Here is a 56,242-nt window from a genome sequence, read left to right as displayed (position 1 = left end):
CAAAAGGGTGGCGATGCCCTGCAGGCGCTGGCACCCCGGCTGGCGCAAGTGGACGGAGTAGAACCGGCCGATGTGACGGCGGCGCTGCAGGCACTGGCGGATGCAGCCACTGCCAGCTGATACAGCCGCGCCCCTTCAATCCCTGTAGCGCACGCGCGCCCACAGGGTCGGCCGGGTGTCGCCATTGAGCGGTGCCTGCGCCGTGGCGATAAAGGACCAGCGCCGGTCCGCCGAATCCATGGAGTGCACCAGCACCAGATCCCAGCCCGGCCTGCGGGCAATGCCATTGGCTTCGTCCGCAAAACGCGAGCCCCTGTAGACCAGCGAGCCGGCCGACAGGTCGCGCCCGCCATGCTTCCATACGCTGGCCAACGCCAGTGTATGCCGTGAAAATCCCGGCAGCGCATTGCCCCCGAACTGGTTGCCCAGGTTGCGCGACTGCGCCCAGCCGTAGCTGCCCAGCACACTCCAGCGCGGCGCCAGCACCCGGTTGAGCGCCACGCCCGCCTGGTGCAACCGGCCCTGGCTGAACACCGGGTTCTCGTTGTACGGGTCCACCACGGTCTGCCCGGTCTGGATCTGCGCGCCCAGGCTGCCCACGCGGTCCAGGTTCACCAGGCCCCGGGGCGGCAGTACCAGGCTGCCGTTGGCAAAGGTGGGGTTCACGATGTCCTGGCTGGACAGCATGGCGAAGCCGAAGGTGCGTTCATCGAACTCCCAATCCAGTTGCGCCGCGCGCTTGCGCCCGAAGCTGCCGGGCAACTGGTAATGGTGGTCGATGGCGATGGCCCCCAGCGCGACAGGCGAGAGCGTGTGCGCGCTCGGCGAACGCACGTTTTCGACGTAGGCCAGGTGCAGCGCCCGGCCCGGCCCCATGCTGTAGGACATGCCCAGCCGGGGCAAGGGGTGGCGCGCGTGGCCGCCGCGCTCGGCAGTGGGGTCCGCCAGGTCCTCGTCGGTCAGCGAATCGAAGAAGCGCTCGCCGTAGCGCACGGCCAGGCGCGGCCAGTAGGCTTCGGCATGCCAGGTCCAGGGGCCATCGCGCCATTCGCCCGCCAGCCAGGGCATCTGAAAGCGCGCCTGCGTGCGCTGGGTAGAGGTGACCACCGGGTCGGACAGGCCCGAGTCGGATGCTCCGCGGGCACCCTCCCAGCCCAGGCTCAGGCGACGGGGGCCCCACTGCACCGTGTGGCGCAGCAGCACGCCATCGTCCGAATCGGTGATGCGTGAATCCTGCGGGCCGTAGGTGGCATCGTCGAGCACCAGGCCCTGGCCAAAGCGTGCGCGGTGCAGCTTGAGCCAGGTCTGCGCATCGGGTGACCAGCGCCAGGAGCCACCCAGGTCCGTGCGCTCAGAGCGCTGGCGTGCCAGGCCATTGAAGGTGATGCCGTTGCCGAAATCACGCCCTTGCGGAAAGCTGTAGCGCAGCCGGTCCTCGGTGTGCAGCAGGAACAGGCCCAGGCTTTCGGTGGGGCGCATGCCCAGCGCCAGATCGAAGCCCGGCGACGACAGGCGGTAGCTGGGCGCGCCGCCGTTGTTCGGCCACATCTGCACGCCGTTGGTACGCACCTGCCAGGCCAGGGGCACCGGCGCGGCGGCAAAGCCGTGGTGGCCGACATCGGCGGCCAGTTTGTCCTGCACCGAACCGCGCTCGGCACTGGCGATCCAGAGCCACTCGCCCCCCTGCGTGAGCATCAGCGGCGCCTGCTTCTCGCTGGCGCCGAAGGCCGTAGGGTCGCTCAGGTAGCCCTGGTAGCGCTCGGAATTGCGGCTGAAATCGCTCTCATAGCGGTTGGCCAGAAAGAAGTGGCTTCCCGCCCACAGCGGGTAGTACGAGGCGCTGGCATAGGCCCGCGCCCAGTGCTCCATGCCGAAGTCACCGAGCGCCTTGCCCAGGTTGGCCGAGCCCTGGCTGTCACTGGTGAGCGGGTCGAGCGACTTGAGGTAGGGCAGGCGCATGAGCGCCTCGCGCGCGGCGGCAATGGCCTGCACCGGCTCACCCTGGTCATTGCGCAGCACCGACTCGATCTGCCAGGGCAGCGGGTCGTTCGGGTCGGCCACGCGGGCGCGCGCCAGCGAGTCGAGCGCAGCCGCGCGCTCGCCCAGTTGGTACTCGGCCACGGCCAGCCACACCTGGGCGCGGGCGTAGCGCGGCTCGATCACCAGGGCCTTGAGCAACTGGGTGCGGGCGGCGGCGGGGTCGCCCTGCTGCAGTGCCAGCAGGCCCGCGCCTGCCAGGCTCACATAGTCGTCACCCGCCTGGGCCAGGGCGGCCGCGAAACCGCTTTGGGCATCGAGCAACCTCAAGGCCTCGGCCGCCAGCGTGGCCTGCTCGCCCTGGTAGGCCGGGTGCTCTGGCGCCAGCGCTACCGCGCTTGCCAGGGCCTGGCGCGCACCACGCAGGTCGCCGCGCTCACGCAGGGCGCGCCCCAGGCCCCACTGGGCAGCGGCCTGGTCGGTAGTGGGCTCCTGGCGTGCCTCGGCACCGGCCACGGCACGCCGGTACAGGGCGATGGCCTCCTCGCCACGCCCTTCCAGGCGGTGCCAATCGGCATCGGCCAGTAACAGCGCCGTGGCCTCGGGTGCCCGGGCGCGCGCGGCATCGAGCCAGGCGCGTGCCTGTGCGCCCTGGTCCAGCGCCATCAGCAGCTCGGCCCGGCGCGCTGCCGTGCGCGGGTCCTGCGTGCGCTGCCAGGCGTTGGCCAGGCGCTGCTGGGCCGTGTCCATGCGGTCGTCGAAAACCTCCAGGTCGGCCAGCAGCAGCTCGGCCACAGCGCCGCCCTGCCCGCTGGCAGACAACGCCAGTAGCCGCTCCCGCGCGCGCGGCCACTGGCCCGTGCGCAGGTCGTCGCGGATGGAGGACAACGGGGGCGCCACATCGGGGCCCTGCAGCTCGGCCCAGCGCGCGGCATCCACCGGGTTGGCCATGACCCACTGCACCCGGTCACGCGGGCGCACCAGCACGCGCTTGACCGGTGCCTTGCCAGGCTCCGCAGTGCCCTGTTCCGACGGGCCCAGCTCCACCCGGCCGAAATCGTTGGACAGGTCGACCTGGCCCGAGAGCACGGTGAGCGTCGTGCGGCCCGCCGCATCCACCTCCACATCCCAGTCGGTGCCGCGCACCACGGCCAGGGCTGCAGGAGTCTGCAGTTGCAGCGAGGCCGGGGCTTTCTTGGTGCGCGCCCACAGCCGGCCGGCGGCCAGCTCCAGCAGGGTGCGCTCGGGCTGCGATTCGCACAGGCGCAGCTGCGCGTTGGCCGACATGCGGATCTGCGTGCGGTCGGCCAGCAGCAGCGCGGCCGACGACAACTCCAGCGTGCGCACGCCCGCACCCGCGCCCAGTTGCTGGGCCAGCGCGGCAGGCGACCAGGGGCCCTGGCCTGCCGGCCGAGTCTGGCCTTGCCCGGCCAGGGCTACGACCTGCGCAGCCACAGCGTCGGGGGCGACGGACACCCCCGCACACTGGGCCCAGGCACCGGGAAGGCACAAGGCGCACGCTCCCAGGGCAACCGGGGTCGTGATCCACAAGCGTGTCGACGGCATAGCGGGCCTTTCAGGGTTATTTTTCCAGCGCGTGCGCAAATGCGTCAGCACCGGCCGCAGCAGGTCCCTGGGCATCGGCCAGACCCTGCACGTGCGTCTTCAGCCGGTCGGCCTGGGCGGCCCACAGCGGCGCCAGGTGCACGGCCCGTGCCCGCCACTCGTCGCAGCACGCCAGGGCCTCGCCCCAGCGGCCCGCACGCACATGGGTCTGCAAAGCCAGGCTGGTGGCCACCAGCGGCGCATCCTCGCACGGGGTGTAGACATCGATGCCGCTGCTGCGGCCGGCCAGCACCACGGCGTCGAGCCAGAGCAAGGGCAGTGGTTGGTCCCCCTCCTGCGGCAGCGCGCTGCGCGTGGCTTCGGACAGCAGGATGCCGGTGCCGAAAGCCTTGTTGGCGCCTTCCAGCCGGGCCGCGGTGTTCACCGCGTCGCCCACGGCGGTGTAGGTGAAGCGGCCTTCGGAGCCCAGGTGCCCCACGGCCGCCTCGCCCGTGTGCAGGCCGATGCGCAGCTGCAGCCCGGCAAAGGGGGTTCCCGCCCACTGGCTGCGCAAGGCGTTCATTTCCACCTGCATCTCCTGCGCGCAGGCCAGCGCGCGTGCCGCGTGCTGCGGCTCGGCCACGGGGGCGTTCCAAAAGGCCATCACGGCATCGCCGATGAACTTGTCGAGCGTGCCGCCATGGCGGTGCACGGCATAGGTCATGCGCGTGAAGTAGGCGTTGAGCGCACGCGCCACCGCCTCGGGTGGCAGGTGCTCGCTGGCCGAGGTGAAGCCCGCCAGGTCCGAGAACAGCAGCGTGAGCACGCGCCGCTCACCGCTGATGGCCGGTGCCGCCCCACTGGCGATCAGCGCGCTGACCACGGCCGGCGGCACGTAGCGCCCGAAGTCCAGCCGCAGGCGCTCGCGCTGGCGCCGCTCACGCCAGTAGCTGTCAGTCGCGCCCACATTGAAGTGCAGCGCCAGCGCCACCAGCGTGGGCAGCGTGGGCCACCAGACACCCTGCAGGTAGGCCCACAGCCCGCCGATCAATGCCAGCAGCGCCAGCGCCACGCTCAGCCACACGGCCAGCCAGCCACGCCAGCGCCGCGTGAGCGCCGCCACCAGGGCAATGGCCGCTGCCGCCTGCAGCAGCGGGAGCGCCGGGTGCGCAGGCACGATCCAGTCGCCGGTCAGGCCGTTGATGAGGGCCGTGGCATGCAGCATCACGCCCGACTGCGTACCTTGCCCCAATGTGCGCAGCGGCGTGGTGAACTGGTCCACCCCGCCCACCGGTGTGTTCTGGCCGAGCAGCAGCAGGCGCCCCTGCAGCGCACCGGGCGCCAGCAGCCGCGCCGGGTCCAGCGCCTGGGTGTAGTGCACATAAGGCAGCGCCACCTCGGGGGCGTAGTAGCGCAGCAGTGCGCCGGGTGGCGGTGGCACGATGGTGCGACCCGCAGCCTGTGCGAGCACACGCCACATGGCATCGCTGTGCCCGGGTGCGCTGCGCTGCACGCCGTCGTCGTCGGGGTGCATGCCCACGTCGCCGTGGCGCGCCTGGTCGAAGACGGACATCACCCTCTGCTGGTACTGCGCCACCTGCCCGCTCTGCACGGTTACCTGGGCGCTGGCCAGCACCACCGGCATGCGCCCGTGCAGGGCTCGGCCCAGGGCTGCGTCGTCTTCGGGTGTCTGGGCGGTGGACAACAGCAGGTCGATGCCGAGCCCCGCCGCGCCGGACGCAGAAAGCGCGTCGACCAATCGCGCATGCAGCCGCCGGGGCAGCGGAGTCGCGGCCTGCAGGGCCGCGAGGCTGGGCTCGTCGATGCCGATGACCACTACGCCGGCATCGGGCCGCACGGGCGCCGTCAGGCTGCTGAAGAGATCGTATTCCAGGCGCTGCAGCGGCTGCCAGACCGGCAGCAGGTGCAGCACGGCCAAAAGTCCCAGCGGCACGAGCAGGCGCAGCGCCCACTGGCGCCCCGCATCCCCTGACACCGCCGACCGGATCCAGGCCATACAACTCCCATCATATGTAACGTACTGTATCCCAGGGCGCGGCTGCAGCAAAGCATGCTGTCTATCCGCCCACACTGGCTTAGACTGGCCCGACGCCTACCGGAGACTTCCATGAAGACCTTGATTGCATGCGCTGCCCTGCTGGCTCTGCTTGCGGGCTGCGAATCGGCCACCACCCGCCCGCCCTCGGGGCCCATGGCATCGGGCCGGGACCGCACCTTCAGCGTGCCGGTGTATGGCACCGATGCCTCGCCGGCCTACAACGCAGCCACCCGCGAATGCCAGAAGCTGGCCCTGTTCCCCAAGCTGCTGCGCAACGAGGGCTCGCGCCTTGTCTTCGAGTGCGTGAGCGAAAACCCCAATCGCTGAGCCCGATGGCCAGGCGCCAAACTGCTGCCGTCACCGCCGTGCTCGCGCTTGCCACGGGTCTGCCCGCGCTGGCCCAGGTACGCCATGACCGGCAACACCCCGTGTGGACCAACAGCCTGGGCATGCCATTCGTGAAGTTGCCCGCGGGCAGCTTCGTGATGGGCGGTGTCGAGGCCCCCGATGTGCTGGCACAGGCCTACCCGCAGCTGGAGCCCAAGCGTTTTGCCGAGCTGACCGATGAAGGCCCGGCCCACCGGGTGGTCATCAGCACAGCCTTCTACCTGGGGCAGCACGAAGTCACGGTAGGCCAGTTCCGGCGCTTCCTCGCAGCGTCGGGCTACCAGCCCGAATCGGAGGCCGACGGCACCGGCGGCTATGGCTACAACGCTCTGTACGACCCGGCCACCACGCGGCGCGGCGATGCCTTCGAAGGGCGCGACCCGCGCTACTCGTGGCACAACCCGGGTTTCCCGCAGGGTGACGACCACCCCGTGGTCAACGTCACCTGGAACGACGCCCAGGCCCTGGCCCAGTGGCTCAGCCGCACCGAAGGCCACCGCTACCGCCTGCCGACCGAGGCCGAGTGGGAATACGCCTGCCGCGCCGGCACGCGCACCCGCTACCCGCATGGCGACGACCCGGAGGGGCTGCTGAAGAACGCCAACACCTTCGACCAGGACGCAGCCCCCTACTGGCTGCGCTGGCAGCAGCATGCGCTGCGCGGCAGCGACGGCCACGCCTTCACCGCCCCCGTAGGCAGCTACGCGCCCAATGCCTTCGGCCTGCAGGACATGCTGGGCAATGCCTGGGAGTGGGTGGCCGACTGGCATGGCGACACCTACTACGCCGAATCACCGGTCGTGGACCCCGGGGGCCCGGCCGAGGGCAGCGTGCGCGTGCGCCGCGGGGGCTCCTGGCACACCTGGTCTTTCTACGCACGCTGTGGCTACCGCAACTGGAACAGCCCGCAGACCCGCTACACCCTGGTGGGCATGCGGCTGCTGCGCGAAATCGCGCCCTCCGCAGCCGCCCGGCCCGGCCCGAGCCCGGCAGCCAAGCGCCGCCTGTCATCGCCCGTGGCACGGTGAACAACTGTCAAACCTGGCGATCCCCAAGATGGGGCATGGAATGGGCCGCCGCACATCGCGAATAATGCACAGTTAATCTTGAATGGAACGACCATGCGCATAGCGGCGTTAGACGACGATGCGCTTCAGCTGGATCTGATCAAACAGGCCACCGAAGCGATGGGCCATGTGTGCCATACCCACCTGACCGGTGCCGCGCTGATGCGCGAGATGCGCCGCGAAACCTTCGACCTGCTGATCGTGGACTGGCACCTGCCCGACACCACCGGCCCCGAGGTGGTGCGCTGGGTGCGCGAGAACGTGGGCAAGCAGTTGCCCATCCTGTTCGTGACCAACCGGCAGGAAGAGCGCGACATCGTCGAAGGCCTGGGCAGCGGGGCGGACGACTTCATGGTCAAGCCCGTGCGCATTGGCGAGCTCAATGCGCGCGTGGCCGCGCTGTTGCGCCGAGCCTACCCGCAGAGCACCGGTGGCGCGCTCGATTTCGGGCGTTACAGGTTCTTTCCCGAATCGCGCTCGCTGGAGATCAACGGCACGCCTGCCGAACTCAAGAACCGCGAATACGACCTGGCCCTGTTCCTGTTCCAGAACATGGGGCGCCTGCTCTCGCGCGACCACCTCAAGGAGGTGATCTGGGGGCAGGGTTCGGACGTGCTGTCGCGCTCGCTCGACACCCATGTCTCGCGCCTTCGCACCCAGCTGGACCTGCGCCCCGTCAACGGCTACTTCATCACCGCCGTGTATGGTGTGGGCTACCGGTTCGAAGCGGTCGAGCCTGGCCGCTAGTGTCCCATTGCGCAATGGATACAACGGTTCTGACTGAAGCTTTGCCGCCCCCTGCGGCACCTAGGAGAGTTGACGTGGCTACCCACCGCCTTGCATTGCCCCTGTCGGCCGTTGCCCTGCTCACGGCGGGACTCGGTTGCGCGCATGCGCAAAACGCCCCCGAGGCGCAGACGGACGAAATCCCGCACACCGTGCGGGCCGGCGACACGCTCGAAGGCCTTGCCAACGCCTACCTGGACAATCCACGCCAGTGGCTGCTGTTGCAGCAGCGCAACAAGGTGGCCAACCCAAGGCACCTGCAGCCGGGCTCCACCGTGTGGATCCCTGTGCGCCTGCAGCCCAAGGCCTCGGCCCAGGTGGAATTCGTGCACGGCAGCGCCACGGCGCAGCCCGGCGCCCAGGCCGCAACGCAGCCTGTGGCGCAAGGTGCCCGCCTGGACGAAGGCACCCGCCTGCAGGTGGGGCCGGACAGCTATATCGCCGTGCGCCTGGCCGACGGCACGCTGGTGCGCGTGCAGGCCCAGTCCGACCTGCAATTGCGCCAGCTGCGCCGCCGTGGGCGCACAGGCAGCGTGCAATCGGTGCTGGAGATGCGCGCCGGCAGCGTGGAGTCGAGCGTGACGCCCAGCGCCGATGCACTGCGCCGTTTCGAGATCCGCACGCCGCGCGCCGTGACCAGCGTGCGCGGCACCGAGTTCGGTGTGGCGCTGGCGGCCTCGGGCCAGGCCACGGCCTCGGTGCTGGAAGGCTCGGTGGCCGTGCAGTCGCGTGCCGAGAATGCCGCGCAACCGGCCCCCGACACCACCTTGCTGGCCCGTGGCCAGGGTTTGTCCGTCGCGCCCGATGGGACGCTGGGTGCACCACGCAACCTGCTGGCGCCGCCCGATCTGTCCACCGTACCCGCCCAGCTGCACGACCTGGGCCTGCTGGCCATCAATGTCCCTGCGACCCCTGGCGCCACGGCCTTCACCGCCCAGGTGGCGCGCGATGCGGCCATGACGCAGGTGCTGCGCAGCGGCCGCTTTGCCGATGGCCAGTTGCGCTGGGCGGCACTCGACGATGGCAGCTACCACCTGGCCGTGCGCGCCGTTGACGAGGCCGGCATTGCCGGCCTGCCGGCCACGCGCCCCATCACCATCAAGACCCGGCCGGTGCCGCCGCTGTACCAGCAGCCGGCCCCCGGCGCCGTGCTGCCGCGCGTGACCGGCGCGCTGCGCTGCACCGAGGTCCCGGGTGCCCGCTGGTACCGCATCCAGGTGGCGGCCAGCGCCGACTTCGCCACGCCGTTGCTGGACGAGGGCCGCCTCGGCACCTGCCAGCTGACGCTGGCCACACTGCCCCTGGGCAACTACTTCTGGCGCGCGGCCACCATCGCAGAGCCCGCCGGTGGCGCACTGGACCAGGGGCCGTTCGCACCCGCGCAGCCCTTCGCCGTGGCCCAGCAGCCCGCTGCGCTGGACCTGTCGGCCATGCAGGCGACGGATGGCGACACCATCGTGCGCCTGCACTGGCCCGCCCAGGCCGGCCAGCGCTTTCGCGTGCAGCTGGCACCAGACCTGGAGTTCAAGACCATCATCCAGGACATCCAGCTCGACGAGCCCCGCTGGACCTCTGCGGATGGCTTGGCTGCAGGCACCTACTTCGTGCGCATCCAGGTGCTGGACCCCTCGGGCCTGCAAAGCGAGTTCTCACCGCCGCGCAGCATCCGCGTGGGCACGGGGCTGAATACCAGCTCCGGGCTGCCCCTGTCCACCATGGGCGGTGAGCCCGTGCGCCGCCCCTGAGCCCTTGCGGTCGATGCCCACGCCGCATTCCCGCACGCGAAACCAGCAGCGGCGGGTCGAATGGGCCGCCATCGCGCTGACGCTGCTGGCCCTGGTCGCCTGGCTGAGCACGCCCAGCATGCTGCCGCGCACCAACCACCTGGTGCAGGACACCGGGCTGCGCCTGGTGTCGCGCCCGGCGCAAGCCGATATCGCCGTGATCGCGGTGGACGACCGCAGCATCGGCGTGATCGGCCGCTGGCCCTGGCGGCGCGCACTGCACGCACAGCTGATCCAGAACGTGTCGCGCCAGGCACCGCGGGTGATCGGCATGGACGTGCTGTTCAACGAGGAAGACCTCGACTACCCCGAGGACGACCTGCTGCTGGCCGATGCCGTGGCCCGAAGCGGCCGGGTGGTACTGCCGGTGATGCAGCGCCAGGGCCCGTCCGAGCCGGGCGACGGGGCGGACCGCCCCATTCCTGCACTGGAGCAGGCCGCCGCCCGGCTGGGGCATGTGCACGTGGCCTCGGACGAGGATGGCGTGGTGCGCAGCCTGTACGCGCGCGAAGGGCCGGCCAGTGCACCCTGGCAGCACTTCAGCATCGCCATGCGCTGCGTGGCCACGCCGTCGCTTGGTGGCTGCCCGCCAGCGCGCTGGAGCGATCCGCCTGCGGATGGCGCCCGCTGGGAGCGTGCAGGCCGTCGCCTCATCCCCTATGCGGGCGGGCCGGGGCATTTCACCACCTACTCCTACATCGACGTGCTGCGCGGCGAAGTGCCAGCCGATGCCTTTCGCGGCAAATACGTGCTCGTGGGCTCGATTGCCGCCGGGCTGGGCGACATGTTCGCCACCCCGGTAGGCCAGGAATCGCGCCTGATGCCGGGTGTGGAAGTGATCGCCCAGGTGCTCGACGCCGACCTGGCGGGGGTGCAGATCCACAGCGCGCCGGCCGCGCTGAACATGGCTTTCAACCTGCTGCCGGTGGTGCTGGCGCTGGTGGCGCTGCTGCTGCTCGGGCCCTTCGCGGCCCTGCTCACCAGCATTGCCTTGGGCGCGCTGACCCTGGCCATGGCCGTGGTGCTGCCGGTGTGGAGCGGCCTGCAGTTCGCGCCCGCCGCCGCCCTCATCGGGCTGGTGCTGGCCTATCCGCTGTGGAGCTGGCGGCGCCTGAGTGCAGCCGCCCAGTTCCTCAGGCTGCAGATGGAGACCCTGCAGCGCCAGGGCCTGGTGATTCCGCTGCGTGGCCCGGCGGCCAGCAGCGGCGACTTCCTGGAGCGGCGCATCAACGCGGTGGAATACGCCTCGCGCCAGCTGCGCGACATGCACCATTTCGTGAGCGAGAGCCTGCAACAGCTGCCGTCGCCGACCATGGTCTGCGACACCGAAGGCCGTATCCTGCTGGCCAACACGGCTGCGCGGCGCCATGTGCTGGGCATGGCCGAGGTCGAGGGCGACCCCATGGTCTGGCCCCTGCAGGGCCGCCAGATCACTGACGTGCTGGGCGACTTGATCGACATCGCCACCGAACAGCCACTGGTGACGCAGGAGCGGCTGGCCAACGGCAACCTCCCGGCCCGCCGGGAGGGGCGCGATGCCAAGGGCCGCAGCGTGCTGGTGCAAAGCCGCCAGTTCACCGACCTGGCGCAATCGGGCTGGCTCGTGACCCTGGTGGACCTGACCGAGATACGCAGCGCACTGCAGCAGCGCGACGAGGCCATGCACTTCATCTCGCACGACATCCGCGCGCCCAATGCGTCCATCCTCACCCTGCTCGAAATGCACCAGGCCTACCCGGGCCGCATGTCGGACGCGGAACTCATGCAGCTCATCGCGCGCTACGCGAAGAGCTCGCTGGGCATGGCCGAGAATTTCATTCAGTTGGCCAGCGCCGAGTCACAGGCGATGCGGCGGGAACCCCTGGACTTGGCCGACGTGCTGCACCAGACCGTGGACGAGGCCTGGGTGCTGGCGCGCGATGCCGACGTGCAGGTGCTGGTGGCCGATGCGCCGGAAACCGCCCCGTGCATGGGCGACCGCTCGCTGCTGTGCCGGGCGCTGGCCAATGTGGTCAACAACGCCATCAAGTACAGCCCACGCGGCAGCACCGTGCGCTGCGCCCTGGTGGCTCGACCGGGTCAATGGGCCATTGCCGTGCGCGACGAAGGCCCGGGCATTGCGCCGGCTCTGCAGGACAAGCTGTTCGCCCCGTTCCAGCGGCTGCATGACCGCAGCCACCCCGGCATTGCCGGCGTGGGCCTCGGGCTGGCCCTGGTGCGCACCGTGGTGCAGCGCCATGGCGGCAGCATCGAGGTCGAGAGCGACGAAGGAAAGGGCGCGGAGTTCAGGCTGGTGCTGCCGCAGGGCGAGGCACCGCCCGATTGAATCGCAGCGAGGCCGATCAGGCCGTGGCTTCGGCTTCCAGGTGCACCTGGTCGGCCAGGGCATCGCCTTCACCGGCCAGCAGACCGATGCAATCGAGGGCCGTGGGCGGATCGCAAGGCTCAGCGTACACGCGCAAGGCAATGTCCTGCGCGGCGGGCGAGAAGAGCAGCCACAGCTTGTCGGCCTGCTTGTCGTAGCACGAGAACAGCGCCCGCCTGGAGCCTGCCGGCGAAATCAGGAACTGCGACATGAACATCTGCTGGATGCGCTGGGTGGGCTCGAAGGCCTGGGCATCGTTGCCCAGCGACAATTTGTACCAACTTTTCATAAGAACCTTTCGACCACAAGGTCTGTGTGTGCTGGCTCCATCGTATTTTCGACTGCGGGTTTTCCCACCTCTTCGAAGGCGCATAGGCCTGTAGGACTGCGACCACCGGGCGCGAAGGAGCGCGATCAGTGCTTGCCCAGATAGGCCTCGCGCACGGCAGGATCCGCCAGCAAGGCCTGCGCCGGTCCCGAAGACGCGATCTCCCCGGTCTTGAGCACGTAGGCGCGGTCCGCCACCTTGAGCGCCTGGTTGGCCATCTGCTCCACCAGCAGGATGGTCATGCCGCGCTGCTTGAGCGCGCGGATCACACCGAAGATCTCCTTGACGATCAGCGGCGCCAGGCCCAGCGAGGGCTCGTCGAGCAGCAGCAGGCGCGGGCGCGCCATCAGCGCGCGGCTGATGGCCAGCATCTGCTGCTCGCCGCCGCTCAGGGTGCCGGCCATCTGGTGCTGGCGCTCGCGCAGACGCGGGAAGGTGGTGAACTGCTCCTCGATGTCCGATGCGATCGCGGGATCGGATGCGGGCCGCAGGTAGGCGCCCAGCAGCAGGTTGTCGCGCACGCTCTGGTCTGGGAACACTTGGCGCCCCTCGGGCGACTGGGCAATGCCCAGGGCCACGCGCCGGTGGGCCGGTGTGCGCGCGAGGTCCTGGCCCTCGAACACGATGCGGCCCCCAGCACAGGGCTCCAGGCCCGAGATGGCCTTCATCAGCGTGCTCTTGCCCGCACCGTTGCCGCCGATGAGGGTGACCACCTCCCCGGCGGCCACCTCCAGGCTCACGCCCTTCAAGGCATGGATGGCGCCGTAGTTCACTGCGAGTTGTTCGATTTGGAGCATGGTCGCCTCAGGCAAGGGCATGGGCTGGTGTGGCGGGGTTCTCGTCCTCGTCATCCACACCCAGGTAGGCGGCAATCACGCGAGGGTCGACCTGCATGGCGGCGGGCGCGCCTTCGGCGATCTTGGCGCCGTAGTCGAGCACCACCACATGGTCGGACACGGCCATCACCAGGTCCATGTGGTGCTCGATCAGCAGCACGGTGATGCCCTTGGCGCCAATGCGCCGGATCAGCTCCGTCAGCTCCTGCGTTTCCTGCGGGTTCAGGCCTGCGGCCGGCTCGTCGAGCAGCAGCAGGCGCGGCTGCGTGGCCAGCGCGCGGGCCAGCTCCAGGCGCCGCTGCAGGCCATAGGGCAGGCTGCCGGCCTCGTCGTGGGCACGGTCCAGCATGCCCACGAACTGCAAGAGGCGCACGGCCTCCTCGCGTGCCTGGCGCTCCTCGCGCCGCGCCGAGGGCAGGCCGAACAGGCTGGCCCCGAACCCCACGCGCAGGTGCGGGTGCAGGCCAACGAGCACGTTGTCGAGCACGCTCATGTGCGTGAACAGCTTGAGGTTCTGGAAGGTGCGCCCTATGCCCAGCCGGCAGATCTGGCTGGCGCGCACGCGGGCGATGCTCTGCCCGGCGAATTCGATGCCCCCCTTGTCTGGCACCACGATGCCCGACAGGATGTTGAGCAGCGTGGTCTTGCCCGCGCCGTTGGGGCCGATCAACGCATGCACATGCCCCGAGCGCAGCGACAGGCTGACGTCGTTGGTCGGCACCACGCCGCCATAGGCCTTGTAGAGTCCACTGGCCCTCAGCACCACGCCATCGGCATGGGCGACCTGCGCCTGGCGCGGCAACCACTCGCCCTGACCCATTGGCAATGGCGGCGCCTGGTGCAGCCGCGGCCACAGTCGCCGCCCCAGCCGCTGCAGCGCACCGGCCAGGCCCTGCGGCATGGCGTACAGCGCGAACAGCAGCAGCGCCCCGTAGGTGAAGTGCTGCAGCCCCGGCCAGCGCGCCAGGAAGGCGTCGAGCAGCGTGAGCGCCACGGCGCCCACCGCCGGCCCCATGATGGATGGGCCGCCGAACAGCACGATCAGCAGCAAAAAGATCGACAGATTGAAGCTGATGAAATCGGAGTTGATGTATTGGTTCTGCTGCGCCACCAGCGCCCCGGCCACACCGCAGGTGACTGCGCTGATGACGAAGGCCAGCACCTTCATGCGGTAGACGTGGATGCCCACGCTCTCGGCCGCCACCTCTGCGGCCTGCACGGCCTGGAAGGCCCGGCCGTACTTGCCCCCGAGCAGGGTGCGCAGCATGAGGTGGGTGGCCAGCGCAAAGGCCAGCACCAGCCAGGCCCAGCCGCGCATGTCCAGCATGCGCCCGCCGAGGGACGGCGGCACGATGCCGTAGATGCCCTGCTGGCCGCCGAAGGGCACCTGCCACTCGGTCACGATCTTCTCGACCACGATGCCGAAACCGATGGTCACCATGGCCAGCGACGGCCCCTTGACGCGCAGCGAGGGCAGCGCGATCAGCACACCGAAGAGCCCCGCCACCACGGCCGCGGCCACCAGCGCCAGCCAGGGGTTCCAGCCCGCCTGCGTCGTGAGCAAGGCGGCGGTGTAGGCCCCGGCAGCGAACAGGCCGGCGTGGCCCAGCGACTTCTGCCCGCTCCAGCCGACCAGCACATTCAGGCCGGCAGCGGCCAGGTAGTACATGCCGGCCGTGAAGATGATCTTGAGATAGAAGTCGTTGCTGATCGCCAGCGGCGCCAGCACGGCAACGGCGGCGACCGCAATGAACGCCATGGTATGTGTAGAGATGCGCATGGTGGCGTCACACCTTCTCGAACGGCTTCTGGCCGAACAGCCCTTCGGGCTTGACCACCAGCACCAGGATGATGAGCGCAAAGACCGTGATCTCGCGCATCTCCGCGCGCCACAGGCCCACCAGCGCCTCGACGCAGCCGAGCATGAAGCCCCCGGCAATGCAGCCGCGCGGGTTGGTCAGCCCACCCACGATGGCCGACGAGAAGGCCTTGAGCGCGATCGCCAGGCCCATGAAGACCGAGGCCGTGGTGATGGGCGCGATCAGCAGGCCGGCCAGCCCCGCCAGGCTCGACGAGATCACGAAGGCCAGCACCACGATGGCGCCCACGTTGATGCCCATGAGGGCCGCGGCCTGCTTGTTCACCGCCACTGCGCGCACGGCCTTGCCGACCTTGGTGCGCCGCAGCACGTAGTCCAGCACCAGCATGACCACTGCCGTGACGCCCAGCACCAGGATCTCCTGCGCGCGGATGCCGGCCCCGGCGATGCGGATGACTTCGTCGCCCAGCGGCGAGGGCATGGCCATGGAGCCCGGCCCCCAGATGGCCAGCGCCGTGTTCTGCACGATGATGCCGAAGCCGATGGTGCTCATGACCCAGGCCATGCCGGTGACGCCCACGAAGGGCCGCACCGCCGCGAAGTACAGCACCACGCCGAGCAGGCCCAGCACCACGAGCGAGACCAGCAGCGCCAGTCCGTAGCGGGCGAAGGTCACGTCCGCTGCAGCCAGCACCCCGGTGTGCCCCTTGCCCGAGAGCAGCAGCAAGGTGGCCACCGCGATGAAGGAGCCCGCGACCAGGAACTCGCCCTGGCCGAAGTTGAGCGTCTTGGTCGTCGTGTGGGTGATGCTGAAACCCAGGGCGACGAGCGCATAGATTCCGCCGAGGGCCAGGCCGCTCAGCAAGGCTTGCAGTACGTTGGTCATGGTGATGGTGCTGTCTCCGGGCTCGCGGTGCTGGGGCAGATTTACTTCTTGTAGTCTGCCGGCGTCAGCGCCTTGGTGATGGCGTCTTCATAGGCCGACACCTTGCCATCGCGCCACCGGGCCAGGTGGAAGTCGGCCACCGAGAGCGCCTCGTGGTCGCCCTTGGCAAAGGGCTTCTGGTAGAGCTTCACGACGCCCTGGGTGTCGGGCACGCCGTTCTCCAGCGTGGCGGCAAGCTTCTCGCCATCGGTGCTGCCGGCCTTCTTCACGGCGGCAGCCAGCAGCATCACCGAATCGTAGGACTGCGCGGCCGCCACGAAGGTGGGCAGTTGCGGATAGCGCTCGCGCACGCGCGCGGCCAGCGCCACGGAGCGCGGGTTGCTGTCTTCGGCCGTGGAGGTGGCGAAGATGATGTGCTCGGCCAGCTTCTTGCCGGCCGTGTTGAGCAGCGGCGTGCTCATGTTGCCCCAGGTGCCGAGCGTGGTGGGCATGTAGTTGATCTTCTCCATGCTGCGCAGCAGTTGGGCATTGGCATCGGCCAGGCCGTAGACGATGAGCGTGTCGGCCCCGGCGTCTCGGATCTTGGCCAGCTGCGAGGTCATGTCCGTGTCCTTGGGGCCGAACTTCTCCACCGCCACGGCCTTGTTGCCGTGCAGTGCCAGCACCTCGGTCAGGTCCTTCACGCCCTGCTGGCCAAAGCCCGTGGAATCGGCGATGAAGGCGATCTTCTGGTTCTTTGTGGCCTTGACGGCGTAGGCGATCAGGAGCGCGACCTGCTCGCGGTCCACCATGGAGACGCGGTAGATGTAGTTCTGCGCTTCATTGGCGTAGCGCCGGGTGATGTCGGTGGCCGTGGCGACGGGCACGATCACGGGCACCTTCTTCTGCTGCGGTATGTGCAGCCAGGCCAGCGCATTGCCCGAGTTGGTGGGCCCGACCACGGCGGCCACCTTCTCGCTGTCGATCAGCTCGGTCATGTTCTGGATGGACTTGGGCGGCTGGCCGGTATCGTCGCGCACGATGCCCACGACCTTGCGGCCCAACAGGCCGCCAGCCTTGTTGATGTCCTCGATGGCCAGATCGAACCCGTGGCGCGCGGCCACGCCCAGCTCGGCCGCGCCGGTGCCCGACTGGTCGGCATTGAAGCCGAAGCGGATGTCCTGCGCCTGGGCCGCAGACAGGCCGAGGGCCAGCGCAGCAGCCGCGATCAGCGGCCGCACAAGGGAAGGGATGCGGGGGTTCAGCTTCATGTCATGTCTCCTGTCGTTATCGTAAAAATGGCGGCCCTTTGCGGGCCTGCCCGGCCGGGCCAGAACGTGTTCACGCCCTAGCCCCGGATCTCTGCCAGCAACACCAGCGCGCGGTCCACCCGCACGTCGTGCTCCTGCGCCATCTGCCTGGCGATGCGGTCGATCTCCTCGCCCGTGGCCCCTGCCACCAGCGCGATGTTGCGGGCATGCAGCGCCATGTGGCCGCGCTGGATGCCTTCTGTGGAGAGCGCGCGCAGGGCGCCCAGGTTCTGCGCCAGGCCCACGGCCACGGCCACCTCGCCCAGTTCCTGCGCCGACTGCACGCCGAGGATGCGCAGCGCCAGGCGCGCCAGCGGATGGGTCCTGGTTGCGCCGCCCACCAGGCCCACGGGCATGGGCATCTCGATGGTGCCGACCAGGGCGCCGCTGGCGTCCTTCTCCCAGCGCGTGAGCGAGGTGTAGCGCCCGCTGCGGCAGGCATAGGCATGGGCGCCAGCCTCCACCGCGCGCCAGTCGTTGCCGGTGGCAACGATGACGGGGTCGATGCCGTTCATGATGCCCTTGTTGTGCGTGGCCGCACGGTAGGGGTCGATCACGGCGAAGGTGCAGGCGTCGACGATGCCTTCGATGATGCGCTCGCCGCTGTGCTCTGCCGTGGCCATCACCTCGGGCGTGAGGCGAACCCGCGCCCGCGCCAGGCGCAGGTCGGCCAGGTTCGAGAGGATGCGCAGGCGCACCGTGCCGCCGGTGATCTTCTCCACCAGCGGCGAGACGGCCTCGGCCATGGTGTTGACGGTGTTGGCGCCCATGGCGTCGCGCACGTCCACGATGAGGTGCATGACCACCATGGCGCCGCGCGGCGCATCGTCGAACACATGCACCTCGATGTCGCGGCAGCCGCCACCCAGGCCGATCAGCACCTTGTCGCGGCTGTTGGCCACGGCCAGGATGGCCTCGCGCTGCAGCAACAGGGCCTGGCGCGCGCCGTGCGGGTCCGCCAGCCCGAGGATCTGCACCTGGGCGCGCATCAACGGCCCGGTGCTCGATGCCTGGAAGCCCCCGCACTCGCGCGCCAGCTTGGCCATGTACGAGGCGGCGGCCACCACCGAAGGCTCCTCCACCACCATGGGCACCAGCACGTCGCGGCCATTGACCTGGAAGTTGCCAGCCACGGCCAACGGCAACTCGAAGGTGCCGATCACGTTTTCAATCATGCCGTTGGCCCGCTCCACGCCCAGGGCGCCCGGCTGGCCAAGCAGCGCGGCCTCGTCGGCCGTGAGCCCGGCGGCCCGCACCACGTGGTCGAAACGCTGTGCAGGGCTCAGTGCGCGGAAGTTGGGAAGGCGGGAGTCGGCGACCATGGTGGGATGTCCTCGGGATGTGATGGAGCGGACTCTAGGCCATCTGTACCAGTCGCAATGGGTACAGTTTGTAGGGACACTTCGTGCAACTGTCCAGGTACAGGCGGGCCGTGTCATAGTCCAGCGAGCCGCCCCAGACCACTGCACCGCCCGCGCATGAAAGCCTCCAAGCCCGCCTCCGTCACCCAGGCCCTGGCCGACTCCATTGACCGGCAGATACGGGATGGCGCCTACCGGGCCGGCGACAAGCTTCCCTCGCTGCGCGAACTGGCGCAACTGCACGGCTATGCCAAGAACACCATCGTCGCGGCCTTCGAGATGCTGGTGGCGCGCGGCCTGATCGAGCCGCGCCGGGGCTCGGGCTACTTTGTGCGCGCGCAGCCCAGGGCCCAGGCCAAGGAGGAAGAGGCCGGCTCGCTCGGCCGCGCCATGGACATCGTCTGGCTGATGCGCGAGCAGCTCAAGTCCGAGCCGGGGGCGCTGGCGGTGGGCGATGGCTTCCCGCCCGTGGAATGGCTGGCCGACGTGCGCCTGGACAAGTTCCACCACAAGGTGGTGCGCACCGGCCTCGGGGCCCTCTTTCGCTACGGCAACCGCTTTGGCTACGAGCCCCTGCGCCAGCACCTGGTGCGCAAGCTCGCCGACCTGGGCATCGGTACCGAGCCGCGGCAGATCGTGCTGACCCACGGGGCCAACGAGGCCATGGACATCGTCATCCGCTACTTCGTTCCGCCCGGCGCGCCGGTGCTGGTGGACGACCCGGGCTACTACCCGCTGTTCGGCAAGCTCAAGCTGGCGGGGGCGCACATCGTGGGCGTGCCGCGCCTGGCCGACGGGCCGGACCTGGAGGCGCTGGAGCAGTTGCTCATCGTGCACAAGCCCCGCCTGTTCTTCACCCAGTCGGTGGCGCACAACCCCACAGGGTCGGATCTGACCGCAGCCAAGGCCTTCCGGGTGCTGCAGCTGGCGCAGAAGTACGACCTGATGATCGTGGAGAACGACCCACTGGCCGACTTCAAGCCCACCAGCGCGCCACGCCTGTCCTCGCTGGACCAGCTCGAACGCACGATCTACATCGGCAGCTTCTCCAAGTCATTTTCCGCGGCGCTGCGCGTGGGGTTCATCGCCTGCGGTGCCGACCTGGCCAGCGACATTGCCGACCTCAAGGCACTGATCCACGTAAGCAGCTCGGAGTACAGCGAGCGCACGGTGGACGTGATCCTGAGCGAGGGCCACTACCAGCGCCACATCCAGCGCCTGCGCGAGCGTCTGGCCGCAGCCACCCAGAGCGCGCTGCAGATCTTCGACGCCGTGGGCGCCGAGGTGTTCACGCGCAACCCGCAGTCGCTGTACCAATGGGTGGCCCTGCCGGGCGTGCAGGACTCGCTGGCTTTTGCGCAGCAGATGCTGCCGCGCAAGATCGTCATGGCGCCGGGGCGCATCTTCTCGGTGGACTTCGCGGCGACTTCGCGCTGGTCGCGCTTCAACGTGGGCGCGGTAACCGACCCGCGCTTTGCCAAGGCCTTGCACAAGGCGCTGGTGCAGGCGGCGGAAGTGGCTGAACGGGGCCCGTAACCGGGCAGGTGGCCCTGCCCCGCAATGGCCCACGCCTCGGTGATGCGCCGGCCGATCAGCGGTAGGTGAAGTTCGCGACGATGGGGATGGCGGCCGCCACGGGGGTGGTGATGGTCAGCGTGCCGGTCATGCTGCCCGAGTTGCCGTTGAAGGTGCAGCCCGACATGGTCCAGGTGGCCTGCGCCGCGCCTGCGTTCTGCAGCACCGTCTGCTGCAGCGCCGGGTCGTTGCAGAACGCGGTCTGGTTCGCGGGCTTGGGCACGTTGTTGATCGTGATCAGGGGCACGGGCGTACCCTGGGCCGTCACCCGGACATCCAGCGTGTAGTTGCTGGGCGAACCTGCATCGATCACCACATCACCGAAGCTCACCAGCGAGAAGGCAGGGCTGGTGAGGCTGACGGCGGGGTAGACCACGCCACCGAAGCTCAGCTGCGGAATGCGCAGCACATTGCCCGCCGAGGTGAAGCTGATGTCCGCCCCCACGCTGGCATCGTTGAGGCGCAGCTGGCCGGGCGAGACCAGCTGGATCACCACGTCGCGGAACTTCAGGTTGCCGTCGATCTGCAGGATGGGAAAGCGCAGGCGGCCCGTAGCCGCGTCGAACACGGCAGGGTCGGCCGCATGCGCGGGTGCTGCAGCCAGGCCAGCCATGGCGACGGCCAGTGCGAGAGCGGAATTCCGGAGGGAGATCATGAAGCACATCCTTTGCGGGGAAAGAAACGGTGAAGTGAAACGTATCGGCAACTACAAATTCTTGCACAAGCCAGCATGCAGGCGGGCGGCCCGAACCCAACCAGCGCAGAACCGCCCGTACATGCGTCACGCACAGCAACCCAAGGATGCATCTTTTCACCCAAGCCCGCCATCCGACAAAAGGGCGATGCATCCTATCCAACCTGAGCTTCAACACGTATGGCGACCGACTTGGGCCATGAGAAGCCACGCATCACCTACGGACCGTACTCCGGGGGACACTCGCTGGCTCCCATGAAGGAAGCCATCAAGGAGATTCGGTTTCCTGGGATCAATCAGGAAGCCTGACCTGGATCACCCCATGGGGGACGGAGATGTAGAGCCTGGAATCACGGATTGCAATACCGGCGGGGCGGCCGATGCTGCCTGGCAGATCCACCGCTGCAAATCCCCGGCGTCCCACCTGTCCCACAGGGGTGCTGACCTGGCCGCCAGGAGTGATCTTGCGGATCACACTGTTGGCAGGGTCGGAGACATACACGTTGCCTTTGTTGTCCACCGCGAGGCTGGCGGTCTTTGGCTCCTCAGGCCAATCCACCGAGAACAGTGCCGCTGAACCAAGGCCATCGGCATGGCCGGGGGGGGCGTCGGGGTTGCCTGCCAAGGTGCTGACGAGCCCAGACGGAGTGATCTTGCGGATGGTTGGACCCAAGCTCTTGAAGTTATTCAGGCTATCGACCACATAGAGGTTACCGGCTGCATCGGTGGTCATGTTGCCAAGCCACGAAAATCTTGCGGCTTGGCCTTGACCATCCCTGTGCCCCCACTGGGCTTCGCTGCCTGCGAACAATGTGGCTGTCCCTTGGGTATCTATTTTGAAGATGACTCCTTGGTAGGAGGACGCATAGACGTTGCCTGCGCTGTCCGCAGCAATGCCGGTGATGGGGTTGACGGCGGGTCTGCCCGTGCCCGTCGATGGATCCACAATCAGCAATGGATTCACATCCGCCAGAAGCACGGCCTCGCAATTGCGCAACTTCAGAATGCGGGAATCAATATAGGTGTAAAGGTTGCCTGCTCCGTCAGCGGCCAAGGCCGATCCGGAGACTGTGGCAATTCCACTTGAAAGCAATTCCTTGCCCAGGCCTGTGATCGAAGTGCACCGCCCCCCGGGCTGGCCCAGGGTGCCTACCAGACCGTCTGCTTGCACAGTGCGGATGGTGTTGTTGCCCTTGTCGCGCACATACAGCATCCCCGATGCATCGAAGGCCAGCGCCGAAGGCTGGTCAAAGCGCGCGGCATCGCCTGGCCCATCTTTGGCACCTGTGGGAGAAACCGGGCCTGCGACCACCGTGTACGTGCCCCGCTGTGTGTAGTTGCGCAACTGCACGTATTTATAGGAGGTACTGCTGCCGCCGATGCCTTCGGCCACCAGGAATTGGCCATCGGCTTTGGCCACCATGGTAATGGCCTGACACAGGTCATCGTTGCTGCGTCCGCTGTAATTGTGGCAGTCGGATGGGGCGCTGACAAGGGTCGTGACACGTCCATCGCTGCCGACATGGCGAATGCCAAGCCGTACATACCGTATGGACGGGGGGCCGAGCATAAGTTGGGTGGTCACCTCCTTGTCCAGCACGATCAGGCGATCAGCTGGGTCGAATGTGATGGCCACGATGGTGTTGCCGAGCTGCCCTTCGGTGCCCGACACCGCAGTGGCCAGGCCGTTTGCCGAGTACTTGAGGATCAGTCCGGAGTCTGCTGCGTAGAGAGTCCCCGCAGAATCAGTGGCGAGGAGTGGGTTGCGTCCTCTGGTTTGGCTGGCGATTGTGCTCACTGCACCATCCGCAGTGATCTTGCGGATTCGCCCTGTTTGAGTTTGACCAGGGAGATAAGCTTCTGACACATAGACTGTACCTGTCTTGTCGACGGCGATGCTGCTGGGGTTGCACAGGCTGGCGCCGTTGCCCACACCATCCTGATTGCCACATACCCCTGCCCGGCCAGCCAGGGTGGTCACGAGTCCTGCTGCGCTGATCTTGCGCACCAGGTGGTTCGCGGTATCGGCCACATAGGTGTTTCCTGCTGCGTCCACGGCAACCGCAGCGGGGCGGTAGAGCCGCGCGTTCTGGCCATTGCCGTCCGAATAACTGGATGGGGTGCCGGGAGTGGCGCCCGAAGGCACCCAGCCTCCGGCCAAGGTAGTGACTTGCTCGCCATTGGCGCTGAGCTTACGTATCAGGTTATTGTTGGTATCTGCGATGACCACCTCCCCCGATCTGGTCAAGGCCATTCCCCCCACGTTCGTGCTGAAGCTCGCGGTCGTGCTGGTGGGGCCGTCCTGATTGCCTTCACTGAGCGTATAACCAGCAAGAAGGGACAAGGTGGCCGAAGAAGCGGGCGGTGGGGCAGGCGATTCGACCGAACTGTCGGAACCGCCTCCGCATGCGGAGAGCATGGGAATCAATACGGCTAAAAGGCCGATGCGTTGCAGTCGCTTTTTGGGTGCTTGTTGTGTCATGAGTCGCCTTGTATGGGATATCTGTCTTTCACGCAGCGGCAGTGCCGCCAGCGCTACGCGGGCTGCAGTCACGCGGCCGCTGCGGCGGTGCTGTTGCTACTGGCGAGACCGCGAGAAGGGCTGGGTAATCGGGGCGGTGTGGTGGTCGTCACTGACATGGTCGAAACCCTCTCGGTTCAAAAGACAAAAAAGACAGTCCACCTGTGCAGCGCGTGCAGCAGTGCAGCAGTGCGGCGGTGCGGTGAGTCCCGCACACAAGGCAGGGCTGCACCGATCTTTGTCGAACAGTGGTGATCCGTCTGTGCCGGGTGTCACAAAGAGGTGCGCACACCCATTTGGGTGATGCCGGGCGATGGGCGAGCCAGGCCCGCACGGAAGCCACGGAGGGCACTATCTTCATACGGCCTTTTGCACATGGCCGCACCCTGCGTGCCCCGCGGTCAACGGGGCGTGTAGCACGCGCCTGACGCGATCGCCGCCGTGACCGCACTCGCCGTACTGGCCACATTGGGGTAGATCGAGGGGGTGGCTGTGTGATCCAGCAAGCACAGGTGATTGCCCTTGCGCACCAGTACCACCGGCATGGCCTGCGATAGGCTCCAACCGTTCTTCAGGCCAGTGCCGTCCGGGCCGGGGACGCACTGGTCCTGCTCCCAGAAGCCAGTTGCAAGGATCCCAGGACCGCGCACCGCACCGCAACCGTGTCCACAGAGGCGGCGCCGATGACACCCGTGCCATTGCGCACCACGCAGCCAGTGCCCTGAGATTGGGTCTTGACCGTGACGGCATAGGCAGAACCTGCGGCCAACGGAGTGGTGAAGGTGAAGCCGCCGTCGGCGGTGGGCGGCAGATCTTCCCGGCCATTGGCCAATACCACTGAGGTTCCAGTGGGCACGCCGCTGATGATGCCGCCCAGGGTGTTGCGCTCGTTGGGCAGTTGCGCGCACTCGAGCAGCACTGAAGGGGAGTCCGCTGACAGTGCTCCTGTGCCCCTCGCCACCGTGCAACGCTGGCCCGTGGGCTGGCTCTTGACAGTGAAGGCATGGCCACCGCCAACAGGCCAAAAGCCAACTCGCAGGCCAGCCCCGTAGCCAGCAGCCCGGCAAAAGAAAAAGCCCCGAGCTATGGTTTAGATAGCATCGGGGCTCTGTCAGTGGCGGAGAGGGTGGGATTCGAACCCACGGTAGTGTTGCCACTACGCCTGATTTCGAGTCAGGTACATTCGACCACTCTGCCACCTCTCCTATGTGTCGAAGCCTGCGATTATAGCAGGCTTTTTTTGCGCTCTGCAACGAGCGCGGCGTGCATTGAGATTCAGGCCTTGCCCATGTAGTCGCGCTTGCCCAGCTCCACCCCGTTGTGGCGCGCCAGGGCGTAGGCCGTGGTCACGTGGAAGAAGAACTGAGGCAGGCCGTAGTGCAGCAGGTAGGCCTGGCCCAGGAACTGCTTTTCGCGCGGGGTGCCGGGTTGCAGGGTGATCTGGCGCGTGGCGGCCTCGGCGAAGTTCTCGGCGGGCAGGCCTTCGATGAAGGCCAGCACCGTGTCGATGCGCTCGTTCAGGTCGGCAAAGCCGGGGTGCTCGCCGTCCGGGAACGAGGGCACCTCGACGCCAGCCAGGCGGGCGCACACGCCCTTGGCGAAGTCGCAGGCGATCAGCACCTGGCGCGCCATGGGGAACATGTCGGGGTACAGGCGGGCCTGCAGCAGGGCGTCGGGCTCGATCTTGCGCGCTGTGGCGTGGGCCTCGGTCTTGGCGAGCACGTCCTTCAGGGCGCCCAGCATCTGGCGGAACACGGGGATGCTGGAGGTGTGCATGGGGTAGGTCATGGAGGGTCTATCCTGAAAGGGGGTGAGGGGAACGACGCGCGCTCTCAGAGCCTGGCACGCTGTCGGAAGCGCATTGCACCACAACGCGCTGGATGCTGCTCGCGGCGCCTCAAGACCCGCAGCGGGCATGAAAAACGGGCCAGAAGGCCCGTTGTCCCAAGAGCGCAGGAATCCCGCTCAGGCCTGCGGCGCCAGCACGGCCAAGCCGCCCATGTAGGGGCGCAGCACCTCGGGGATGGTCACGCTGCCGTCGGCCTGCTGGTAGTTTTCCAGCACGGCCACCAGCGTGCGGCCCACGGCCAGGCCCGAGCCGTTCAGGGTGTGCAGCAACTCGTTCTTGCCCTGGGCGTTCTTGAAGCGGGCCTGCAGGCGGCGCGACTGGAAGGCCTCGCAGTTGCTCACCGAGCTGATCTCGCGGTAGGTGTTCTGCGCGGGCAGCCAGACTTCGAGGTCATAGGTCTTGGCGGCGCCGAAGCCCATGTCGCCGGTGCACAGGCTCATCACGCGGTAGGGCAGTCCGAGCTTCTGCAGCACGGCTTCGGCGTGGCCGGTCATGGCTTCGAGCGCGTCGTAGCTCTTGTCGGGGTGCACGATCTGCACCATTTCGACCTTGTCGAACTGGTGCTGGCGGATCATGCCGCGCGTGTCGCGCCCGTAGCTGCCGGCCTCGGAGCGAAAGCACGGCGTGTGCGCCGTGAGCTTGATCGGCAGCTCGGTCTCGGCCACGACCACGTCGCGCACGAAGTTGGTCAGCGGCACCTCGCTGGTGGGGATGAGGTAGAGCGCCGCGTTGTCCGGCACGGGCTCGCCGTCCTGGCCGCCCTTCTTGGCGGCGAACAGGTCGCCCTCGAACTTGGGCAACTGGCCCGTGCCCTTGAGCGAGTCGGCATTGACGGCGTAGGGCACGTAGCACTCGGTGTAGCCATGCTCCTGGGTCTGCACGTCGAGCATGAACTGGGCGAGCGCGCGGTGCAGGCGGGCAATGTTCCCCTTCATCACGGTGAAGCGCGAGCCCGAGAGCTTGACGCCCATGTCGAAGTCCAGGCCCAGGGGCGCGCCCACGTCGACATGGTCCTTGACCTCGAAGGCATAGGTGCCGGGCGTGCCCCACTTGCGCACTTCGACGTTGCCCGATTCGTCAGCGCCCACGGGCACGCTCTCGTGCGGCAGGTTGGGCACGGCGGCCAGCATGGTTTGCAGCTCGGCCTGGATCTGCTCCAGCCGCGCGGCCGATTGCTCCAGCTCCGCCTTGGAGGCGGTGACCTGGGCCTTGGCGGCCTCGGCGCCGTCCTTGTCGCCACGGCTGATCAGCATGCCGACCTGCTTGGAGAGCTGGTTGCGCTGCGACTGCAGCTCTTCGGTGCGCGATTGCAGGGTCTTGCGCTCGGATTCCAGGCCCTGGAAGGCGGCAACGTCCAGGAAGGCCTGGGGCTTCTTGCGGGTTTCCAGGCGCGCGATGGCGGTATCGAGGTCTTTGCGGAGAAGAAGAATGTCTAGCATGGGGTCGATTTTAGAGGTGGACGCGCAACGGGCCTCAGGCAAGGCCGGTCGGGTCGAAATTGGCGCCGCACAGGATCATGGCGACGGTCTCCTGCGGCTGCGGCTTGTAGGCGCCGGTCTGCAGGGCTGCCAGGCCCAGCGCGGCCGCCGGCTCCACGGCCAGCTTGAGCTCCTTCCACAGCCACTGCTGGGCCGAGCGGATGGCCTCGTCGGGCAGCAGCAGGGATTCGTGCACATGGCGCTGGCTCACCTCCCAGCCGATAGCGCCGATGCGGCGCGCACCCAGCGAATCGGCGGCGATGCCGCCCACCTCCACGTCCACCGGCATGCCGGCTGCGCGGGCCGCGTGCAGGGTGGGGGCACGCTCGGGCTCCAGCGCCACCACGTGGGCGCGGCTTTCCACCCAGGCGGCCACGCCGCCGATCAGGCCGCCGCCGCCCACGCTGACGAGAACGGTGTCGGGCAGGCGCCCGCCCTGCTCCTCGATCTCGGCCGCCAGCGTGCCTGCACCGGCCACCACCTCGGGCTGGTCGTAGGCATGGGCCTGCAGCGCGCCGGTGGTCTTCTGGCGCGCCACGCAGGCCTCGAAGGCTTCGGAATACGCGGCGCCGGTGACGACCACCTCAGCCCCCAGCGAGCGCAGCCGGGCGCGCTTGGCCTCGGGCGAGACCTCGGGCACAAAGACTTCGCAGCGCACGCCCAGGGCCTTGGCGGCCGCCGCCACGGCAATGCCGGCATTGCCGCCGGAGGCGATGATCACGCCGCTCTCGGGCACGGGGTTGGCCATCAGCCGGTACAGCATGCCGCGGGCCTTGAAGCTGCCACCCACCTGCAGGTGCTCGAGCTTGAGCCAGACCTCGGCGCAGTCCACGCCCAGGGATCGGCCGCTCAACCGCAGCAGCGGCGTGGTGCGCAGGAAGTCGGGGCGGGAGGCCAGCTGGGTGCGGGCGGCGGAGATGGCGGCGCGGTCGATCATGGAAATGCGGGGGCCCGAAGGCCCGGTTCAAGACAACCTGGGAGTGTAGATGCCCCGTTGCGCACCGCAGCACACACACAGATACACCCTGGGCTGTGCCCAGGCCTTTTGGCTGCCGATAACATGGGCATGGGCCGCCGCTTGTTGCGGGCGTGCCCTCAGGAGGTTGATCGCATGTTCTTTGTGTTCGGCCCTTCGGGGCAGATGTACCGTGGCGGGCCTGAAAACCTGGCCACCATCGCACCGGTGCGGCGCGTGCAGCGCCCGCAGGCTTTGCGCACCCGTTCGCTGGACGTGCAGGCACGGGAGCCCGACCTGCCCACGCCCCCCACCGGCGCCGCCGCCCTGCCCGTGAACCTGCGCCTGCAGGATGCCGTGAGCGCCTATGCCCAGACCGAACAAGGCCCCCAGCAGGTGCGCAAGCCGCTGACGCTGGTGAGCGACGTGATGACCCTGGAGGCCCTGACCGTGCAACCCGACGCCATCGTGAACGCCGCCTGGCAGACGCTGGCCGAGCACCATGTGGCACAAGCGCCGGTGGTGGACGCCCAGGGTCGCGTGGTGGGCCTGCTGCTGCGCGCCGACATGGCGCCGCTGGACCTGCTGCCCGAGCCCGGCGCGGTAAAGCAGGCCATCGACCTGGCCCGGCGGCCCGTGTCCGAGGTGATGGTGAGCCCCGTGGCGGCCGTGGCGGCCGACACCGAACTGCGCCGCGTGGCGGCCGTGCTGTTGGACACGGGCCTGCCCGGCCTGCCGGTGACGGACGACACGGGCCGGCTCACCGGCTTCATCTCGCGCACCGACATCCTGCGCGCCGTGGCGGCCGACCCGCCGCTGGACCTGTGGAGCGGTCCGGCAGTGGCGCTGTGAGCGCCTACTTGCGTTGCGTCAATGGCCGGTCGGCCCTGTCTCGGGCTGGCGCTCCTTGATCTCGAAGCCTGTGGCAGCATCGATCTTGAGCCCCTTGGGCAGCGGGAACTTGATGGTCTCCTCAATGCCCGACATGGTGCGCACCGACACGGCGCCCAGCGCCTTGATGCGGTCGATGACCTGCTTGACCAGGATTTCGGGCGCCGAGGCGCCGGCGGTGAGGCCCACGCGCGCCACGCCGGTGAACCACTCGGCCTGCAGTTCCTCGGCACTGTCGACCATGAAGGCCGTGGTGCCCAGCTTGGCGGCCAGCTCGCGCAGGCGGTTGCTGTTGGAGCTGGTGGGGCTGCCCACCACGATCACCACGTCCACCTGGGGGCTCAGCACCTTGACGGCGTCCTGCCGGTTTTGCGTGGCGTAGCAGATGTCCTGGTGCTTGGGCTCGCGCACCTGCGGAAAGCGCGCGCGCACGGCGGCAGAGATTTCGGCGGCGTCGTCCACGCTCAGGGTGGTCTGGGTGACCACGGCGAGCTTGGCGGTCTGCAAGGGCTGCACATGGGCCACATCCTCCACGTCTTCCACCAGGTGGATGCCATGGTCGAGCTGGCCCATGGTGCCTTCCACCTCGGGGTGGCCCTTGTGGCCGATCATGATGAACTCGTAGCCTTCCTTGGCCAGCTTGGCCACTTCGACGTGCACCTTGCTCACCAGCGGGCAGGTTGCGTCGAAGATGGAAAAGCCGCGCGCCACGGCCTCTTCCTGCACGGCCTTGCTCACACCGTGGGCGCTGAAGATCAGCGTGGCGCCCGGGGGCACGTCCGAGAGCTCCTCGATGAAGATCGCGCCCTTGGCCTTGAGGTCGTTGACCACATAGGTGTTGTGCACGATCTCGTGGCGCACGTAGATGGGGCGGCCGAATTTCTGCAGCGCGCGCTCGACGATTTCGATGGCACGGTCCACGCCGGCGCAAAAGCCACGCGGCTCGGCCAGCAGGATTTCCTGGGGGGTCTGCATCAGAGGATTCCGATCACGAGCACTTCGAAGGTGACGGGCTGGCCGGCCAGCGGGTGGTTGAAGTCAAAACGCACGGCGCCGTCCTCGCGCACCTGCATCACCGCACCGGCATAGCTGCCCATGCCGTCGGGAGTGGGGAACTGCACCACATCGCCGGGGCTGTATTTTTCGTCGGCACTACCCAGTTCGTTGAGCAGCTTCTTGGCCACCCACTGCTGCATGTCGGGGTTGCGCTCGCCAAAGGCCTCGCCCGCAGGCAGCTCGAAGGTGGCGCGCGTGCCCTCCACCAGGCCCAGCAGGTGCTGCTCCATGGCGGGCGACAGCTCGCCCGTGCCCAGCGACAGCGTGGCCGGCTTGTCGGCAAAGGTGTTGATCACATCCCCCGCCGGGCCTGCCAGGCGATAGTGCAGCGTGAGAAAGGAGCCCGGCTGTACGGTGGGAAGGGCTGTGGCGGTAGAGGTCATGAAAGTCCCGATAAACTGGCCTCTATTGTAGAAAAACGGGCAAGCCCCCATGGCTGGGTGTCCGAGACTCCTTATTTCCTGCACGCCATGGCCATCAAAGACCTCCCCCCGGACGCCCAGCCGCGCGAAAAACTCCTCGCGCGCGGCCCCGCCGCGCTGGCCGATGCAGAGCTGCTGGCCATTCTGCTGCGCACCGGCATTGTGGGCAAAGGCGTGCTGCAGATGGCGCAGGAGCTGCTCGACCCACCGGTGCGCGATGCCGCCACCGGCAAGCTCACGGGGGGCTTTGGCGGCATTGCCGGCCTGCTGCACACCAGTGCGGACGACCTGGCGCGCATCAAGGGCCTGGGCCCCGCCAAACGCGCCGAGCTGGTGGCCGTGCTGGAGCTGGCACGCCGCGCCCTGGCCCAGCAGTTGCGCGAACGCGAGGTGTTCGACTCGCCCGACACCGTCAAGCACTATGTGCAGCTGCACCTGGCCGCCAAGGGGCACGAGGTGTTCGCCGTGCTGTTCCTCGATAGCCAGAACCGCCTGCTGGCGCTCGAAGAACTGTTTCGCGGCACGCTGACCCAGGCCAGCGTCTACCCGCGCGAGGTGGTGCTGCGCGCCCTGCACCACCAGGCCGCCGCCGTGGTGCTGGCCCACAACCACCCCAGCGGCAGCGTGCAACCGAGCCGCGCCGACGAGGCGCTGACCCAGACGCTCAAGACCACGCTGGCGCTGATCGACGTGCGCGTGCTCGACCACGTCATCGTGGCACCGGGCCAGGCGCTGTCGATGGCGGAGAAGGGGCTGATGTGAGCCCGGCACCACCGGCGCGCCCGCCCTCGACCAGTCCACGGCCTGCGGCACCCACCGCGCTACAGACAGCCCTGGCCCGCGCCGCCGATACCGCAGGCAAGGAGGCCCTGCCCCCCAGCCTGGCAGCGGCCCTGCCCGTCCCAGTGCCACCAGTGCCCGAACCCACGCGCGCCGCCCGGCGCGCATCGGCAGCGGCCCGCCTGGCGGCTGCCCGACCGGCGCGCGTGCCCCGGACGCCAGCCACCGCCCCAACCCCTGCGGCCAGGCCCCCTCGGCGCACCGCACCCGCGCCCCGGCGCGCCAGCCAGCGCATCACCGATCTGCAGGAGCTGGCCACGGTGGCCCGCCAGCTGCGCGAGCAGCACGAACGCGAGCAGGCCGAAGAGAAGGCCCGGCGCGAGGCCGCCGCGCGCCAGGAGGCCGAGAACCAGTTCTTCAGCCGCAGCGTGGGCCCCATCACCCCGCTGCGCGTGCGCAACCTGGCGCGCCTGCAGCGCCGCCTGCCCCAGCCGCTGCCGCTGCAGCACTGGCTGGACGAGGAGCGCGTGCTGCTCGAATCCATCAGCGACGACTTCGACGTGAGCACCCTGCTCGACACTGACGACGCGCTGAGCTACCGGCGCACCGGCATCGGCGTGCAGGTCACGCAGCGGCTGCGCGCGGGTTACTGGAGCATCCAGGGCCAGCTCGACCTGCATGGCCTGCGCGTGGACGAGGCGCGCGAGGCCCTGGGCCAGTTCATCCGCCAGTCGCATCGCAACGGGCTGCGCTGCGTGCGCGTGGTGCACGGCAAGGGCCTGGGCTCGCCCGGCAAGAGCCCCGTGCTCAAGGGCCGGGTGCAGCGCTGGCTGGTGCAGAAAAACGAGGTGCTGGCCTTCGTGCAGGCCCGGCCCGTCGATGGTGGCGCAGGCGCATTGCTGGTGCTGTTGCAGCCCGTGGGGCCACGCAATCCATAGGCGCGTGCGCGCCTCGGGCAGTGGCCCGTGAAGGCGCGGTGGGCTCGCGCGCACTGCGCCCCGGTGTCAATCCGCTGCGGCGATCAGGTCTACCTCGACCGTAGCGTTCTTGGGCAGCTGCAGCACCCCCACCGAGGTGCGGGTGTGCGCGCCCACCGGGCCGAGCACGCGGTAGAGCACTTCCGAGGCGCCGTCGGCCACCTCGCTCTGCTGCGTGAAGCCCGGGGCCGACTGCACGTAGACGGTGATGCGCAGCACAGCAGTGACCGCATCGAGCGTGCCCAGGGCACGCTGCAGCAGTGCCAGGGCCCGCATGGCGCAGACCTTGGCCGCGCGCTGCGCGTCCTGCAGCGAGGCATCGGCCCCGGCAGCACCCGTGACCACCACGGTGTCGCCCACGCGGGGGATCTGGCCGCTCAGGTAAATATGGCGGCCATCGCGCACCAAAGGCACGTAGTTGCCGCCGATCTTGATCTCGCCGTCGAAGCTGTAGCCCAGCGCCTGGGCCTCCTGGGCGAAGCGTTCATCGCATGACATGGGCGGGGTGCTTTCCAACAAGGATCATTTTTCGGGTGCGACAGCGCCCTCGAAGCCCAGCGACATGGGCTGCTTGAGATCGCCCTTGTTGCTCATGCCCACGGGCGCCAGGCGCAGGTTGCGCGCGGTGAAGTACAGGTAGCCGTTGACCTTGGACACCGTGACGGTGCCGGCCTTGTCGCCGCTCTGCCAGCCCAGCAGCTTGCCGCCCGATGCATCGGTGAGCGAGACCAGCGCCTTTTTCTGGGCGGGATCGGGCTTGGCAGCCACTTCGTAGGTGCCCGGTGCGGGCTGGTCGGTGCCAAAGTCCACCTCGACCAGTTGCGTCTGGGAGTTGGTGGCAAACACGAAGGACTTGGAGGTGGCCAGATAGTTGAGCCCGGTCTTGAACGCATAGCGGGTCTTGGCGGCATTGGCCACCTCGGCCCGCACCTCCCCGAAGTTGTGCCAGCCGTTGGGGCCCGAGTAGAGCTTGCTCTTGGGGTTGGTGAAGCGGTCGTCCGACGCGGGCGGCGCACTGCCCCAGGTGTCTCCAGCGGCGGGGGCCGGCTGGGCATGCGTCAGGGCACAGGCCAGCAAGCTGGCGGCAAGGACAAGGGAACGCTTCATGGCACGGGCTCCTTCGGTGGAATGGACTCGCAGTATGCCTGCGGGCACATGCCCCGGCGCAAGGCCGACCGACAAAATCGGTCGCCGTGCCGGTGCCGGTCACATCAGCTTCTTGGTCACCAGAGGTTGGTTGACCATCCAGTCCGCCGTGCCCGTGAAGCTCTCGCGCAAGCGCGTGCGCAGCGCCTCGGGCACGCCCGTCTCGCCCATGGCCTGGTCCATGCAGGCCACCCACTGGCGGCTCTCTTGCGTGCCGATGGAAAACGGCATGTGGCGCGCACGCAGGCGCGGGTGACCGAACTGGTCGGTGTAGTAGGACGGCCCGCCCAGCCAGCCGCACAGGAACCAGAACAGCTTTTGCCGCGCGCTGGCGAGATCGCTGCCATGGGCGGCACGCAGCTCGGCATAGCCGGGCTCCAGGTCCATCAGGTCGTAGAAGCGCTCGACCAGGGCGCGCACGCGTTCTTCGCCGCCGATCCATTCGAAGGGCGTGGTGGCGGGGGTGGTGTTGTCGGGGGTGTCGTCGTCCATGGGGGTCACAGTCTGCGCCAGGCATGTCTGGCGAGCTTGGTTGCAAGAGCAGGGATGTTCATATTTCTCAGTTGGAAGCCGCCCTGGCCGATGCACCGGAAGGAGACCTCGCCGGGCTGCCAAGGGTAGCCTGCGTGCTGCCTCCGGTCGCCCTACTCCGAGGCGCGGCGCAAGGTCTCCACCACGGGGCGGCGCAACACATCGCGCAGCCCCCACCAGCCTGCAGCCAGCGCCAGCACGGCACCGGCCAGCGCACCGGCCAGCGGCACCCAGGGCGATGCCGTCCAGGTGAAGTCGAACACGAAGCGCGCCAGCGCCCAGCCCACGACCACGGCCACCGTGCTGGCCAGAAAACCCGCGAGCAGGCCCACGCCCATGAGTTCGGCGCGCTGCACCTGGCGCAGCAGGCTGGCGCGGGCCCCCACGGCGCGCATGATGGCGAACTCGCGCGCGCGCTCCTCGCGCGTGGCGGTGACGGCCGCGAACAGCACCACCAGGCCGGCGGCCAGGGTGAAGGCGAACAGGAACTCCACCGCGCGGATCACCTGGTCGAGCACGCGCTGCACCTGGGTGATGGTGGCGCCCATGTCCACATTGGTGATGTTGGGGAATTGGCGCACCAGCGCGTTGTCGAAACCGGCCTTGTCGGGTGCGCGGTAGGCCGCCAGGTAGGTCACGGCCACGCCTTCGAGGTGTTCCACGGGGTACATCACGAAAAAATTGGCGCGCATGGAGCCCCAGTCCACCTTGCGCAGGCTGGTGATGCGCGCCTCGTTCTGCACACCGCCGATGTCGAACTGCAGCCTGTCGCCCATCTTCAGGCCCAGGGTTTCGGCAATGCCCTCTTCCACGCTGATGGTGCCCTGCTCGTTCTCGGTCCATTGGCCGGCCACGATCTGGTTGTGGGGCGGCTGCTGCACGGCGGTGGAGAGGTTGAACTCGCGGTCCACCAGGCGCTTGGCGCGGTCGTCGGTGTAGTCGGCCGGGCCCACGGCCTTGCCGTTCACCGCCAGCAGGCGGCCGCGGATCATGGGGTACCAGTCGTAGCGCTTCACGCCGCCGTCCTTGAGGCTTTGCTGAAAGGCGTCGGACTGCTCTGGCATGACGTTGATCACGAAGCGGTTGGGCGCATCGGGCGGCGTGGCCTGGCGCCAGCTGCTGATGAGGTCGGTGCGCAGCAGCACCAGCAGCACCAGCGCCAGCAGACCCACGGCCAGGCTGCTGACCTGCACCACGGCATAGGCCGGGCGCGCAGATATCTGCCGCGTGGCCAGCACCAGCCAGCGCGGCGCGGTGGCCTCGTTCACGCTGCGGCGCAGCAGCTTCACGGCCACCCAGCTCAGGCCCGCGAACAGCGCCACGGCACCGGCAAAGCCGCCCACGGCGATCAAGCCCAGCATGATGTCGCTGCTCACGGCCAGCAGCAGGGCAGCAAAGCCGGCCACGCCCACGCCCAGCACGGCCATGGAGGCCGGCTTGAGCCCACCCACATCGCGCCGGATCACACGCAGCGGCGGCACCTGGGCCAGTTGCAGCACGGGCGGCAGGCCAAAGGCGAACAGCAGCGTGAGCCCCATGCCCAGCCCGAAGGCCACGGGCCACAGGCTTGCAGCGGGCAGGGCCGACTCCACCAGCCCGGCCAGCAGCAGCACGAAGACGTAGTGCACCAGGTAGCCCACGGCCACGCCCAGCGCGCTGGCGAACAGCCCGATCAGCGCAAACTCGGTGGTGTAGGCGCCGGCAATGGTGCGCTGGCTCTGCCCCAGCACGCGCAGCATGGCCGAGGCGTCAAGGTGGTCGGCGGCAAAGCCGCGCGCGGCCAGCGCCACGGCCACCGCCGAGAGCAGCGCGGCCAGCAGGGCCACCAGGCTCAGGAATTTCTGCGCCCGGTCCAGCGTCTGGCGCATCTCGGGGCGACCGCTTTCGAGCGACTCGACGCGCACGCCGTGCTGTTCGGGCTTCTTGGCCTCGTCGGCAGCCCACTGGCTGAAAGCCTTGACGGCGGCCGGGGCGCCGGAGACGGCAAACCGGTAGGTCAACCGGCTGGCGGGCTGCACCAGGCCGGTGGCGGGCACGTCGGCCTCGTTGAGCATGACGCGTGGTGCAAAACTCATGAAGCCGGCGCCCCGATCCGGCTCGATGACGATGATGCGGGTGATGCGCAGCTGCGCATCACCCAGCAGCAACTGGTCGCCCATGGCCAGGCCCAGCGATTCGAGCAGCGGCGCATCCACCCACACCTCGCCGCGCGCCGGGATGTCGCGCGTGGTCTGCTCGGCCGCCCCCGGGCCCACGGCCACGGTGAGGGTGCCGCGCAGCGGGTAGCCCGGCTGCACGCTTTTGAGGGCCACCAGCTTGCTGGCACCGCCCTTGGCATCGGTGGCCCGCCCCATGGTGGGAAAGCCCATGGTGGTCACGCTCTGCAGGCCCAGGGCCTTGGCGCGCTCCACGAAGGTGGCGGGCGTGGGGTTGTCGCTGGCCACCACGGCGTCTCCGCCCAGCAGTTGCAAGGCATCGCGCTGCAGGCCGCCCTGCAGGCGGTCGGCAAAAAAGCCCACGGAGGTGAGTGCAGCGACGGCCAATGTCACGGCCACGACCAGGAGGCGCAGCTCGCCCGCGCGCAGGTCGCGCAACAGGGTGCGCCAGCCCAGGCGGATAAAAGAAAGGTTCATGGGCGTGACATTAGCGCAAAAGCCCGCCAATCCGCGGCAATGAAACATTTCCAGCCGGCGTGCAGGCCCTTTAAGAGCCTGTTCAACGTCTTTTTGAAGCCGCGCAAGTCCCTTTTCGGGATGGGATGCAAGGCGCGGAGTGCAGCCAATAGCTCGGCTATTGGCAAGCGCCGCAACGCCGCAGGCCGCCCGAAAAGGCACTTGCCCGAAGGGTTGGGGCGAAATCGGGCGATTGGACGCCCAGGCTGCTTGCATGGGCATGAGCCCATGCGGCGCATCCGAAGCATCCACTCATCCCGATTGCGCCCCAACGCGGCTGCAAAAAGACATTGAACAGGCTCTAAGGGCCCTCTACCCTAACGGGGAGCGACGTTCAACCGCTCTTCCAGGCCCTTGAGCACCGGGGTGATCTCGGCGCCCACGCGGATCTGCGGGTTCGAGAAGCCGTCGCTCTTGCCGGCCTCGATCTCGCGCTGCTGGATCAGGGGCACGGCCTTCTTGAACGCCTCCTCGAAGGAATGCGTGCTGCGCAGCTGTTCGTCGAACACGGCGCGGCCAAAGAAGGTCAGCTCCGACAGGGCGCCGCAGCCGTAGGAGGTGTGAGTCGCGTCGGCAGCCGTCATGATCAGCGCCGAGGGCGTGGCCAGGGCGTCGATCCAGCCGCCCGAGTAGCAGGCGGATATCGCGATCACGCGGTGGCGGATGCCCGCCGTGTCCAGCGCCTCGCGCAGCATCTCGGGGCTGATGGGAGGCACCTCCAGCGGCCAGTGCGAGGCGGCGAGCTGGTGGTTCTGGGCGCCGTGCGAGGTCATGTAGACCACAAGCACGTCGTTCTCCTTGTCCATGCGTGCGGCCAGGGCCGTCACCGCCCGGTCCAGGTTCTCGGGCGTGGCCCAGACATGGGTGTCGGCGGTTTCGGCGTGGTTCAGCAAGTGCAGCACCCGGCCCTGCGCGTCGAAGCGCTCCTGCAAGAGGTCGCTGACCATGGTGCTCTCGCGGCGGAACACGTTCTCGCGGGCGTAGGGAGCGAACACCAGGGCATAGACATCGGTCACGCCAGGACGCTCGGGCACCAGGGCGTCGACCTGCTGCTGCATCAGGTCCTGCTGAGATTCGAACAGCGATTGGGACAGATGCAGGCGGGCTGGGGCGGGCGTGTCGTCGCCGGAGGTGTCGGGCACCCAGGAGCGGCTGGATGCGTACTGCATACCCACCCCGAGCACAGCCAGCAGCAACAGTGCGTACAAGCCCGTGCGCACATGCGAACGCACGAAGCGGGACAGCACCCGGACATCGGCCGCCAGCATCCACAGCAGCGTCGCCGCATAGATGACCCAGAAAACCGTGGGGCCGTATCCCGAAGACCAGCGAGCAGGCTGGTGCGCCCCCCACGCCATCAATGCGTAGGCCACCACCGACGCGGGCAGCACGGCCACGCTGGTGAGCGCTAGCCAGGCAGCCAGGCCACCGGTCACCTGCGCCGGTGAATCCTGGCGCCGAGCGGGAGATAGCGCCCACCAGGCACACCAGGCAAGCAGCGGCAGCGACCACCATGTCAGCAGCCAGCCGCGCAGGTTGAAATGGGCCGGGCCCGCCACATGCAGACGCTCCAACCCCAGCAAAACCCCGCTGCACAGCAGCACCAGAACGATCAACTGCAGGGGCCTGGGCACGGCCGCACCCGTTCGGGGCGCCAACAGCACGGCGGCCCGCAGCCCTTGCCACCACCACTGCCCGAGCGGCAGGCGCGGCAAATCTACCGCTTCGGTCACCGCGGATACGGGCGCATCGGGCTCCCCGGGCCCCTGGGGCACGGGGATGCGATGGGTGTCCGGCACCTCGTCGGGGTCGTAGGGGCCAAACTGGCTGGGCAGGGTGTCCGGCCATGCGTTGGGGGATTTCTGATCGCGCATCGCCCGATCATGCCATCGCCGCGCGGCGGCCCGGTGTCAGGTGGCGGAGGATGAAGGGGTGGTGGCCTGCGCCAGTTCAGGCTGCAGCACCAGCCGCTGCATGCCGCTGTAGCAGACGAAGCGCCGGTTGGTGGCGCGGCCGATGGCGCACAGGCCCAGTTGCTCGGCCACGGCGTGCCCCATCTGCGTCATGCCGCTGCGCGAGACCACGATGGGCACGCCCATCTGGGCGGACTTGATGACCATCTCGCTGGTCAGCCGGCCCGTGGTGTAGAACACCTTGTCGGCGCCCGCCATGGGTGCGGCGTCCCCGGCGGCCATCCACATCCACCCCGCAATCGTGTCGATGGCGTTGTGGCGGCCCACGTCCTCGACGAAGACCAGCAGCTCCTCGCCCTGGAACAGCGCGCAGCCGTGCACCGAGCCGGCCGATTTGTAAGTGCTCTCCTTGAGGCGGATGGCGTTGACGATGCCGTACAGCTGGCCCTGCGTGAGCCGCGCCTCGGGCAGCACGATGCGGTCCACCTCGTCCATCAGGCCGCCGAACACGCTGCCCTGGCCGCAGCCGGTGGTGACCACCTTGCTGGCCGTGCGCTCCTCGATGCGCGCGATGCCGTGGCGCGTGCGCACGGCGGCGGCATTGACCTCCCAGTCCACCGTGATCGACTCGATGTCCTGCGCCGACTCCACCAGGCGCTGGTTGCGCAGGTAGCCCAGCACCAGCAGCTCGGGGTGCGCGCCCAGGGTCATCAGCGTGACCAGCTCGCGGTTGTCGACATACACGGTCAGCGGGCGCTCGGCGGGGATGGACAGCTCTTCGCGCTCGCCATGCTCGTTGACCACCTCGACGCGGTGGGTCAGAGGCGCATGCGCCTGGGTCAGGCGCGGCAGGCGGGGGGCGGCGGTGGCGGGCACGGGCGTGGTCATGGGGACAGCGTAGCGCATCCCCGCGCGATGCAGCGGACAGGCACCCGCCGGTGCCGGGCGGTGCTCAGGACTTGGGCGCCGAAGCGGCCGCTGCAGGCGTCTGGGTGCTGGGCGGGCTGCTGGCCGTGCCCGGTGGCGAGTGCGCACCGGCGGCCTCCAGGGGCTTGGCCTCGGGCGGTGTGTAGACAAAGGGGCCCGGGTCCGCACAGGCGGCTCCCACTGCGGCGGCAGGCTTGGCGGCGGTGTTGGTCTTGCGGTAGTGGGCCGCGACCCGGTCCTGCGACTGGCACAGCTTGTAGTTGTCGACCTTGCCGGCCCAGGCGGCCTTGGCAGCGGCTTCGGCCGCCTTGGCGGCTGCCTCGGGCGCAGGCGGCGGCAATTTGGCCAGCGCGGCGCTGCAGGCGCAGGCGGCGCACAGGGCCAGCAGCGAGGGGCGAAGGAAGGGGTGCATCGTCATGGTGGACCTCATGCCTGGAGGGGCTTGGCGGCAGCGGCCTCGCCCGCGGGCTCTGCACTGCTGCTGCGTTGCGATGGGATCTTGCCGGCCTTGACATCGTCGTACCAGAGCTGGTGGTGCTCCCTGGCCCAGGTCTCGTCCACGTAGCCAGTCTTCATGGCCTTGTAGGCGCCCTGCATGCCGATGGTGCCCAGGTAGATGTGGCCCATGAACATCACCATCATCACCACCGTGGCCACGGCGTGGACCATGTGCGCGACCTGCATGGTGCCGCGCTCGTAGATGAGCCCGGGGATGAGCTTGTCCAGCACCAGGCCCGAGGCCACGACGATGGCGCCCAGGAACAGCACCCCACCCCAGAAGACCAGCTTCTCGCCGGCATTGAAGCGGTGCGAAGGCACCTCTTTGCCCGACAGCATGCCGCCGCCCTTGAGCAGCCAGATGAGGTCGCCGCGGCGCGGGAAGTTGTCCTTGAGAAAGGTGAAGAACACAATGGCCAGCGACACTGCGAACAGCGGCCCGGCGAAGTTGTGCACGTTCTTGAGGATATAGGCCAGCCAGCCGAACAGCGTGCCACCCAGGATGGGCAGCAGGAAGAACTTGCCGAAAGCCATCACCAGGCCCGAGATGGCCAGTGCCACGAAGGCGATGGCATTGGCCCAGTGGGCGGAGCGCTCGAAGGGCGTGAAGCGCTCGATCTTGCGGCCCGTCTCGGCGCCGTGCAGCTGCATCGTGCCCTTGCGCCAATAAAACAGGGCAATGGCCCCCGCCACGATGAGCAGCAACGAGCCGCCGTAGGGAATGATCCACTGGTTGCGCACCTGGCGCCAGGCCTCGCCCGCGTTGGTCACGCGCGAACCCGGGTATTGCACGAAGGGCTGGATCAGGTTGCCGGCCTCGGGCGCCTGGCTCTTGGGCAGGCTGCTGTAGCCCGTGACGCCCTCGCCCACCTGGCGCCACATCGGCGCGTTGTTGCCCGGCTGCACCTTGGCGCGTTCGCCGTTGTTCTGCTGGGCGTAGCCCGGCTCTTCGCTGGCATCGGGCTTGACCTGGAAGATGTTCTGGCCCTGGATGCCGCCGACCGCGGGCGCCGCCGCTGGCGTCGCGGCAGAGGCCGCTTGCGCGCTGGCCGGGGCCTGGGCCCCTGCCGTGCCCCAGGCCAGGCCGGCCAACAGCGCCATGCTGCACAGGAAGTTTTTCATGGCAGGCCTCGCTCTACCGGGTGGTGCGGGTGTATTCGTTCTGGCCGTACTGCTGGCGCGCCTTGAGCTGCTGCTCCCAGCCAGCCTTGTCGCCAGCCTTCCAGCCGGGCTGCGTGAAATTGCTGCCTGTGCCGGCATAGGGCGGCGCATCGATGCGCACGCCGCCGCCGGTCTGCGGCTTCTCGGTGCAGGCCACCAGCGCCAGCAGCCCACAGGCTGCGCCCAGGATCAGTACAGTGCGCCCGGTCATGACTTGGCTCCCGGGGTGGGTTGGCCGGCCTGCTTGGAGCCATAGGCCGTGCCCCAGCCCCAGACCTCGGCACCCTTGCCGCGCTGCACCACGCGGTTGCGGAAGATGTCCGCCACCACGTCGCCATCGCCGGCCAAGAGGGCCTTGGTGGAGCACATCTCGGCGCAGGCCGGCAGCTTGCCCTCGGCCAGGCGGTTGCGGCCGTACTTGTCGAACTCGGCCTGGCTGCCGTGCGTTTCGGGGCCGCCGGCGCAGAAGGTGCACTTGTCCATCTTGCCGCGCACGCCGAAGGTGCCCTGCGAGGGGAACTGGGGGGCGCCGAACGGGCAGGCATAGCTGCAGTAGCCGCAGCCGATGCAGACGTCCTTGTCGTGCAGCACCACGCCTTCGTCGGTGCGGTAAAAGCAGTTCACGGGGCACACGGCCATGCAGGGGGCGTCACTGCAATGCATGCAGGCCACCGAGATGGACTTTTCGCCCGGCACGCCGTCGTTGAGCGTGACCACGCGGCGGCGGTTCACGCCCCAGGGCACTTCGTGCTCGTTCTTGCAGGCGGTGACGCAGCCGTTGCATTCGATGCAGCGCTCTGCATCGCAGATGAATTTCATTCGTGCCATGGGGTGTCTCCTGGTCGCTGCTGCGTGTTCATGCCCGTTCCACGTTGCAGATCGTGGTCTTGGTTTCCTGCATCATGGTCACGCTGTCGTAGCCATAGGTGGTGGCCGTGTTCACGGCCTCGCCGCGCACGATGGGCGCTGCGCCCTTGGGGTAGTGGTCCAGCATGTCCGCGCCCTGCCAGCGGCCCGAAAAGTGGAACGGCATCCACACCGTGTCGGGCGCCACGCGCTCGGTCACCAGGGCCTGCACGTTGATGCGGGCGCCCGTGGGCGAACTGAGCCACACCCGCTCGCCGTTGCGCACGCCACGCTCGCCGGCGGTCTTGGGGTGGATCTCCACGAACGACTCCTGCTGCAACTCGGCCAGCCAGGGGTTGGAGCGGGTTTCCTCGCCGCCGCCTTCGTACTCGACCAGACGGCCCGAGGTCAGGATCAGCGGGAACTTCTCGTGCACCTTGTCGGCGATGTTCTTGTCCTGCACGCTCTTGTAGAGGGTGGGCAGGCGCCAGAACGCCTTCTTGTCATCGTGCGTGGGGTACTTGGCCATCAGGTCGGGCCGGGTGCCATACAGCGGCTCGCGGTGCTGCGGAATGGCATCGGGGAAGTTCCACACCACGGCGCGCGCCTTGGCGTTGCCGAAGGGGTGGCAGCCATGGTTCTTCATGGTCACGCGGATGATCGCGCCCGTGGGGTCGGTCTTCCAGTTCTTGCCTTCGGCGGCCTTCTTCTCCGCGTCGGTGAGCTCGTCCCACCAGCCGAGCTTCTTGAGCAGCACATGGTCGAACTCGGGGTAGCCGGTGGTGATGTCGGAGCCCAGCGAGTAGGATCCGTCCTCGGCCAGCAGGTTCTGGCCATCCTTTTCGACACCGAAGTTGGCGCGGAAGCACCCGCCGCCATCCATGACATGTTTGGAAGTGTCATAGAGGTTGGACGAGCCGGGGTGCTTGAGCTCGGGCGTGCCGTAGCACGGCCAGGGCAGGCCGAAGTAGTCGCCGGTGAAGTCGTAGCCGGTTTCCTTGTCCTTGCCGCCCTTGGCCTTCAGGGTCTTCACGTCGAACAGGTGCATGTTCTTCATGTGCGCCTTCAGACGCTCGGGGCTCTGGCCGGTGTAGCCGATGGTCCAGACGCTGCGGTTGATCTCGCGCAGGATGTCCTCGATCACGGGCTCGTCCATGCCCTGCACCTTCTGCAGCTTGTAGTTCTTGACCAGCTCCTTGTCGAAACCCAGCTTCTGCGCGAACTGGTACATGATCATGTGGTCCGAGCGGCTCTCCCACAGCGGCTCGATCACCTTCTCGCGCCATTGCAGCGAGCGGTTGGATGCCGTGCACGAACCACTGGTTTCGAATTGCGTGGCTGCAGGCAGCAGATAGACCGCACGGTTCGGATTCAGGTCTTCAGCCCGGCCGGGCATGGCCGCCATGGCGGCCGTGGCCGAAGGGTAAGGGTCGACCACCACCAGCAGGTCGAGCTTGTCCATGGCGCGCTTCATCTCCAGCCCCCGGGTCTGGGAGTTGGGCGCATGGCCCCAGAAGAACACGCCGCGCAGGTTGGAGTCCTGGTCGATCAGCTCGTTCTTTTCGAGCACCCCATCGATCCAGCGCGAGACCGTGAGGCCCGACTTGGTCATCATGGCCGGGCTCGCATAGCGTGCCTTGATCCACTCGAAATCCACGCCCCAGACCGCCGCGAAGTGCTTCCAGGCCCCTTCGGCAATGCCGTAGTAGCCGGGCAGCGAGTCGGGGTTGGGGCCCACGTCGGTGGCGCCCTGCACGTTGTCGTGCCCGCGGAAGATGTTGGTGCCGCCGCCGGTCTTGCCCACGTTGCCCAGGGCCAGCTGCAGGATGCACGAGGCCCGCACGATGGCGTTGCCGATGGTGTGCTGCGTCTGGCCCATGCACCAGACGATGGTGCCGGGGCGGTGGGCGTTGAGCAGGCTGGCCACCTTGAACACCTGCTCTTCCTTGACGCCGCAGGCCTCCTCGACCTTGTCGGGCGTCCACTTGGCCAAGATCTCCTCGCGCACCTTGTCCATGCCGTAGACACGGTCGTTGATGTACTGCTTGTCTTCCCAGCCGTTCTTGAAGATGTGGTACAGCAGGCCGAAGAGGAAGGGGATGTCGGTGCCCGAGCGGATGCGCACGTACTCGTCGGCCTTGGCCGCCGTGCGCGTGAATCGCGGATCCACCACGATCATCTTGCAGCCGGTCTCCTTGGCGTGCAGCATGTGCAGCATGCTCACCGGATGGGCCTCGGCCGCGTTGGAGCCGATGTACATGGCGACCTTGCTGTTCTGCATGTCGTTGTACGAATTCGTCATGGCCCCGTAGCCCCAGGTGTTGGCCACCCCGGCCACCGTGGTGGAGTGGCAGATGCGGGCCTGGTGGTCGCAGTTGTTGGTGCCCCAGAAGCTCACGAACTTGCGCAGCAGGTAGGCCTGCTCGTTGTTGTGCTTGGACGAGCCCACGAAGTACACGCTGTCGGGCCCGCTGGCCTTGCGCAGGTCCTGCATGCGGGCGGCGATCTCGGTGAGCGCCGTGTCCCAGCTGATGCGCTCGTACTTGCCGTTGACCAGCTTCATCGGGTAGCGCAGGCGGTACTCGCCATGGCCGTGCTCGCGCAGCGCGGCGCCCTTGGCGCAGTGCGCGCCCAGGTTGATGGGGGAGTCGAACACCGGCTCCTGGCGCACCCAGACGCCGTTCTCGACCACGGCGTCCACCGCGCAGCCGACCGAGCAGTGGGTGCAGATAGTGCGGCGCACCTCGATCTTGCTGTCGCCCAGGCCGACCTTGGCGCCCTCGGCGGCGCTGGACTTCTTGACCAGCGTGAGCTGCGAGGCAGCGATGCCCACGCCGACGCCCAGGCCCGAGCGGCGCAGGAAGGCGCGCCGGTCCATGGTGGGCAGGGCCTTGGCCAGGCCGCGCTGCAGGCTGTGGACGAAGGGAGAGGAGGAGGAGGTGGCCGCAGCGCCCTCTCGGGCGTGGGAAGACTTCTTGGTGAGCAACATGGCGCGCCCCGCGGTCAGAGTTGGGTGGTCTTGTAGTACTGCTGCACGTGTGCCGAGAGGCGGTAGCCGCCACCGCGCTCAGGCGGTGCTGGCACGGGCTCGGCGGCAGCGGTGGCACCTGGGGCTGCGATGTGCGGCAAGGCCACGACGGCGGCAGCAGCAGCCCCCGCAGTGGCTGCACCTGCAAAGAACCGGCGGCGAGAAGGTTGGGGCTGGCTGTCCTGCATCATTGTCTCCAGGAGGGCTTGCGGCTATGCAATGTCGTTCATACAGTCTATGCGAGTGTCTGGCCCACTGCAATCGGGTATGGCCACCCCATGGAACTTCACTCGGGTTTGGCACACCTTCGCAGGCGCCCGCAGCGGCTCATTCCAGCATGTCGAAACCCTGGGCTTCCACAGCCACGAAAGCCCGTGTGAAGCGGGCCAGCGCGCCATAGAAGGCGGCGGCGGGGTGGGCCTCCAGCACATCGCACAGGGCCAGCACCCAGGGCTGCAGGTGGACGGCAAAAAAGTCCCGTTGTGTCGTAAGGTTGCACACCGCCATGTCGTCTCCGGCGATCAGGTAACGCATGGCCTCGCACAGGTAGGCCAGGTGGTCCTCGGTCTCGGGCATGGCCTCGCTGCGCGCCAGGCCCAGGGCATCCAGGTCGGTGCGCAGGCGCGCCAGCGGCTTCTCGTTGAGAAAGCCGCTCAGGTAGTGCGACCCGTAGAGAAAGACCTCGGGCTTGCCCATGCCGCCGAACAGGCGCTCGAACTCGGCGGCGATGGCCGCGTCCTCCCGCGCACGGGCGGCCCCCACCAGTTGCTGCCAGGGCTCCTCCAGCAAGCCACCTTCGGCCGGCGCCTGGGTCACGGCCACGCGCAGGGTGGCCAGCAGGCCGGGCGCCGGGGCGCTGTAGTACAGCTGCGCCAGCAGGCCATAGAGTTCGGCACGCGCGGTTTCCTCGTCGAGGGCGGCGCTGGCGGCCATGGTCAGGGGTGCGGTGGCGCTCACAGGTCCGTCACTTTCGCTTCGCTCTGGGAAGAATAAAGGTCGATCACGCGGCAGTCGCCGCACATCTTCAGGCGCTCCAGCGCCTCGCCCTGGAACATGGCATGGCCCGAGAGCCGCTCCAGCATGGCTTCAATGGCCTTGAACGTGCCAAAGGGTTTGCTGCAGCGCACACAGGCCCAGGGCTGGGTTTCGGCCAGCACGCGCAGCTGCGCGCGTTCGGGCGTGAGCAGCAGGCGCGGCTGCAGGGCGATGGCGTCCTCGGGGCAGGTGGTGGCGCACAGGCCGCACTGCACACAGTTCTTTTCCAGAAAGCGCAGCTGGGGCAGTTGCGGGTTGTCCTGCAGCGCGCCGGCCGGGCAGGCGCTCACGCAGCTCAGGCACAGGGTGCAGCGGTCCTTGTCGACCGTGATGGACCCGAGCGGCGCGCCGGCCGCCGGCAGCGCAATGGCCTCGGGCAGGCCCTCTTTCAGCAGCGGTGCATGGGCGATGAAATGGTCAAGCACCATCTCCAGCGTGGCGCGCTTTTCCTGGGCCACGGCATGGCGTGCCGCCACGGGCGGCAGCAGCTGGCGGGTGTTGCACAGGGACTGCAGGGCGGTATCGAGCGCCGCCACATCGCCCGCGCGCAGCAGCCGCAGGTGGCTGCCGGTGTAGCCAAGGCCATGCAGGATGGCCTGCGCCACCTCCATCTGCGCCTGCACACCATCCAGGTACTGGGGCGCCTCCTCGTGCGTGGCCAGCACCACCACCTGCGAAGCACCATAGGCCAGCGCACTGAGCCACAGGTCCACGCCGGTGCTGGCGGTGTGCCACAGCGGCACCGGGATCACATGGGCGGGTACGCCCTGGGCACGCCGCAGCTGGGCGGCACGGCCCAATTCTTCGACCAGGGCCTGGCCCTGCTCCTGGCTGTGCAGCAGCAGCACGGCGCTCTGGCCGCCCGCGGCCGCATAGGTGGACAGCAAGGCCTTGAAGCGCGCGCCCTGCTCTGTGGCACCCGGGTAGGCAAAAGAGAGTGCACCCGTCGGGCACACCGTGGTGCAGGCACCACAGCCCACGCACAGGTGGGGGTTGACCTTGATCTGCTGGCGGCTCTTGTCGCTGGAAATGGCCTCGGCAGAACAGATGTCGATGCAGGCATTGCAGCCCACGGTCTCGTTGCGGCTGTGGGCGCAGAGCTTTTGCTTGTAGGCGAAGAAGCGGGGCTTGTCGAACTCGCCCACCATCTCGCGCAGCTTGAGCAGCACGGCCATGTCGCGCCCGTCGCTGCGGAAGTAGCCCTGCGGCGGCGCATGCTGCACGAAGGTGGGCTCGGCCGTGGCCGGGCGCAGGTCCAGCACCAGGTCGAAGCGTTCCTGCTGTGCGCTGGCCTCGCGGCCGAAGTCGATGGCGCCCGCCACCTGGCAGGCGCGCACGCAGGCGCGGTTCGCATCGCAGGCGGACAGGTCCACTTGGTAGTCCAGGCCGATGGCGTTCTCGGGGCAGGCCACGATGCAGGCGTTGCAGCGCGTGCACAGGTCCAGGTCGATGGGGTTGTCGGCAGCCCACTGCACGTCGAAGGCCCCGAGCCAGCCCGACAGGCCGGTGAGGCGCCCGCCGAGCACGGGGAAACGCCGCGCCTGCGCGCCGCCTGCCTGCCCCGGGCCCTGCGCGAACAGGGTCACATCGAGCACGTCGGCCACCAGGGCGGCAGCCTGTTCGGCGGCATCGAGCGGGCCGATGACCAGCAGGCGGCCTATGCTCTTGTAGCTGACGGTGGCCACCGGCGGCGGCTCGGGCAGCCGGGCTGCGGCCAGCAAGGCGGCGATCTTGGGGCCGGCATCGCGGGCATCGCGGCTCCAGCCGCCGGTTTCGCGGATGTTCACGAAGCGGATCGGTGAGACCGCGCCTTCGGTCTGCGTGCCGAGTTCGCCGAAAAGGCGCTGCTCCTGGGTGCAGGCCACCACCACCTCCTGGCCGGTGCGGATCGCATCCTGGAAGGCGCCGGCCTCGCGCCGGCACAGCGTGGAATGGAGGGTCAGCTCCTCATGCAGGGCCGCGCCCAACGCCTTCGCGTCGAGGGGCATCGTCTGGTTGCAGTCGCAGATCAGCGTGGTCATGTTCGGTATGGCTGGCTACCCTGGCCCCATCGCCCCCTGCGGGGTCGGCTGTGGCCAGTTCTGGCGAGCTAGGAATGGCGGTGCATACCCCCGACTGTGCCACGTCTGGCAGCGCCGGCGTCTCCGCATCATCCCGAGGCTGAGGGTCTTGCGGGGCCATTGCCTGGGCGGGCTGCGGCACGGCGTTGGCGACCTCCTCCTTTTCATGGTCGAAGAAGCCCATGAAGTGGGCGCTGGCCATCTGGCGCAGCATGCCTTCGGGCAGCGGATCGGGCTTGGAGTAGTCGTCGATGTAGATGTCCAGGCCGTCCATGGCATTGAAATGCGGGTCGGCAAACAGCTTCTTCATGGCCGTGTTGCGCACGTCGGGCGCCACGCCGCGGCCCATGAAGGGCTTGAAGTCGGACTCGGGCGTCAGGGCCTGGGCATCGGCCAGCGTGGGCAGCTCCGGCTCGGCTGCGGCAGGCACGTCCACCGGCTCCGGGGCAGGCCTGGCGGCGGCGGATGGCAAGACCTCTGCTGGGGGCGATGGCTCCGGCTCCTGCACGGGCCTGCCCGCCGCCACCTCCTGCTTGCGGCGCGACCAGCGCGAGAGAAAACCGTCAGCCATGGTGCGGGCCGCCCCGGCCACCGCGCTGTTTGTCGGTGGAAACCGACGCCGGGTTGCCGAAGCGGTCGGTCAGCGACTGGAAGCTGTCGGGCCGCCTGCGTCGCTTGGGCTCGGGCGCGTAGTGCTCGTCGACAAAGGCCTGCAGCGCCTGCAGCACGGCCGCTGGCGCGGGCACCTGCTCCACCGTTTCCTGCGCATCGAGCCAGCGGCCGGCATCGTGGTAGCTCAGGCTCACGGCCACGGGGCGGGCCAGCGGCTCGGGCACGCTGCCCTCCTCGTCCATGCGCCACAGCACGAACCAGCAGGGCGCGGGCGCGGACAGGTTCAGGTGGTAGCCCTCGCCGTCGTCCTTGAACAGTTCCACGGCAAAGCCCGGGAACAGCCACAGGGCCTGGTTCTCGTCCTGGCGCAAGAGGCGCGGCACATCACCAAAGGCGGCTTCTGCGGGGACCACGTCGTCCAGCACCCAGCGCCAGGGCTGCCAGCGGTTGTCCAGGCGCTCGCGGCGCATGATGACGGCGACTTCGATGGTGGGGCGCAGTGACATGGCCCGACTGTACTGCGCCGTGCAGGGGTCAGGGTTTTTACCCCGTTTGCGCGCCCGGCGCGTACAGCACCGCGCGCGGCGCGCGGCACAGGCCCCACAGCCGCAGCCCGGCCAGCTCGGCCACCTGCACGCCGGTGGCGGTGGGTGCCGATATGGTGGCCAGTGCCGACAGGCCCACGCGAGCGCACTTGCGCACCAGCTCGTGGCTGCCCCGGCTGCTGAGCACGACAAAGCCGGGCTCGGCCAGGCGCGCGCTGCGCGACAGCCAGCCGATGAGCTTGTCCAGCGCGTTGTGCCGGCCCACGTCTTCGCAGACCTGGGCCAGGCGCCCGTCCAGCGTGGCCCAGCCTGCGGCATGCAGCGAGCCCGACTGCGCGTTGTGCGGCTGCAGTGCCTTGAGGTCGGCAAAGGCGCGCAGCACGGTGGGCAGGTCCACCCGCTCCAACCAGTCGCGCGCCGGCAGGCGCTCGGGGGCCAGATCCAGCGCCGCAAAGCTTTCCACCCCGCACACACCGCAGCCCGTGCGGCCGGCCATGCTGCGGCGCCGGTTCTTGAGGCGCTCGAAGCTGCGCGCCGAAATCTCCAGGTGCACCTCGACCCCCGGCACGCCGGGTGGCAGGTGCGCCGCGCCGGCATCGGCCAGCTGCAGCGTGGTGCCCCGGCAGTCCTGCGCATGGTCGAGGATGCCCTCGCTCAGCGCGAAACCGATCGCAAAATCGCCAAGGTTTTCCGGCGTGGCCATCATCACCGCGTGCGAGACACCGTTGAACACCAGGGCCACCGGGATCTCCGCCGCCAGGGTGTCGCAGCGCAGGGCCCCGCCCTGCGGCACACCCGCCTCGCCAAACACCCGCACGGAGCGCTGGGCCAGTGCCGACAGGTCCGCCACGCCGCCCCCATCGCCATCGAACGGCGTGCACACCTGTGCGCTCATGGCGCCGCCCCCGCCGCAGGCAGCTCCCGGGCGACGGCCCGGCCGGCGTCGGTCAGGTGGGCCACCCAGCGCTCACCCACCTGGTCCACGCGCACCCAGCCGGGGCCGCGCTGGCCGCCCACCGAGGCATCGCTCATCAGCGTGAGCTCGCGCAGGAGCACGCTCACGCCCTGGCCCAGGCGCTTGCCCAGGCGCGGCAGCGACACGCCGGGCGCACCGGCCGGCGTGTCCGGGGACTCTTCGGCCAGCGCACGCAGGATGGCGCCCGCCAGCGTCTCTTGCACGGCCGTCATGGCATGGGCTTTCTGCGGTCCACCGCGCTCATGGGGCCTCGGCCTGCGCCGGCACGGCAGACGCCGCAAGGGCGGCCCCGCCCGGCACGTGCGGCTCCAGCAGCACAGGGATGGACTTGGAGGTCGGCGTGCCCGCCGTGTCGGCCACGGCAGACAGCGGCACCAGCGGATTCGTCTCGGGGTAGTAGGCCGCGAGGTTGCCGCGCGGGATGTCGTAGGCCACCAGCTTGAAGCGGTCGGCCCGGCGCTCCTGGCCATCGCTCCACACGGTCTGGATGTCGACCCAGTCGCCGTCCTGCATGCCCAGGGCGCGGATGTCCTTCTCGTTGATGAAGACCACGCGGCGCTGGCCGTAGACGCCGCGGTAGCGGTCATCCATGCCGTAGATGGTGGTGTTGTACTGGTCGTGCGAGCGCGTGGTGAGCAGGGTGAAGACGATCGAATCCTTGAACCGCTCGCGCGCCTTGTGCGAGGGCGTGTCCTGCGGCACCAGGGGCGCATGGAAGCTGGCCTTGCCCGAGGCCGTGGCCCAGACGCGCTCACTGGCCGTGTTGCGCAGGCGGAACCCGCCGGGCACGGCCACGCGCTGGTTGAAGTCCTTGAAATCGGGGAAGACCTTTTCGATCTGGTCGCGGATGCGCGCATAGTCCTCGACCAGCCAGGCCCAGGGCACGCTGCTGCGCGCGCCCAGCGTGGCGGCAGCCAGGCGCGCCACGATGGCCGGCTCGGACAGCAGGTGCTCGGACGCAGGCGGGTTGATGCCCACCGAGATGTGCACCATGCTCATCGAGTCCTCCACCGTCACGCCCTGCGGGCCGTTGGCCTGCACGTCGATCTCGGTGCGGCCCAGGCAGGGCAGGATCAGCGCCTCCTTGCCATGCACGATGTGGCTGCGGTTGAGCTTGGTGGTCACGTGCACCGTGAGGTCGCAGCGCTGCAGCGCCTTCCAGGTCTCGTAGGTGTCGGGGGTGGCGGCAGCAAAGTTGCCGCCCAGGGCGAAGAACACCTTGCCCTTGCCGTCCAGCATGTGGCGGATGGCCTCCACCGTGTCCACGCCGTGCTCGCGCGGCGGCTCGAAGCCGAACACGTCGCGCAGCCTGTCCAGCAGGGCCACCGGGGGCTTTTCCCAGATGCCCATGGTGCGGTCGCCCTGCACGTTGCTGTGGCCGCGCACCGGGCAGGGGCCGGCGCCTTCGCGGCCGATGTTGCCGCGCAGCATGAGCCAGCTCACAATGGCCTGGATGGTGTCCACCGCGTGCTTGTGCTGCGTGATGCCCATGCCCCAGCAGGCGATCACGTTCTTGGCGCCAATGTAGATGTCGCCTGCAGAGCGCATCTGCTCCTCGGTCAGGCCCGACTCCTGCTCCAGCAGCGCCCAGGATTCCGCGCGCAGATTCTCCACCAGCACCTCGAAGCCCGTGGTGTGCTCGGCGATGAAGGCCTTGTCGAGCACGCCGCCACGCGCGTCCTCCTGCTCCAGCACATGCTTCATCATGCCCTTGACGGCCGGCAGGTCGCCGCCCACGCGCAGCTGGAAGTAGTGCGTGCTGATGGGGGTGGAGCCGAAGGTGGCCATCTCCAGCTTGTCCTGCGGGTCGGCAAAGCGCTCCAGCCCGCGCTCGCGCAGGGGGTTGAAGCTCACGATGCGCGCGCCGCGCTTGTGCGCCTCGCGCAGCTCGCCGAGCATGCGCGGGTGGTTGGTGCCGGGGTTCTGGCCGAAGATGAAGATCGCGTCCGCGCACTCGAAGTCGTGCAGGGTCACCGTGCCCTTGCCCACGCCGATCTGCGGGCGCATGCCGCTGCCGCTGGGCTCGTGGCACATGTTGGAGCAATCGGGGAAGTTGTTCGTACCGTACTGCCGCACGAACAGCTGGTACAGGAAGGCCGCTTCGTTGCTGGCCCGGCCCGAGGTGTAGAAGATGGCCTGGTTGGGGTCGGGCAGCGCGTTCAGGTGGCGCGCGATCAGCGCAAAGGCGTCGTCCCACGAAATGGGGCGGTACTGGTCGCTGGGCGCATGGTAGGCCATGGGCTGCGTGAGCCGGCCCTGGTCTTCGAGCCAGAAATCGCTCTGCTCGGCCAGCTCGGCCACCGTGTACTGGGCAAACAGGCCCGGGCCCGCGCGCCGGGCCGTGGCCTCGGCGGCCACGGCCTTGACGCCGTTTTCGCAGAACTCGAAGGTGGAGGCATGGTTGCGGTCCGGCCAGGCACAGCCCGGGCAATCAAAGCCGTCGGGCTGGTTGGCCGACAGCAGCGTCCTGGCGCCCTTGATCGGGATGTCCTGGCGCAGCAGCGCATTCTTGACGCTGTTGAGCGCCCCCCAGCCGCCGGCGGGGCCTTTGTAGAACTCGATCTTTTCCTGTTTCATCATGGTCTCCTGGACTGAGGTTGCCGGCCGCACCGCTGCGCCTGCGGCGTCCCCGGCACCCCCTGCTGTCGTCTATGTGGGGGTCTTGAACGTGGCGGCCGCATCGGCCAGCGTGGCCGCCTGCTCGCGCATGCGCATGGCGGCAGCGGCGGCTTCTTCCACCAGGGCGGCGTTCTGCTGCGTCATCTGCTCGATGCGCCCCACGCTGTGGTGGATGTCTTCGATGCCATGGCTTTGCTGCCCGCTGGCGGTGGCAATGCCCTCGATGAGCCGGGTCACCTCACCGATGGATTGTGCAATGCCCTGCATGGATGTGCGAGCGGCCTGCACCAAGCCCCCACCGGCATCCACACGATCCACCGAGGTGGAGATGAGCCCCCGGATCTCGCGCGCAGCGCCCGCCGAGCGCGTGGCCAGGCCCCGCACCTCCGAGGCCACCACCGCAAAGCCCCGGCCCTGCTCGCCCGCACGGGCGGCTTCCACTGCCGCATTGAGCGCCAGGATGTTGGTCTGAAAGGCAATCGAGTCGATGATGCCGATGATGTCGCGGATGCGGTGGGCACCGTCGCGGATTTCGGCCATGGTGGTCACCACGCGCTCCACCGCCGCACCGCTCTCGCCGCTGGCCTGGGCAACGGCGCCCATCAGCCCATTGACACGGCGCGCATGCTCGGCGTTCTGCGCCACGGTGGCGGTCAATTGCTCCAGGGCGGATGCCGTGGTGTTCACCTCGCCGGCCTGCTGCTCGGTGCGGGTGGCCAGGTCATTGTTGCCGTCGGCGATCTCGCGGGTGGACAGGCGCAGCCCTTCGGCCCCGCGCCGCACGTTGCCCACCAGGCCGGCCAGGCCCATGCCGATGCCGTTGATGGCCTGCAGCATCTGCCCCACCTCGTCGCGCTGCGCGACATGCATCTGCGTGGTGAGATCGCCCGCCGCGAGCCGCTGCGCGGCACTGCGGCCCTGTGCCACCGGCGTGGAGATGGTGCGCTGCACCAGGCCATGGACCAGCGCCGCCAGCAGCAGTGGCTGGCACACCCCGAATGCGAGCCAGGCGGCCGGCAGCGCAGGCAGCGCCAGCCAGGCCAGCGTCCACAGCAGGTATTGTCCGCCCAGCACCCACAGCGCCAGGCGCCCGGCCATCCCGAGGGAGGGGATCTCGCTCACGTCGAGCCCCACGTAGAGCACGCCCACCACCTCGCCGGTGGCGTTGCGCACCGGGTCGTAGCGGGTCATGTTCTGGCGCCCGAAGACAGTGGCGTAGCCGGCGTAGGGCTGGCCCGCCAGCAGTTGGCGGTAGGCAGGGTGCGAGCGGTCGAGCAGCGTGCCCACGGCACGCTCGCCATCCTGCTTGCGCACCGACGTGGCAATGCGCACGAAATCCTCACCCTGGCGGGCGAAGACGGTAGCGCGCACCCCCGTCTGGGCCGTGAAGCGGTCCGCCACCGCGAAATCGCCGTTGAGCGCCCGGCCACTGCACAGCAGCGCGGGCGCCTGTCCGGGAGCCGCCGGTGCGGCCAGGCTGAACACTCCGTTGTGCTCGGCCGCAAAGCGCCCGGCCGCAGCATTGATCCGACGCTTGAGTGAGCCAGGCAGCACCAGCATGCAGTCGCCTGCCTACTGGAAGAACTTGGCGGCGCTCACCAGGGTCTTGTAGATGCCCCAGAGGAGGGGGATACCCACCGCCGCCCAGGCGAAGGCCACCACGGCGGGGCTGGTCGTGCCGCCGCCACCGGTACCGCCGCCCACTTCGGCCGCCACGCTCTTTTCGTGCGCCAGCTTCTTCTCGTGCGCCAGTTCCGTGTCGCTCATGAACCACTTGTCGGCCAGGGGGCGCACCATCAGGTTGGCAATGAGCCCGATGACCAGCATGCCCACCAGGATGTACATGGTCTGGTTGTACACCTGCTCGCGCGGCAGGCCCAGGCCCAGTTGGTATTCGCGCATGTAGTTCACGACCACGGGGCCCAGGATGCCGGCCGTGGCCCAGGCGGTGAGCAGGCGGCCATGGATGGCGCCCACGAACTGCGTGCCGAACAGGTCGGCCAGGTAGGCTGGCACCGTGGCGAAGCCACCACCGTACATCGACAGGATGACGCAGAAGGCGCCCACGAACAGCAGCTTGCTGCCGGCGCCGGCAGAGCTGGGAATGCTGGCGTACATCAAGCCGCCGAGCACGAAGAAGATCACATAGGTCATCTTGCGGCCGAGCTTGTCGGACAGGCTGGCCCAGAAGAAGCGGCCGCCGATGTTGAACAGCGACAGCAGCGCCGTGAAGCCGCCAGCCACCGCCGCAATGGCGGCCAGCTGGGTCTTGTCGAGCTCGCCGAACTTCTGTTGCACACCGATCAGCCCGCCGCCGAAGACTTCCTGCAGCATGGGCGAGGCCATGCCGATCACGCCGATGCCGGCGCTCACGTTCATGCACAGCACGACCCAGATCAGCCAGAACTGGGGAATGCCCCAGACTCGCTTCACATGCACGTGGCGCTGGGTGATCATGGCGTTGGCCGAGGGGGGTGGAGGCGTCCAGCCAGCAGGCTTCCAGCCCGTGGGGGGCACGCGGTAGCCCAGGGCACCGGCCATCATGAACACGAAGTACACCAGCGCCATCACCACGAAGGTCTGCATCACGCCCACGTCGGTGGGGCTGGAGAAGTTCTTCATCAGGTCCACGGCCAGGGGCGAGCCGATCATCGCGCCGCCGCCAAAGCCCATGATGGCCATGCCGGTGGCCATGCCGCGCCGGTCAGGGAACCACTTGATCAGCGTGGACACCGGCGAGATGTAGCCGAGCCCGAGCCCGATGCCACCAATGACGCCCGAGCCCAGGATCATGAGCCAGAACTGGTGCAGGTGGATGCCGAGTGCCGACAGCAGCATGCCGCCGCACCAGCACACGGCCGAGACCACGCCAGCCTTGCGCGGGCCCGAGCGCTCCAGCCAGCCACCCCAGATGGCCGCCGAACAGCCCAGGAAGACGAAGAACAGGGTGTACATCCACCCGAGCGTGGCCACACGCCAGTCGCATCCACTGGCGAACAGTTCAGCAAAGAAGCCCATGTCCTTGGGGCAGGCCGCACCGGTGCCGGCCGTGGCCAGGGCCTTGGACAGCGGCAGCCAGAACACCGAGAAGCCATAGGCCATGCCGATGCACAGGTGGATCGCAAGGGCCGCCGGGGGCACCAGCCACCGGTTGAAGCCAGGCCCCGCAATGATGCGTTCCTTGTCCAGGAACCCAGGGGATGCGGAAGACCCAGACATGGGTGCAGTCGCCGCCGATGAAGCAGTCATATGTTCTCTCTCCCTTGTTGGTGCGTACGCGCTGTGTTCTTGACGCCGGTCAAGACGCCCAGCGCAGTGTCCGAAGAGGAGCGCCATAGCGTCAAATTGAATCAGCACATGTAGCTATTCAACTCATGAATGAAGAACAGCACACAAATCAGCATCCAATGGGCGGGGAGCGTCCCGCTCCCGCACCGCACAGCGAGACGGGGGGGCGGTGAAGGTGCCCAGCGCCCCCAGGGGATGGCCTGGCTTCAGTCGCGCAGCTCGCCGCAGTACTCGGTGACGTGGTCGCGCCACTGCGGCAGGTCCAGCAGCACCAGCGCTGCCTCCAACGCCCGCGAGACGCGCGGGCCGCGCTGGGTCATGAAACCGATGGGCGTGCGCACCTCGGGCGCCACCAGGGGCAGCGCCTCCAGGCTGCGCTCGCTGCGCGCGGCAGCCACCATGGCACTAGGCAAGACGCTGCATACCTCGCCCGAGAGCACGGAGAGCACCAGGGTCAGCACCGAGTTGGTCTCGATGGCCGGCGGCGTGGGCACACCGGCCTCGCGCAGCGCCTCGTCGATGATGAAGCGGTTGTGCATGTCGGTGGTGAGCAGGCACAGGGGCAGCTGGCCGGCATCGCGCCAGCGCATGGGCTCGCCGATGCGCATGCGGTCGGGTGCGGGGGGGCTGGCGCGGCGCAGCAGGTAGTAGTGCTCGTTGCACTGCTGCCAGGAGCGCAGCTTGCCCTCCTTGGCCTG

Annotated in this window: 48 protein-coding genes and 1 tRNA gene (2 of these 49 running past the window's edge); 10 read left to right on the top strand and 39 right to left on the bottom strand. The window is 68.6% G+C overall.

Features of this window, described 5'->3' with window-relative positions; all coding sequences use genetic code 11:
• Positions 1 to 120, top strand: the final stretch of a protein-coding gene (locus ACSQ9E_RS02395; protein ID WP_436179497.1) for a tryptophan--tRNA ligase. 1,185 nt of this gene lie to the left of the window's left edge; only the last 120 of its 1,305 coding nucleotides appear in the window; its start codon lies off the left edge, out of view; it ends in the stop codon at positions 118 to 120.
• Positions 121 to 135: 15 nt separating this feature from the next.
• Here the strand turns inward: ACSQ9E_RS02395 and ACSQ9E_RS02390 are convergent, their stop codons facing one another.
• Both ACSQ9E_RS02390 and ACSQ9E_RS02385 read right to left on the bottom strand, forming a co-directional pair.
• Entirely contained in the window at positions 136 to 3,453 is a 3,318-nt protein-coding gene (locus ACSQ9E_RS02390; protein WP_436216799.1) for a FecR domain-containing protein, read from the bottom strand.
• 106 nt (positions 3,454 to 3,559) lie between these two features.
• The gene (locus ACSQ9E_RS02385; RefSeq protein ID WP_436216798.1) at positions 3,560 to 5,539 is read right to left on the bottom strand and encodes a CHASE2 domain-containing protein; all 1,980 of its coding nucleotides are present in this window, start codon (positions 5,537 to 5,539) and stop codon (positions 3,560 to 3,562) included.
• A gap of 111 nt (positions 5,540 to 5,650) precedes the next feature.
• On the opposite strand from ACSQ9E_RS02385, the gene ACSQ9E_RS02380 reads away from it, so the two are divergent.
• The 5 genes from ACSQ9E_RS02380 to ACSQ9E_RS02360 all read left to right on the top strand — a co-directional run bounded on the left by ACSQ9E_RS02380 (position 5,651) and on the right by ACSQ9E_RS02360 (position 11,931).
• A complete protein-coding gene (locus ACSQ9E_RS02380; RefSeq protein WP_179681767.1) occupies positions 5,651 to 5,908 on the top strand; it encodes a hypothetical protein in 258 nt (85 codons plus the stop codon).
• A gap of 5 nt (positions 5,909 to 5,913) precedes the next feature.
• Positions 5,914 to 6,996, top strand: coding sequence for a formylglycine-generating enzyme family protein (locus tag ACSQ9E_RS02375; RefSeq protein WP_436216797.1), 1,083 nt, complete (start codon positions 5,914 to 5,916; stop codon positions 6,994 to 6,996).
• A gap of 93 nt (positions 6,997 to 7,089) precedes the next feature.
• On the top strand, positions 7,090 to 7,782 hold the full coding sequence (locus ACSQ9E_RS02370) for a response regulator transcription factor (protein ID WP_179681769.1): 693 nt from the start codon (positions 7,090 to 7,092) through the stop codon (positions 7,780 to 7,782).
• Between the two features lie 74 nt (positions 7,783 to 7,856).
• Positions 7,857 to 9,566, top strand: a complete 1,710-nt coding sequence (locus ACSQ9E_RS02365) for a FecR domain-containing protein (protein WP_436216796.1) — start codon at positions 7,857 to 7,859, stop codon at positions 9,564 to 9,566.
• A 13-nt stretch (positions 9,567 to 9,579) separates the two neighbouring features.
• Complete coding sequence (locus tag ACSQ9E_RS02360) at positions 9,580 to 11,931, top strand: CHASE2 domain-containing protein (protein ID WP_436216795.1); 2,352 nt, start codon at positions 9,580 to 9,582, stop codon at positions 11,929 to 11,931.
• A 16-nt stretch (positions 11,932 to 11,947) separates the two neighbouring features.
• Here the strand turns inward: ACSQ9E_RS02360 and ACSQ9E_RS02355 are convergent, their stop codons facing one another.
• The 6 genes from ACSQ9E_RS02355 to ACSQ9E_RS02330 all read right to left on the bottom strand — a co-directional run bounded on the left by ACSQ9E_RS02355 (position 11,948) and on the right by ACSQ9E_RS02330 (position 18,450).
• On the bottom strand, positions 11,948 to 12,259 hold the full coding sequence (locus ACSQ9E_RS02355) for a hypothetical protein (protein ID WP_436216794.1): 312 nt from the start codon (positions 12,257 to 12,259) through the stop codon (positions 11,948 to 11,950).
• Between the two features lie 125 nt (positions 12,260 to 12,384).
• On the bottom strand, positions 12,385 to 13,095 hold the full coding sequence (locus ACSQ9E_RS02350; protein WP_436216793.1) for an ABC transporter ATP-binding protein: 711 nt from the start codon (positions 13,093 to 13,095) through the stop codon (positions 12,385 to 12,387).
• Between the two features lie 7 nt (positions 13,096 to 13,102).
• The gene (locus tag ACSQ9E_RS02345; RefSeq protein ID WP_436216792.1) at positions 13,103 to 14,914 is read right to left on the bottom strand and encodes a branched-chain amino acid ABC transporter ATP-binding protein/permease; all 1,812 of its coding nucleotides are present in this window, start codon (positions 14,912 to 14,914) and stop codon (positions 13,103 to 13,105) included.
• Between the two features lie 7 nt (positions 14,915 to 14,921).
• Positions 14,922 to 15,839, bottom strand: coding sequence for a branched-chain amino acid ABC transporter permease (locus ACSQ9E_RS02340; RefSeq protein ID WP_436216791.1), 918 nt, complete (start codon positions 15,837 to 15,839; stop codon positions 14,922 to 14,924).
• Positions 15,840 to 15,880: 41 nt separating this feature from the next.
• A complete protein-coding gene (locus ACSQ9E_RS02335) occupies positions 15,881 to 17,089 on the bottom strand; it encodes an ABC transporter substrate-binding protein (RefSeq protein ID WP_436216790.1) in 1,209 nt (402 codons plus the stop codon).
• Positions 17,090 to 17,166: 77 nt separating this feature from the next.
• The gene (locus ACSQ9E_RS02330; RefSeq protein ID WP_436216789.1) at positions 17,167 to 18,450 is read right to left on the bottom strand and encodes a hydroxymethylglutaryl-CoA reductase, degradative; all 1,284 of its coding nucleotides are present in this window, start codon (positions 18,448 to 18,450) and stop codon (positions 17,167 to 17,169) included.
• A 156-nt stretch (positions 18,451 to 18,606) separates the two neighbouring features.
• Between ACSQ9E_RS02330 and ACSQ9E_RS02325 the strand changes: the two genes are divergently transcribed.
• The gene (locus ACSQ9E_RS02325; protein WP_436216788.1) at positions 18,607 to 20,025 is read left to right on the top strand and encodes a PLP-dependent aminotransferase family protein; all 1,419 of its coding nucleotides are present in this window, start codon (positions 18,607 to 18,609) and stop codon (positions 20,023 to 20,025) included.
• 55 nt (positions 20,026 to 20,080) lie between these two features.
• Here ACSQ9E_RS02325 and ACSQ9E_RS02320 read toward each other — a convergent pair whose 3' ends face one another.
• The 7 genes from ACSQ9E_RS02320 to ACSQ9E_RS02290 all read right to left on the bottom strand — a co-directional run bounded on the left by ACSQ9E_RS02320 (position 20,081) and on the right by ACSQ9E_RS02290 (position 27,543).
• Entirely contained in the window at positions 20,081 to 20,719 is a 639-nt protein-coding gene (locus tag ACSQ9E_RS02320) for a hypothetical protein (protein WP_157422079.1), read from the bottom strand.
• A gap of 331 nt (positions 20,720 to 21,050) precedes the next feature.
• Positions 21,051 to 23,240: a hypothetical protein gene (locus ACSQ9E_RS02315; protein ID WP_436216787.1), complete on the bottom strand. Its 2,190-nt coding sequence runs from the start codon at positions 23,238 to 23,240 to the stop codon at positions 21,051 to 21,053.
• 610 nt (positions 23,241 to 23,850) lie between these two features.
• Positions 23,851 to 24,198 (bottom strand): hypothetical protein, encoded by a 348-nt coding sequence (locus ACSQ9E_RS02310; RefSeq protein WP_436179508.1) that lies wholly within the window; start codon positions 24,196 to 24,198, stop codon positions 23,851 to 23,853.
• Positions 24,199 to 24,394: 196 nt separating this feature from the next.
• Positions 24,395 to 24,484, bottom strand: a tRNA-Ser gene (locus ACSQ9E_RS02305).
• Positions 24,485 to 24,554: 70 nt separating this feature from the next.
• Positions 24,555 to 25,067, bottom strand: coding sequence for a DUF1993 domain-containing protein (locus tag ACSQ9E_RS02300; protein ID WP_436216786.1), 513 nt, complete (start codon positions 25,065 to 25,067; stop codon positions 24,555 to 24,557).
• 177 nt (positions 25,068 to 25,244) lie between these two features.
• Positions 25,245 to 26,567, bottom strand: coding sequence for a serine--tRNA ligase (gene serS, locus ACSQ9E_RS02295; RefSeq protein WP_057201920.1), 1,323 nt, complete (start codon positions 26,565 to 26,567; stop codon positions 25,245 to 25,247).
• Positions 26,568 to 26,601: 34 nt separating this feature from the next.
• The gene (locus ACSQ9E_RS02290; RefSeq protein WP_057268318.1) at positions 26,602 to 27,543 is read right to left on the bottom strand and encodes a threonine/serine dehydratase; all 942 of its coding nucleotides are present in this window, start codon (positions 27,541 to 27,543) and stop codon (positions 26,602 to 26,604) included.
• 174 nt (positions 27,544 to 27,717) lie between these two features.
• Between ACSQ9E_RS02290 and ACSQ9E_RS02285 the strand changes: the two genes are divergently transcribed.
• A complete protein-coding gene (locus tag ACSQ9E_RS02285; RefSeq protein WP_436216785.1) occupies positions 27,718 to 28,413 on the top strand; it encodes a CBS domain-containing protein in 696 nt (231 codons plus the stop codon).
• 18 nt (positions 28,414 to 28,431) lie between these two features.
• Here ACSQ9E_RS02285 and ispH read toward each other — a convergent pair whose 3' ends face one another.
• Positions 28,432 to 29,427: a 4-hydroxy-3-methylbut-2-enyl diphosphate reductase gene (gene ispH, locus ACSQ9E_RS02280; protein WP_436216784.1), complete on the bottom strand. Its 996-nt coding sequence runs from the start codon at positions 29,425 to 29,427 to the stop codon at positions 28,432 to 28,434.
• A complete protein-coding gene (locus tag ACSQ9E_RS02275) occupies positions 29,427 to 29,891 on the bottom strand; it encodes an FKBP-type peptidyl-prolyl cis-trans isomerase (RefSeq protein ID WP_057268315.1) in 465 nt (154 codons plus the stop codon). Before ACSQ9E_RS02275 ends, ispH begins: the two co-directional genes overlap by 1 nt.
• A gap of 87 nt (positions 29,892 to 29,978) precedes the next feature.
• Here ACSQ9E_RS02275 and radC point away from each other — a divergent pair, with 87 nt between their 5' ends.
• Complete coding sequence (gene radC, locus ACSQ9E_RS02270; RefSeq protein WP_436216783.1) at positions 29,979 to 30,692, top strand: RadC family protein; 714 nt, start codon at positions 29,979 to 29,981, stop codon at positions 30,690 to 30,692.
• A 311-nt stretch (positions 30,693 to 31,003) separates the two neighbouring features.
• Positions 31,004 to 31,648, top strand: a complete 645-nt coding sequence (locus ACSQ9E_RS02265; RefSeq protein WP_436220175.1) for a Smr/MutS family protein — start codon at positions 31,004 to 31,006, stop codon at positions 31,646 to 31,648.
• Between the two features lie 66 nt (positions 31,649 to 31,714).
• Here the strand turns inward: ACSQ9E_RS02265 and ACSQ9E_RS02260 are convergent, their stop codons facing one another.
• From ACSQ9E_RS02260 to ACSQ9E_RS02155, 22 genes are all read right to left on the bottom strand, one after another.
• Positions 31,715 to 32,185, bottom strand: coding sequence for a RidA family protein (locus tag ACSQ9E_RS02260; protein ID WP_057201914.1), 471 nt, complete (start codon positions 32,183 to 32,185; stop codon positions 31,715 to 31,717).
• 24 nt (positions 32,186 to 32,209) lie between these two features.
• Positions 32,210 to 32,794, bottom strand: a complete 585-nt coding sequence (locus ACSQ9E_RS02255) for a hypothetical protein (RefSeq protein ID WP_436216782.1) — start codon at positions 32,792 to 32,794, stop codon at positions 32,210 to 32,212.
• 99 nt (positions 32,795 to 32,893) lie between these two features.
• The gene (locus ACSQ9E_RS02250; RefSeq protein WP_057201912.1) at positions 32,894 to 33,325 is read right to left on the bottom strand and encodes a group II truncated hemoglobin; all 432 of its coding nucleotides are present in this window, start codon (positions 33,323 to 33,325) and stop codon (positions 32,894 to 32,896) included.
• A 152-nt stretch (positions 33,326 to 33,477) separates the two neighbouring features.
• Complete coding sequence (locus tag ACSQ9E_RS02245) at positions 33,478 to 35,997, bottom strand: ABC transporter permease (protein WP_436216781.1); 2,520 nt, start codon at positions 35,995 to 35,997, stop codon at positions 33,478 to 33,480.
• A gap of 356 nt (positions 35,998 to 36,353) precedes the next feature.
• A complete protein-coding gene (locus ACSQ9E_RS02240; protein ID WP_436216780.1) occupies positions 36,354 to 37,910 on the bottom strand; it encodes a C13 family peptidase in 1,557 nt (518 codons plus the stop codon).
• A gap of 36 nt (positions 37,911 to 37,946) precedes the next feature.
• Positions 37,947 to 38,837: a formate dehydrogenase accessory sulfurtransferase FdhD gene (locus ACSQ9E_RS02235; RefSeq protein WP_436216779.1), complete on the bottom strand. Its 891-nt coding sequence runs from the start codon at positions 38,835 to 38,837 to the stop codon at positions 37,947 to 37,949.
• Between the two features lie 64 nt (positions 38,838 to 38,901).
• Positions 38,902 to 39,288 carry a hypothetical protein gene (locus ACSQ9E_RS02230; protein ID WP_436220174.1) on the bottom strand — a complete coding sequence of 129 codons (387 nt, stop codon included), beginning with the start codon at positions 39,286 to 39,288 and terminating at the stop codon, positions 38,902 to 38,904.
• A 14-nt stretch (positions 39,289 to 39,302) separates the two neighbouring features.
• Positions 39,303 to 40,496: a formate dehydrogenase subunit gamma gene (locus ACSQ9E_RS02225; protein WP_436216778.1), complete on the bottom strand. Its 1,194-nt coding sequence runs from the start codon at positions 40,494 to 40,496 to the stop codon at positions 39,303 to 39,305.
• A gap of 13 nt (positions 40,497 to 40,509) precedes the next feature.
• On the bottom strand, positions 40,510 to 40,746 hold the full coding sequence (locus ACSQ9E_RS02220; protein WP_057201908.1) for a hypothetical protein: 237 nt from the start codon (positions 40,744 to 40,746) through the stop codon (positions 40,510 to 40,512).
• Positions 40,743 to 41,363 carry a formate dehydrogenase FDH3 subunit beta gene (fdh3B, locus tag ACSQ9E_RS02215; protein ID WP_007861300.1) on the bottom strand — a complete coding sequence of 207 codons (621 nt, stop codon included), beginning with the start codon at positions 41,361 to 41,363 and terminating at the stop codon, positions 40,743 to 40,745. The genes ACSQ9E_RS02220 and fdh3B overlap by 4 nt, the downstream gene beginning before the upstream one ends.
• A gap of 28 nt (positions 41,364 to 41,391) precedes the next feature.
• Entirely contained in the window at positions 41,392 to 44,370 is a 2,979-nt protein-coding gene (locus ACSQ9E_RS02210; RefSeq protein WP_436216777.1) for a formate dehydrogenase subunit alpha, read from the bottom strand.
• Between the two features lie 14 nt (positions 44,371 to 44,384).
• The gene (locus ACSQ9E_RS02205; RefSeq protein ID WP_057202518.1) at positions 44,385 to 44,597 is read right to left on the bottom strand and encodes a formate dehydrogenase; all 213 of its coding nucleotides are present in this window, start codon (positions 44,595 to 44,597) and stop codon (positions 44,385 to 44,387) included.
• A 139-nt stretch (positions 44,598 to 44,736) separates the two neighbouring features.
• Complete coding sequence (locus ACSQ9E_RS02200; RefSeq protein WP_436220173.1) at positions 44,737 to 45,342, bottom strand: TorD/DmsD family molecular chaperone; 606 nt, start codon at positions 45,340 to 45,342, stop codon at positions 44,737 to 44,739.
• Between the two features lie 20 nt (positions 45,343 to 45,362).
• Complete coding sequence (locus ACSQ9E_RS02195) at positions 45,363 to 47,432, bottom strand: 4Fe-4S binding protein (RefSeq protein WP_436220172.1); 2,070 nt, start codon at positions 47,430 to 47,432, stop codon at positions 45,363 to 45,365.
• Positions 47,392 to 48,075 (bottom strand): DUF3306 domain-containing protein, encoded by a 684-nt coding sequence (locus tag ACSQ9E_RS02190; RefSeq protein ID WP_436216776.1) that lies wholly within the window; start codon positions 48,073 to 48,075, stop codon positions 47,392 to 47,394. Before ACSQ9E_RS02190 ends, ACSQ9E_RS02195 begins: the two co-directional genes overlap by 41 nt.
• Complete coding sequence (locus ACSQ9E_RS02185) at positions 48,068 to 48,622, bottom strand: DUF3305 domain-containing protein (RefSeq protein WP_436179516.1); 555 nt, start codon at positions 48,620 to 48,622, stop codon at positions 48,068 to 48,070. The genes ACSQ9E_RS02190 and ACSQ9E_RS02185 overlap by 8 nt, the downstream gene beginning before the upstream one ends.
• 37 nt (positions 48,623 to 48,659) lie before the next feature.
• A complete protein-coding gene (gene fdhD, locus ACSQ9E_RS02180) occupies positions 48,660 to 49,556 on the bottom strand; it encodes a formate dehydrogenase accessory sulfurtransferase FdhD (RefSeq protein ID WP_436216775.1) in 897 nt (298 codons plus the stop codon).
• Positions 49,553 to 49,849, bottom strand: a complete 297-nt coding sequence (locus ACSQ9E_RS02175) for a hypothetical protein (protein WP_305742051.1) — start codon at positions 49,847 to 49,849, stop codon at positions 49,553 to 49,555. The genes fdhD and ACSQ9E_RS02175 overlap by 4 nt, the downstream gene beginning before the upstream one ends.
• 28 nt (positions 49,850 to 49,877) lie before the next feature.
• Complete coding sequence (locus ACSQ9E_RS02170) at positions 49,878 to 52,214, bottom strand: FdhF/YdeP family oxidoreductase (RefSeq protein ID WP_436216774.1); 2,337 nt, start codon at positions 52,212 to 52,214, stop codon at positions 49,878 to 49,880.
• 72 nt (positions 52,215 to 52,286) lie between these two features.
• Positions 52,287 to 53,816 (bottom strand): methyl-accepting chemotaxis protein, encoded by a 1,530-nt coding sequence (locus ACSQ9E_RS02165; protein WP_436216773.1) that lies wholly within the window; start codon positions 53,814 to 53,816, stop codon positions 52,287 to 52,289.
• Positions 53,817 to 53,828: 12 nt separating this feature from the next.
• A complete protein-coding gene (locus tag ACSQ9E_RS02160; RefSeq protein ID WP_436216772.1) occupies positions 53,829 to 55,505 on the bottom strand; it encodes an OFA family MFS transporter in 1,677 nt (558 codons plus the stop codon).
• A gap of 245 nt (positions 55,506 to 55,750) precedes the next feature.
• Positions 55,751 to 56,242 carry the 3' portion of a LysR family transcriptional regulator gene (locus ACSQ9E_RS02155; protein WP_436216771.1) on the bottom strand. 453 nt of this gene lie beyond the right edge of the window, so 492 of the gene's 945 nt are visible here — the last part of the coding sequence; the start codon falls outside the window, past its right edge; it ends in the stop codon at positions 55,751 to 55,753.

Source organism: Acidovorax sp. LjRoot118 (assembly GCF_964253575.1).
Classification (GTDB): Bacteria; Pseudomonadota; Gammaproteobacteria; order Burkholderiales; family Burkholderiaceae_C; genus Acidovorax.
This window is presented reverse-complemented; position numbering and strand designations above follow the sequence as displayed.

What these genes read in the sequence shown, in the direction of transcription:
- ACSQ9E_RS02385 (WP_436216798.1), bottom strand. Translation starts at nt 5,539, where the DNA reads ATGGCCTGGATCCGGTCGGCGGTGTCAGGGGATGCGGGGCGCCAGTGG.
- ACSQ9E_RS02380 (WP_179681767.1), top strand. Translation starts at nt 5,651, where the DNA reads ATGAAGACCTTGATTGCATGCGCTGCCCTGCTGGCTCTGCTTGCGGGC.
- ACSQ9E_RS02375 (WP_436216797.1), top strand. Translation starts at nt 5,914, where the DNA reads ATGGCCAGGCGCCAAACTGCTGCCGTCACCGCCGTGCTCGCGCTTGCC.
- ACSQ9E_RS02370 (WP_179681769.1), top strand. Translation starts at nt 7,090, where the DNA reads ATGCGCATAGCGGCGTTAGACGACGATGCGCTTCAGCTGGATCTGATC.
- ACSQ9E_RS02360 (WP_436216795.1), top strand. Translation starts at nt 9,580, where the DNA reads ATGCCCACGCCGCATTCCCGCACGCGAAACCAGCAGCGGCGGGTCGAA.
- ACSQ9E_RS02355 (WP_436216794.1), bottom strand. Translation starts at nt 12,259, where the DNA reads ATGAAAAGTTGGTACAAATTGTCGCTGGGCAACGATGCCCAGGCCTTC.
- ACSQ9E_RS02350 (WP_436216793.1), bottom strand. Translation starts at nt 13,095, where the DNA reads ATGCTCCAAATCGAACAACTCGCAGTGAACTACGGCGCCATCCATGCC.
- ACSQ9E_RS02345 (WP_436216792.1), bottom strand. Translation starts at nt 14,914, where the DNA reads ATGCGCATCTCTACACATACCATGGCGTTCATTGCGGTCGCCGCCGTT.
- ACSQ9E_RS02340 (WP_436216791.1), bottom strand. Translation starts at nt 15,839, where the DNA reads ATGACCAACGTACTGCAAGCCTTGCTGAGCGGCCTGGCCCTCGGCGGA.
- ACSQ9E_RS02335 (WP_436216790.1), bottom strand. Translation starts at nt 17,089, where the DNA reads ATGAAGCTGAACCCCCGCATCCCTTCCCTTGTGCGGCCGCTGATCGCG.
- ACSQ9E_RS02330 (WP_436216789.1), bottom strand. Translation starts at nt 18,450, where the DNA reads ATGGTCGCCGACTCCCGCCTTCCCAACTTCCGCGCACTGAGCCCTGCA.
- ACSQ9E_RS02325 (WP_436216788.1), top strand. Translation starts at nt 18,607, where the DNA reads ATGAAAGCCTCCAAGCCCGCCTCCGTCACCCAGGCCCTGGCCGACTCC.
- ACSQ9E_RS02320 (WP_157422079.1), bottom strand. Translation starts at nt 20,719, where the DNA reads ATGATCTCCCTCCGGAATTCCGCTCTCGCACTGGCCGTCGCCATGGCT.
- ACSQ9E_RS02315 (WP_436216787.1), bottom strand. Translation starts at nt 23,240, where the DNA reads ATGACACAACAAGCACCCAAAAAGCGACTGCAACGCATCGGCCTTTTA.
- ACSQ9E_RS02300 (WP_436216786.1), bottom strand. Translation starts at nt 25,067, where the DNA reads ATGACCTACCCCATGCACACCTCCAGCATCCCCGTGTTCCGCCAGATG.
- serS (WP_057201920.1), bottom strand. Translation starts at nt 26,567, where the DNA reads ATGCTAGACATTCTTCTTCTCCGCAAAGACCTCGATACCGCCATCGCG.
- ACSQ9E_RS02290 (WP_057268318.1), bottom strand. Translation starts at nt 27,543, where the DNA reads ATGATCGACCGCGCCGCCATCTCCGCCGCCCGCACCCAGCTGGCCTCC.
- ACSQ9E_RS02285 (WP_436216785.1), top strand. Translation starts at nt 27,718, where the DNA reads ATGTTCTTTGTGTTCGGCCCTTCGGGGCAGATGTACCGTGGCGGGCCT.
- ispH (WP_436216784.1), bottom strand. Translation starts at nt 29,427, where the DNA reads ATGCAGACCCCCCAGGAAATCCTGCTGGCCGAGCCGCGTGGCTTTTGC.
- ACSQ9E_RS02275 (WP_057268315.1), bottom strand. Translation starts at nt 29,891, where the DNA reads ATGACCTCTACCGCCACAGCCCTTCCCACCGTACAGCCGGGCTCCTTT.
- radC (WP_436216783.1), top strand. Translation starts at nt 29,979, where the DNA reads ATGGCCATCAAAGACCTCCCCCCGGACGCCCAGCCGCGCGAAAAACTC.
- ACSQ9E_RS02260 (WP_057201914.1), bottom strand. Translation starts at nt 32,185, where the DNA reads ATGTCATGCGATGAACGCTTCGCCCAGGAGGCCCAGGCGCTGGGCTAC.
- ACSQ9E_RS02255 (WP_436216782.1), bottom strand. Translation starts at nt 32,794, where the DNA reads ATGAAGCGTTCCCTTGTCCTTGCCGCCAGCTTGCTGGCCTGTGCCCTG.
- ACSQ9E_RS02250 (WP_057201912.1), bottom strand. Translation starts at nt 33,325, where the DNA reads ATGGACGACGACACCCCCGACAACACCACCCCCGCCACCACGCCCTTC.
- ACSQ9E_RS02245 (WP_436216781.1), bottom strand. Translation starts at nt 35,997, where the DNA reads ATGAACCTTTCTTTTATCCGCCTGGGCTGGCGCACCCTGTTGCGCGAC.
- ACSQ9E_RS02240 (WP_436216780.1), bottom strand. Translation starts at nt 37,910, where the DNA reads ATGCGCGATCAGAAATCCCCCAACGCATGGCCGGACACCCTGCCCAGC.
- ACSQ9E_RS02235 (WP_436216779.1), bottom strand. Translation starts at nt 38,837, where the DNA reads ATGACCACGCCCGTGCCCGCCACCGCCGCCCCCCGCCTGCCGCGCCTG.
- ACSQ9E_RS02230 (WP_436220174.1), bottom strand. Translation starts at nt 39,288, where the DNA reads ATGCACCCCTTCCTTCGCCCCTCGCTGCTGGCCCTGTGCGCCGCCTGC.
- ACSQ9E_RS02225 (WP_436216778.1), bottom strand. Translation starts at nt 40,496, where the DNA reads ATGAAAAACTTCCTGTGCAGCATGGCGCTGTTGGCCGGCCTGGCCTGG.
- ACSQ9E_RS02220 (WP_057201908.1), bottom strand. Translation starts at nt 40,746, where the DNA reads ATGACCGGGCGCACTGTACTGATCCTGGGCGCAGCCTGTGGGCTGCTG.
- fdh3B (WP_007861300.1), bottom strand. Translation starts at nt 41,363, where the DNA reads ATGGCACGAATGAAATTCATCTGCGATGCAGAGCGCTGCATCGAATGC.
- ACSQ9E_RS02210 (WP_436216777.1), bottom strand. Translation starts at nt 44,370, where the DNA reads ATGTTGCTCACCAAGAAGTCTTCCCACGCCCGAGAGGGCGCTGCGGCC.
- ACSQ9E_RS02205 (WP_057202518.1), bottom strand. Translation starts at nt 44,597, where the DNA reads ATGCAGGACAGCCAGCCCCAACCTTCTCGCCGCCGGTTCTTTGCAGGT.
- ACSQ9E_RS02200 (WP_436220173.1), bottom strand. Translation starts at nt 45,342, where the DNA reads ATGGCCGCCAGCGCCGCCCTCGACGAGGAAACCGCGCGTGCCGAACTC.
- ACSQ9E_RS02195 (WP_436220172.1), bottom strand. Translation starts at nt 47,432, where the DNA reads ATGCCCCTCGACGCGAAGGCGTTGGGCGCGGCCCTGCATGAGGAGCTG.
- ACSQ9E_RS02190 (WP_436216776.1), bottom strand. Translation starts at nt 48,075, where the DNA reads ATGGCTGACGGTTTTCTCTCGCGCTGGTCGCGCCGCAAGCAGGAGGTG.
- ACSQ9E_RS02185 (WP_436179516.1), bottom strand. Translation starts at nt 48,622, where the DNA reads ATGTCACTGCGCCCCACCATCGAAGTCGCCGTCATCATGCGCCGCGAG.
- fdhD (WP_436216775.1), bottom strand. Translation starts at nt 49,556, where the DNA reads ATGAGCGCACAGGTGTGCACGCCGTTCGATGGCGATGGGGGCGGCGTG.
- ACSQ9E_RS02175 (WP_305742051.1), bottom strand. Translation starts at nt 49,849, where the DNA reads ATGACGGCCGTGCAAGAGACGCTGGCGGGCGCCATCCTGCGTGCGCTG.
- ACSQ9E_RS02170 (WP_436216774.1), bottom strand. Translation starts at nt 52,214, where the DNA reads ATGAAACAGGAAAAGATCGAGTTCTACAAAGGCCCCGCCGGCGGCTGG.
- ACSQ9E_RS02165 (WP_436216773.1), bottom strand. Translation starts at nt 53,816, where the DNA reads ATGCTGGTGCTGCCTGGCTCACTCAAGCGTCGGATCAATGCTGCGGCC.
- ACSQ9E_RS02160 (WP_436216772.1), bottom strand. Translation starts at nt 55,505, where the DNA reads ATGACTGCTTCATCGGCGGCGACTGCACCCATGTCTGGGTCTTCCGCA.